This is a genomic window from Streptomyces hebeiensis (genome assembly GCF_052983195.1).
The window spans coordinates 1,552,026-1,607,349 of the sequence record NZ_CM129812.1; the positions used below are offsets into that span (position 1 = coordinate 1,552,026).

Sequence of the window (55,324 nt, forward strand, 5' to 3'; positions counted from 1 at the left end):
CTGCGGAGGCCCGGGCCGCGCGAACGCGTCTGCCGCGCTTGCCGGTTCGCACGCCGGCCGGTTCGCAAGCAGCGGGGAACCGGCTACGGTCAGGTCGCGTATCTACAGGTCAGGACCGGTCAGGACATACAAGGAGTGAAGATGGGCTTCAAGAAGCTGCTCGCGAGCCTGGGCGCCGGTGGCGCGTCCGTCGAGACGGAGCTGTCCGAGTCGAACGTCGTCCCCGGTGGCGTCGTCCAGGGTGAGGTGCGGCTCGAGGGCGGCTCCGTGAACCAGCAGATCTCGGGGCTCTCCGTCGGTCTTCAGGCCCGGGTCGAGGTCGAGGGCGGCGATCAGGAGACCAAGCAGGACATCGAGTTCGCCAAGCAGACCATCGGCGGGGCCTTCGAGGTACAGGCGGGGGCCGTCCATGTGGTGCAGTTCGGGCTGGAGATCCCGTGGGAGACCCCGATCACCACCATCGAGGGGCAGCCGCTGCGCGGGATGAACATCGGGGTGACCACCGAGCTGGACATCGCGCGGGCGGTGGACAACAGCGATCTCGACCCCATCAACGTCCATCCGCTGCCGGCGCAGCAGGCGATCCTGGACGCTTTTGTCCAGCTCGGTTTCCGCTTCAAGAGTGCGGACATGGAGCGTGGGCACATCAGGGGGACGCGCCAGCGGCTGCCCTTCTACCAGGAGATCGAGTTCTTCGCGCCGCAGCAGTACCGGGGGCTGAACGAGGTCGAGCTGTCCTTCGTGGCCGACGACCGCGAGATGGACGTGATCCTGGAGATGGACAAGAAGCCGGGGCTGTTCACGGAGGGCAGCGACTCGTTCCGGGCGTTCCAGGTGGGCCTCGACGACTTCCGGGGCACGGACTGGCCCGCCTATCTCAACCAGTGGCTCGCCGAGGTCGGCGGCAGGCGCAACTGGTTCTGACACAGGCCCTACGCTCGGTCCCGTACGACGTGCGAGACGCGACCCACGCGCTGCGTCGTGCGCGGTACGCCGTACGCGATACGACGTATCGGACCAGCACGGCCCGGTCCGCGTGGACGGCCGGGCCCAGGCGATTCGGAGGATCAGACGTGGCCGAGGGGAAGAGGGCTCCGCTCCCTCACGACTTCCATCCGGAGGTGCCGTCGTTCACCGTGGTGAGCGATGACGTCAAGCCGGGCGGGGTGTTGAAGGACGCGCAGGTGCAGGCGGCCGGGAACACCTCTCCGCAGCTGCGGTGGGACGGCTTCCCGGCGGAGACCAAGAGCTTCGCCGTGACGTGCTTCGACCCGGACGCGCCGACCGGCAGCGGGTTCTGGCACTGGGTGCTCTTCGACATCCCGGCGTCGGTCACCGAGCTTCCGGTGGGCGCGGGAAGCGGCACGTTCGAGGGGCTGCCCGAGGGCGCCGTACACGCCCGTAACGACTACGGCTCGAAGGACTTCGGGGGCGCGGCGCCGCCGCCCGGGGACCCGGCGCACCGCTACGTGTTCACCGTGTACGCGGTCGACAGCGAGCGGCTCGGGCCCGACAGCGACGCGTCACCCGCCGTCGTGGGCTTCAATCTGCGCTTCCACACGCTGGCCCGTGCGCAGCTCGTCGGCGAATACGGGGTCCCCGCCGGAAGCTGATCCTCCGGGAAGCCGAGCGTTTGCTCGTTGTTTGCCCTGCCCTGGTCTTGGAGAGATCAAGGCAGGGCATTTTTTATTGCGTTGTCCCTCTTGGCGTGCCCGGCCAGAGTTGATCCAAGCCCGCCGCGCGGCGGGCCGGCACACGGGAGGTGGACGGGATGCGGGACACGCTGGTACTGAACTCGAGCTTCGAGCCGCTGTCGACGGTGACGCTCAACCGCGCGGTGGTGCTGGTCCTCCAGGACAAGGCCGTCGTCGAGCAGGCCCATCCCGCACTGCGTGTGCGTGCCGCCGCGGTGGAGCTCCCGGTGCCCCGGGTGATCAGGCTCTGCCGGTTCGTACGGGTCCCGTTCCGAAGACAAGCGCCGTGGTCCCGGCGGGGGGTGCTGATGCGGGACCAGCACCGGTGCGCGTACTGCGGCCGGCGGGCGACCACGGTGGACCATGTGGTGCCGAGGTCCCGGGGCGGGTCGGACAGCTGGCTGAATACGGTCGCTTCCTGCGCCGAGGACAATCACCGCAAGGCGGACCGCACGCCGGAGCAGGCGGGGATGCCGCTGCTGCACCAGCCGTTCGTGCCGTCCCCGGCGGACGCGATGCTGCTGTCGCTGCGGGCTACGGAGCGCTCGGAGCTGCCGTCGTGGCTGTCGGGGACGCCGATCCGGTCGGCGGCCTGAGCCACGTCCGCGGGCTTCGGTGACCGGGCGACGCGGCGGCCTTCCGACGGGGCTCACCCGTAGCGGCGTACGACCAGTTGCACGATGGCGACGACACCGACGGCCACCACCAGGGCGCGCAGTGCCGTCGGCGGCAGTCGGCGGCCTGTCCTGGCGCCGATCTGGCCTCCGATGGTGGAGCCGACGGCGATGAGCGCGACCGCCGTCCAGTCGAATTCGGCGACGAAGAGGAAGAAGGCGGCCGCCACGGTGTTCACGATGGCGGCGAGGATGTTCTTGACTGCGTTGAGGCGTTGCAGCGTCTCGTCGAGCAAGGTGCCCATGAGAGCCAGGTAGACGATGCCCTGGGCCGCCGTGAAGTAGCCGCCGTAGACGCTGGCGAGCAGCAGTCCGATGAAGAGGAGCGGGCCGCCCTGGGGGCGGGCCTCGGTGCCTTTGCGCGCGCGGCGGGCCTGGACGCGCCGCGCGAGGCGGGGTTGCAGGACGACCAGGACGAGGGCGAGGGCGACCAGGACGGGGACGATCGTCTCGAAGGCCGTGGGCGGCAGGAGGAGCAGCAGGGTGGCGCCGCCGAGTCCGCCGACCATCGCGGCGGCGCCGAGCAGCAGGACGCGGCGGCGCTGTCCGGTGAGTTCGGCTCGGTAGCCGATGGCTCCGCTGATCGACCCCGGTATCAGGCCGAGGGCGTTGGAGACGGTGGCGGTGACCGGTGGGACGCCGGTGGCGAGCAGTACGGGGAAGGTGATCAAAGTGCCGGAACCGACGATGGTGTTGATCGTTCCGGCGCCGAGGCCGGCGGCGAAGACGGCGAGCATCTCCCAGGTGGTCACGTGCGCTGCCCCTCGCTGATCGGTGCTTATTGCACCGATCATGCCTGACGAGCTGCGCGGTCCGGGCGGCGGCCGTCCCCTTGTCCCGACGGCCCCCTCCCACGGCCACCCTCCGGAGGCCCTGGTTTCGGGGCAGTTCCCCGGCCGGCCGCGACGGTTCGCTCAATGGCGGGGAGCGCCGGGCCCGGTGGCCGGGGGTACCGGACCAGTGGGCCCGAACCCCCGGACCGACCCTCGGGTTTGCCGCGGGCCTCAGTCCAGCGACGGGCTCTGCCGCTGCTCCTTGACGGTGCCGACCTTTCCTCCGCTGCCTCCGGTGTCGAAGCCGGGAGCGCCGGGACCGAGGTTGCCGAAGGCTCCGCTGAGCCCCTTGAGAGCGTCGCCGATCTCGCTGGGCACGATCCACAGCTTGTTGGCGTCGCCCTCGGCGATCTTGGGGAGCATCTGGAGGTACTGGTACGAGAGGAGTTTCTGGTCCGGGTCGCCGGCGTGGATCGACTCGAAGACCGTACGGATCGCCTGCGCCTCGCCCTCGGCCCGCAGGGCGGCGGCCTTGGCCTCACCCTCGGCACGCAGGATCGCGGACTGCTTCTCACCTTCGGCCGTGAGGATCTGGGACTGGCGGATACCTTCGGCGGTGAGGATCGCGGCGCGCTTGTCCCGGTCCGCGCGCATCTGCTTCTCCATCGAGTCCTGGATGGAGGTGGGCGGTTCGATGGCCTTCAGCTCGACGCGGTTGACGCGGATGCCCCACTTGCCGGTGGCCTCGTCGAGGACACCGCGCAGCGCCGCGTTGATCTCCTCGCGGGAGGTGAGGGTCCGCTCCAGGTCCATTCCGCCGATGATGTTGCGCAGGGTGGTGACGGTGAGCTGTTCGATCGCCTGGATGTAGCTGGCGACTTCGTAGGTCGCGGCCCGGGCGTCGGTCACCTGGTAGTAGATGACGGTGTCGATGTTGACGACCAGGTTGTCCTGTGTGATCACCGGCTGGGGCGGGAAGGGCACGACCTGTTCGCGGAGGTCGATCCGGTTGCGGATCGAGTCGATGAACGGCACGACGATGTTCAGTCCGGCGTTGAGCGTCCGCGTGTAGCGGCCGAAGCGCTCGACGATGGCGGCGCTCGCCTGGGGGATGACCTGGATCGTTTTGATCAGGGCGATGAATACAAGCACCACCAGGATGACCAGGACGATGATGATTGATGGCATCGCGTTCCTCGGGACCCTTCGCCGCCGGATGTTCCGATGATCCAGTTTCTCAGACTGGGGACCTGCATGGGTAATCTTCCCCAGGGTTGGCTCACATGACGACTGCTGTGGCGCCGTCGATTTCGACCACGTCGACCTGCTGGCCAGGTTCGAACGTGGCGGACTCATCGTATGTGCGCGCCGACCAGACCTCTCCGGCGAGCTTGATTCGGCCACCTCTGCTGTCGACCCGTTCCAGGACGACGGCCTGACGGCCCTTCAGGGCGTCGATGCCGGTGGCCGCTCCGGGGCTCGCGGCGCGCTGACGGGCCGCGTACGGCCGTACGACGGCGATGAGCGCCACGGACACCACGACGAACACGAGGACTTGGGCCACCACTCCGCCGCCCAGCGCGGCGACGACGGCTCCCGCGACCGCTCCGGCCGCGAACATGCCGAACTCGGGCATCGCGGTGAGGACGAGCGGAATTCCCAGCCCGACGGCGCCGATCAGCCACCACACCCATGCGTCGATATCCACGTGGCCATGGTAGGGGCGGGGGCACCTCCCCCGACAGGGGTGATATCCGGTCAGGCGAGCGGCAGGCCCTGCGCGGTCCAGCGGTCCCCGTTCCGCTCGACGACGAGCGGGAGTCCGAAGCAGAGCGAAAGGTTGCGGGAGGACAGCTCCGTCTCCATCGGGCCGGCGGCGAGGACCTTGCCCTGACGGATCATGAGGACGTGGGTGAAGCCCGGGGCGATCTCCTCGACATGGTGGGTGACCATGATCATGGAGGGGGCGTACGGGTCACGGGCGAGGCGGCCGAGACGGCGCACCAGGTCCTCCCGGCCGCCGAGGTCGAGGCCGGCGGCGGGCTCGTCCAGGAGCAGCAGCTCGGGGTCGGTCATCATGGCGCGGGCGATCAGGGTGCGCTTGCGCTCGCCCTCGGAGAGCGTGCCGAACCGGCGGTCCAGGTATTCGGTCATGCCGAGCCGGTCGAGGAAGGCGCGGGCGCGCACTTCGTCGACCTCGTCGTAGTCCTCGTGCCAGGTCGCGGTCATGCCGTAGGCGGCCGTGAGCACGGTCTGCAGGACGGTCTGCCGCTTGGGCAGCTTCTCGGCCATGGCGATGCCGGCCACGCCGATGCGGGGGCGCAGGTCGAAGACGTCGACCTTGCCGAGGCGCTCACCGAGGATGGAGACGCTGCCGGTGGTGGGGAAGAGATAGCTGGAGGCGAGGTTGAGCAGAGTGGTCTTGCCCGCGCCGTTGGGACCGAGGATGGCCCAGCGCTCCCCTTCCTTGACCGACCAGGAGACGTCGTCCACCAGAGCGCGTCCGTCGCGGACCACGGATACGTCCACCAGCTCCAGTACATCGCTCATGAGCGCGTTGTCTCCCCATGCAATCGTCTTGAGGTTTCGGATGCGCCTGCGGGCGCGGCCCCCAGGGGAAAACCTACGCCACCTCTCGGACAGCCCGGCCGAGAGGTCCGTTCCCTAGGCTGGGTCCATGCTTTCGCAACCACGCTCAGGATTGCTGGCCGCTTGGGGAAATGCCCTGTTGGCCGGGTTTGTCTCACCGGACGACGCCGTGCTCGCCGTGGTCGGCGAGGACGCGGTGCACCGGGTGGAGGGCCTGCCCGGCGAGTCCGGTCCCGTCGGGCTGACCCTGGCCCTGGGACGGCTGCGGGCGCTCGGGGTGACCGGGTTCCGGGTCGCGCTGCCCGCGCCGGGGCACCCGCTGGGGCTGAGCGGTCCGCCGGAGTTCAACGCGCGGGCGCTGGAGGCGGAGGAGGCGGTGATCGCGGTGGGCGCGCCGTGGGGGCTGGTGCCGGAGGTGACGGCGGTGGGCCCGGAGGGCGACCGGCATGTCGAGGTCCGCTGGCACTGCCTGCCGGTACGGGAGGCACCGCCGGCGGACGTGCCCTCACTGGGCGAGGCGGAGCGCGAGCTGACGGACGCGCTGCGGGAGGCGACGGAGGTGCTGTCGCGGCTGGACGTGGCGGCGTCGGGCCCGGTGGCGGAGGCGCTGCTGGACACGTACCGCGCCCGCGCGAAGGGCGAGGGAGAGGTGCTGGCACCCGGGTATCCGGCGCGGGCGGCGCGGGTGCTGGAGCAGGCGCGGCGAGTGGCGCTGATGATCTCGCTGGCGTACGAGAACGGGCACGGGGGCGCGGTGAGCGCGGCGGAGATGGCGGCGCGGGTGGAGGCGCTGCGGCCGGTGGAGAGGTTCGCGCGGAGGGCGCAGGTCGCGTCGTACAACGCGTATGTGGAGGAGCGGGCGCGGTAGCCTCCGGCCCGGTTCGGGAGCGTGTGGTGCGGGCCGGTGGTCGTGTGCGGGTTGTCACCGGGGGCCGTTCCGGGGTCATGTCCGGAGGCCCTGGCCCCCGCACCCACCGCCGGGCGGCCCGCCCCCGCCGGGCACCGCACCCACGACTCCCCAGCCGGGAGGCGAACCGTCAGTGGTTGACCGAGTGGTTGCCGAACGCCGGGTTCAGCAGGCCGACCACGTTCACCGTGTTCCCCGTCACGTTCACCGGGACGTGCACCGGCACCTGCACCGTGTTGCCCGAGCCCACACCCGGCGAGTGGGTCGCCGCGCCGTTCGCGTGCGCGCCGCCCTCCGTGGCGGAGGCGGCGCCGGCGGAGACGCCCGCCGCGAGGCCCGCGGTGACCATGACCAGGGCGGCCTTCTTGGCAATCTTCATCGAGGTATTCCTTGTCGCGTTGTCCATCAGGACCGCGGCGGATCGCCGCCGTCCGCGATGAAGAACGCCGCTCCCCCACGGGGGATGCGCCGCGTGAGTGACATACACCCGACGGTATGAATCTCACACCGGATGGGAACCGAACGCTTCTCAGTCCGTCACCCCATGTCGGACGGCCCACAGCGCCGCCTGCGTCCGGTCCGCGAGGTCCAGTTTCATCAGAATGTTCGAAACGTGGGTCTTCACCGTCTTCTCGGAGAGCACCAGCGCGCGGGCGATCTCCCGGTTCGAGCGGCCGTCGGCGATCAGGCCGAGCACCTCCCGTTCCCGTTCGGTGAGCGTGGTGCCCCTGCCCTGGCCGCCGCCGTGGTCGTCCTGGGCCAGCAGCGCGCCCGCGACCTCCGGCTGGAGCAGGACGTGGCCCGCGTGGACGGAGCGGATGGCACCGGCCAGGGCATCCGGATCGACGTCCTTGTACACGTAACCGGAGGCTCCGGCGCGCAGCGCGGGTACCACCGTGCGCTGCTCGGTGAAGCTGGTGACGATCAGTACCTTGGCCGGGTTGGCGAGGGCGCGGAGCTTGCGCAGCGCCTCGATGCCGTCCGTGCCGGGCATCTTGATGTCCATCAGGACGACGTCCGGGCGCAGTTCCTCCGCGCGGGCCACGCCCTCGTCGCCGTCCGACGCCTCGCCCACGACCTCGATGTCCTCCTGCACCTCGAGGAACGTCCGCAGTCCGCGCCGCACCACCTGGTGGTCGTCGACCAGCAGCACACGGATCTCAGCCACCGGGCACCTCCATCTCGATCGTCGTGCCCTGTCCCGGGGCCGACCGGACCCTCAGCCGGCCGCCCACCCCGCTCGCGCGGTCCCGCATCGAGACCAGTCCCAGGTGGCGGCCGGCCCGGCGGACCGCACGGGGCTCGAAGCCCTTGCCGTTGTCGGTGACGCTGAGCACCGCGCCCTGGGCGCGCCGGGCGAGGACGACGTCGACGCGGTCGGCTCCGGAGTGGCGCAGGGCGTTGTGCAGGGCCTCCTGGGCCACGCGCAGGACCGCCTCCTCCTGGGCCGCGGGCAGGGCCCGTACGGCGTGGCTCTCGAAGGTGACCCGCGCGGAGTGGGCCCGGTCGAGCACCCGGATCTGGGTGCGGAGCGTGTTGACCAGGCCGTCCTCGTCCAGGGCGGCCGGGCGCAGCTCCACCACGGCGGCGCCCAGTTCGTCGGTGGCCTCGGCGGCGAGCGTCGCGACCTGCTGGAGTTCGCCCTTGGCGCGGACCGGGTCGCGGTCCACCAGGGCGGCCGCCGCCTGGGCGGTCAGCCGGAGCGAGAAGAGTTTCTGGCTGACGGCGTCATGGAGCTCGTGGGCGAGGCGGGAACGCTCCTCTGCGATGGTCAGTTCGCGGCTGCGTTCGTAGAGCCGGGCATTGGTGAGGGCGATCGCCGCGTGCTGGGCGAGGATCGAGAGGAGTTCCTCGTCCTCCTCGGTGAATCCGCAGCCGCCGGCCGGCCTGGGGCAGCGCTTGTTCGCGAGGAAGAGCGCGGCGAGCGTCTCGTCGCCGTCCCTGACCGGCAGCCCCAGGAAGTCGGACATCTCCGGGTGCGCGCTGGGCCAGCCCTCGAAGCGGGGGTCCTCGCGCACGTCGGCGAGGCGCTCGGCCCGCTCCTCGTGGAGCATCGCGGCGAGGATGCCGTGCTGCCGCGGCAGCGGGCCGATGGCCTTCCACTGCTCGTCGCTGACGCCGTCCACCACGAACTGGGCGAAGCCGCCGTGGTCGTCCGGCACGCCGAGCGCCGCGTACTCGGCGTCGAGCAGTTCGCGGGCCGAGACGACGATCGTCTTGAGGACGTCCCGTACCTCCAGGTGCCTGCTCATCGCGAGGAGCGCGGTGCTCACGGCGGCGAGGCCGGAGCTCGGTCGGTGGCTCATGGCTTCACCGTACCGGCGGGTCCGTACGGGTCGTATCGGACCGGGGACCGTCCGGACACGGGCCCTGCGGCCTAGGCCGAAGTGCCTCCGAGGACCGGCCCCGCGCACGAGGTGGCGGAGGGCGAGCGCTTCCTAGGTTGGGCCGCGTCGAGACGTACGGATCCGAACCGTACGTATCCATCGATGTCGGCGCGTGCCGCGTGCGGACGTGCCGATGCCGGACGCGAAGGAGCGGACGTCATGCCTGTAGCGATCATCACGGGTGGCTCGAAGGGGCTGGGGCGCGCCCTGGCCGTGGCGCTGGCCGGGCGCGGCTGGGATCTGGTGCTGGACGCCAGGACCGCGGACGTACTGGAGGGGACGGCGCGGGAGGTCAGGGCCGCCGGGGCGGCGCACGGCGCCCGGGTCGTGGCGCTCGCCGGGGACGTGACGGACGGCGCGCACCGCGCGGAGCTGGTGCGCGCCGCGGCCGGGCTGGGGGCGCTCGATCTGGTGGTGAGCAATGCCTCCGCGCTGGGCGTGGAGCCGCTGGCGCGGCTGGACGCGCTGCCGCTCGACGGACTGCGGGCGGCGCTGGAGACCAATGTGGTGGCCGCGCTCGGGCTGGTGCAGGAGGCGCTGCCGCTGCTGCGGTCGAGCGGGGCGGGCGCGGTGATCGCGGTCAGTTCGGACGCGGCGGCCGAGGCGTACGGGACGTGGGGCGGGTACGGGGCGTCCAAGGCGGCGCTGGACCAGCTCGCGGCGGTCCTCGCGGTGGAGGAGCCGGACGTACGGGTGTGGGCGGTGGACCCGGGCGACATGGGGACGGATCTGTACGCGGCGGCCGTACCGGACGACGCGGATCCGCGGCCCGCCCCCGAGGCGGTGGTGCCGGGCTTCCTGCGGCTGCTGGAGCGGCGACCGGTGAGCGGCCGGTACGCGGCGCCCGCCCTGGTCGGCGCCCGCACGCATGCGGAGACGGGCGCGGGGACGACCCCGGAGACGGACGCGGAGGAAGGCACGGCATCCGGAGCGGGGGCGGCGGGGGACATGGAGGAGGGCTCGGGGGTGGGTTCGCGATGACCGTCCTGGAGGCGCTGCGGGTGCCGGAGGAACTGTCGGCCCGGGTGCCTGCGGAGCAGCGCGGGCGCGGCCGGGACGACGTGCGACTGCTGGTGTCGCGGGGGACGCGGGTGACGCACCACTCCTTCCCCGAGCTCGCGGGGCGGCTGCGGGCCGGGGACGTGCTGGTGGTCAACACCTCCCCGACGCTGCCCGCTGCGGTCGACGGGTGGCTGGGCGGTGAGCCGGGCGGCGTACGGGTCGTCGTCCACTTCTCCACCCGGGGTGACGACGGCCGGTGGGCGGTCGAGCTGCGGACGCCCGACGGGCGGTCCGGATCAGGGACGACGGTGCCCCGGGCCGGCGGGCCGGCCGGCGCGGTCGTACGGCTGCCGGGCGGCGAGCGGCTGTCCCTGGTGGAGCCGCTGAGCCCGGGGACCGGCCGGCTGTGGTGGGCGCGGGTGTCGTGTGCCGACGTGCCGGGGCTCCTGCACCGTCACGGCCGGCCCATCCGGTACGGGTACACGGAGCGGGACCAGCCGCTCGCGGCGTACCGGACGGTCTTCGCCCGCCCCTCCGCCGACGGCTCGGGCTCCGCGGAGATGCCGAGCGCCGGGCGGCCCTTCACCCCCGACCTGGTGGCGGAGCTGGTACGGCGGGGGGTGCGCGTCGCGCCGTTGTCGCTGCATACGGGGGTGGCGTCGGCGGAGGCGCATGAACCGCCGTACCCGGAGCGCTTCGAGGTTCCGGAGTCGACGGCGCGGCTGGTGAACGCGGTACGCGCGGGCGCGGTCCGGGACGGGGGCGGGGGCGGGGGTCGGGACGGGAGCGGGGGCCGCGGGCTCGTCGTGGCGGTCGGTACGACGGCGGTCCGGGCCCTGGAGTCGGCGACGGGCCGGGACGGAGTGGTACGGGCGGCCTCGGGGTGGACGGATCTGGTGATCACACCGAGGCGCGGGGTACGCACCGTGGACGGGCTGCTGACCGGGCTGCACGAGCCGGCGGCTTCCCACCTGCTGATGCTGGAGGCGGTCGCGGGGCGGGAGGCCCTGGTGGCGGGCTACCGGGAGGCGCTGCGCGAGCGCTATCTCTGGCACGAATTCGGGGATGTCCATCTCCTTCTCCCACCGTCCCGCCCCTCGTGACCGAACCGCGTGACTCCCGTGATCGAAAAGGCAGACCAGAGCCCAGCATCCCCGAAAATCAATTACATAGCGCATTGCAGTGGCAACGTTTGGTCAATACGTTACCTCCGGGATGTGAGCCCGCACATAGGACGTGGATCACTTACGAACCTGGCTAGTCGATATAAGAAACGTGTGTGAGCTTGGCCTAAGCCCAAGTTGGGGCCATTTCTCAAGGCCCGTTTCCACTATCCAGGGTCGTACGTCACATGATTGCCACGGCATTTTGCCGCCGCTAAGAATTGCGTTCGTCGCCGCCGAGCTGGCTGGCCGTCCGGCCTCCGCGACTTCCGCTATTCGAAGAGGTACGTCTCTATGTTCTCGTCACGCACCCCTGGTCTCAGCAATCTGAACAAGACCCAGCGCGCTTCCCTCGCTGGAGTCGCCGCCGCCGGTATCGCGGCCATCACCTTCTCCCTGGTTCCGGGTGGCAGCACGCCCGCGAACGCCGCTGAGGCCAAGCCTGCCGCCGCCGCCCCCGTCGCCCTGAAGGCGACCGCGGGCAGCGACCAGGCGTCGGCCGTGCACGCGATCATCGCCAAGCAGCAGGTCACCGCCGAGAACGCGGCCAAGATCCAGCAGGCCGCCACCAAGGCGAAGGCCGAGAAGGCCGCCAAGGTCACCTCTCAGGCCAAGACCGAGCGCACTCAGGTGAACACCGCCAGCCGTTCCGACGACCGCAAGCCGGTCTACGCGAACAACCTGGACGGCTGGATCCGTGAGTCGCTCGACATCATGAAGAAGCACGGCATCCCGGGCTCGTACGAGGGCCTGCACCGCAACATCATGCGCGAGTCGAGCGGTAACCCGAACGCGATCAACCTCTGGGACATCAACGCCCAGAACGGCATCCCGTCCAAGGGCCTGCTCCAGGTCATCCCGCCGACGTTCAAGGCGTACCACGTCCCGGGCACGTCGACGAACATCTACGACCCGGTCGCCAACATCACGGCCGCGGCCAACTACGCCGCCGACCGTTACGGCTCGATGGACAACGTCAACAGCGCCTACTGACGCTGACGCGCACACCGTCGCGCGACCGATATCGCCGGAGGGCGGCACCCCGTGCGGGGTGCCGCCCTCCGGCGTGCGCCGAGTGGCCGACGCGTGCGCGGCCTCGGCGTGTGCGGGCCTCCGCGCGTGCGGCGCGGCCGCTACTTGCGCATGACCTCCGGCTCGTGGCGGCGCAGCAGGCGCGAGACCGCGAATCCGCAGACGACGCCCATCAGCAACAGGATGCTGATGTTGATGCCCCACTGGCCGGCCGTGTGCTCCCACAGGGGGTCCAGGTCGGTGGGGTTCTTCGGATCCCACGGCGGCATCAGGTGGGCGAGGTCCAGCGTGGTGCCCGCGCCCGCGATGGCCCAGCGGGCCGGCATCAGCCAGGCGAACTGCTCCAGCCCCGGCGAGCCGTACACCTGGAAGAGGATGCCGGTGAAGACGATCTGGATGATCGCGAACATGACCAGCAGCGGCATCGTCTTCTCGGAGGTCTTCACCAGCGAGGAGATGACGAGGCCGAACATCATCGAGGTGAACCCGAGGGCGATCACGACAAGGCAGATCTCGACGGCGGGGGGCATGAGCAGGCCCTCTTCCGGCATCTCGCGGGTGGCGAAGCCGATGCCGCAGATGATGCCGCCCTGGAGGGCGGTGATCAGCCCGAGCACGATGACCTTGGACATCAGGTACGCGGAGCGGGACAGGCCGGTGGCCCGTTCCCGTTCGTAGATCACACGCTCCTTGATCAGTTCACGGACGGAGTTGGCCGCGCCCGAGAAGCACATGCCGACCGCGATGATCATCATGATCGTGCCGGCCTTGCCGTTGAACCTCGCGGGCGGCTCGGGCGCCGCCAGACCGAAGTCGGCGGGGATGACGACGCTGACCACACCGAGGACCGCGGGCAGGATCAGCATCAGCCCCATGAAGCCCCTGTCGGAGGCGATCACCGAGGAATAGCGGCGGATCAGTGTGTAGAGCTGTGACCCCCAGCTCTGCGGCTTGGGCGGGCGCATCTGCTGCGGCGGGGGCATGTGGACGGACTGCGGGGCGACGGCGTCGATGTCGGCCGCGTACATCTGGTAGTGCTGCGACCCGCGCCAGCGGCCCGCCCAGTCGTAGTCGCGGTAGTTCTCGAACGCCGAGAAGACATCGGCCCAGGTGCTGTAGCCGAAGAAGTTCAGGGCCTCCTCCGGCGGTCCGAAGTACGCCACCGAACCACCGGGGGCCATGACCAGCAGCTTGTCGCATATCGCGAGCTCGGCCACGGAGTGGGTGACGACCAGAACCGTGCGGCCGTCGTCGGCCAGGCCGCGCAGCAACTGCATCACATCGCGGTCCATGCCCGGGTCGAGGCCGGAGGTCGGCTCGTCCAGGAAGATCAGCGACGGCTTGGTGAGCAGCTCCAGGGCCACGGACACGCGCTTGCGCTGGCCGCCGGAGAGCGAGGTGATCTTCTTGTCCTTGTGGATGTCGAGCTTCAGCTCGCGCAGCACCTCGTCGATGCGGGCCTCGCGCTCGGCCTCGGCGGTGTCACCGGGAAAGCGGAGTCTGGCCGCGTACTTGAGGGCCTTCCGGACGTTCAGCTCCTTGTGCAGGATGTCGTCCTGCGGCACCAGGCCGATGCGCTGGCGGAGCTCGGCGAACTGCTTGTACAGGTTCCGGTTGTCGTAGAGGACGTCACCCTGGTCGGCGGGGCGGTAGCCGGTGAGCGCCTTGAGCAGGGTGGACTTTCCGGAGCCGGACGGGCCGATGACCGCGATCAGCGACTTCTCCGGGACGCCGAAGGAGACGTCCTTGAGGATCTGCTTGCCGCCGTCCACCGTCACCGTGAGGTGGCGGGCGGAGAAGGAGACGTCACCGGTGTCGACGAACTCCTCGAGGCGGTCGTCCACGATGCGGAAGGTCGAGTGACCGACGCCGACGATGTCGTTGGGGCCCAGCAGCACGGTGCCGGACTTGGCGATCGGCTGACCGTTGACGTACGTGCCGTTGTGGGAGCCGAGGTCGCGGATCTCGAAACGGCCGTCGGGAGTCGCCGTGAACTCGGCGTGGTGGCGCGAGACCTGGAGGTCGGAGACGACCAGCTCGTTCTCCAGCGCACGACCGATACGCATGACGCGGCCGAGCGCGAACTGGTGGAACGTGGTCGGGCTGCGGTCGCCGCGGACCGAGGGGGCCGCCGCGGCGCCGCCCGCGCCCTGGCCGGGGAAGGCGGCACCGGCCTGCTGGTGCGGCGCCTGTCCTTGGTGCTGCTGAGGCGCTTGATGCTGGGGAGCGGCCTGGCGCGGAGCCTGCTGCGCCTGGGGCTGCGGCCAGCCCTGCTGCTGGGCGCCGGGTGCCTGCATCTGCTGCTGGGGCGCCTGCGCCTGCTGCTGCCAGGCCTGTTGCTGCTGCGGCACCTGATGGGCCGGCTGCTGCGCCGCCCCCTGCCCGCCGTACGCGTCGCCCCCCGCGCCCGAGCCGCTGAGGCTGATCCGGGGGCCGTCGGTGGCGTTCCCCAGATGGATCGCGGACCCGGCGGCGATCTCCAGCTGCTGGATGCGCTGCCCCTGCGCGTAGGTGCCGTTGGTGCTTCCGTGGTCCTCTATGACCCAACCCCGGCCGCCCCAGCGGATGGTGGCGTGCCGCCAGGAGACCCGGGCGTCGTCGATCACCACATCACCCTGCGGATCGCGGCCGAGGGTGTACGACCTGGACGGATCGAGTGTCCAGGTACTTCCGTTCAATTCCAGTACGAGTTCAGGCACTCCATGCCCCACTAATTGTCCCCCGACGTACCCCCCGTCACGGGGAGTCTAGGGATGGCGAACATCGTGGGAACTATTTCAGGCCCAGCCCCCTCTTCGAAAGCCGGGCCTCTTCCCATCGCGGCACAACCGTGTAACAGCCCGCGACGAGAGGCTGTTGGGACGGGAGAAAGGCACGCGGAGAGCGGCAACCGCGCATGACTGCCACGTAAGGGGAGCGAACACGGAGAACGAACACAAGAAGGACATCGCCCGTCGCGTACGACGCGGACGACGGGAAACCCGATGACGTGAGGGTGCGGGCGGTGAGGGGTGACGGCCGCCGCCGTCGCCCTTCCCGGCGGTCGATTCCGTCCGCGGCACCACGCGCCCCCACGCCCCGCACACGCCCACACCCCTCACGGAGGACCGGGACCCACCATGCCGAGGACGTCGCTTTTCGGCCACGTATGGCGCAGTCGAGGGCCGCGAAGTTTACGTCCGGATGAAGCGAGGGCGTACCCCGGGAACACCCAGAGCGAACGGTCGGCGACGTACCGCGACCGCTCTTTCCGGCCCGCGTCCGCTCCGCGGGACAGGCGGCGACGGGTCCGGATGAGCCCTATACGGTGGAATCACCATGGACGTATCGGAACCCCGTCGGACCACCGACGTACCCACCCTTCTCGTCAAGATCTTCGGGAAGGACCGCCCCGGAATCACCGCCGGGCTCTTCGACACCCTCGCCGCCTACTCCGTCGACGTCATCGACATCGAGCAGGTCGTCACCCGTGGCCGCATCGTCCTGTGCGCCCTGGTCGCGGCCCCTCCCGGGGGCGCCGCCGCCGAGGGCGACCTGCGCGCGACCGTGCACAGCTGGGCCGACTCCGTACGGCTCCAGGCCGAGATCATCTCCGGCACCGGCGACAACCGGCCGCGGGGCAGCGGCCGTTCGCATGTCACCGTGCTCGGCAACCCGCTGACCGCCGAGTCGACCTCGGCCATAGCCGCCGGCATCACGGCGTCGGGCGGCAACATCGACCGTATCTTCCGGCTGGCGAAGTACCCGGTGACCGCGGTGGAGTTCGCGGTCTCGGGAGTCGGGACGGAGGCGCTGCGCACCACGCTGGCGCCGACCGGCGCCTCGCTCGGGGTGGACGTCGCCGTGGTGTCGGCCGGGCTGCACCGGCGGGCGCAGCGGCTGGTGGTCATGGACGTGGACTCGACGCTGATCCAGGACGAGGTCATCGAGCTCTTCGCCGCGCACGCCGGGTGCGAGGCGGAGGTCGCCGAGGTGACCGCGCGGGCCATGCGCGGGGAGCTGGACTTCGAGGAGTCCCTGCACGCCCGGGTCGCGCTGCTCGCCGGGCTCGACGCGTCGGTGGTGGACAAGGTACGGGCCGACGTCCGGCTCACGCCCGGCGCCCGCACGCTGATCCGTACGCTCAAGCGGCTCGGGTATCAGGTGGGTGTGGTCTCCGGCGGATTCACGCAGGTCACGGACGCCCTCCAGGAACGGCTCGGGCTGGACTTCGCCTCCGCCAACACGCTGGAGATCGTGGACGGCAGGCTCACCGGGCGCGTGGTCGGCGAGATCGTGGACCGGGCGGGCAAGGCACGGCTGCTGCGCCGGTTCGCCGCCGAGGCGGGGGTGCCGCTGGCGCAGACCGTGGCGATCGGCGACGGCGCCAATGATCTGGACATGCTGAACGCGGCGGGACTGGGGGTGGCCTTCAACGCCAAGCCGGTGGTCCGCGAGGCCGCGCACACGGCGGTGAACGTGCCGTTCCTCGACACCGTCCTGTACCTGCTGGGCATCACCCGCGAAGAGGTCGAGGCGGCGGACGGCGAGGGCGGGGAGAGCGGAGAGCCGTCCGGGGGCGGGGAGAGCCCGGAGGGCGTGGAGGTGCCGGAGACCCCGACGAGCGGTGGGACCCGGGAGGCCCTGGGGGCCCCGGAGGGCGACAGGAGCCGGGAGAGCGGCGGAAGCCGGTACCAGGACGCCTGAGACGACGCGCGTCCCGCGACTGTCAGGGGAAAGCCCCGGCACAGCACTCACCCACTGAGCCGGGGCTTTCCCCTTCCGTCGCCCTGTTCGTTCCGCCTCCCCCGCCTCGGTGAGGCCGTCAGACGGCGTGCGGTGTCCAGAATTCGACCAGCCTGCCCACACCGTGTTCCACGGACTTCCAGGAGCCGTCGAAAGAAATCACGGCAAAAGCCGCGGTGGGGAATCCCGACCTGGTCATTCGGGCGATGGCATCGCCCTGCGACTCGCCGGAAAGCGCGTCCGCGAGCGCGTGGGTTCCGGGATTGTGGCCGATGAGCAGGAGGTCGTTCACATCGTCGGAGACTTCGTTGAGCAGCGCGAAAAGATCGCCGGGGGTGGCATCGTAGAGCCGGTCCTCATAAACGGTCCTGGGACGCTGCGGCAACTCCTGCACGGCGAGCTTCCAGGTCTCGCGCGTCCTGACCGCGGTGGAGCAGAGAGCCAGGTCGAAGGCGATACCGGTGTCGGCGAGTCGCCGGCCGGCCACGGGGGCGTCCGAGCGGCCCCGGTCGGCGAGCGGTCGCTCATGGTCCGGCACGTCGGGCCAGTCGGCCTTTGCGTGCCGGAGTAGGACGATCCTGCGCGGTGTATCGACGCTCATGCGTCCCAGCTTCGCATGAAATGGGGCAGGGGGCGCCGAGAGTTGGCGGGCTCCCCGGCACGGGTGAACGATCTGCTCCGCTTCCGGCTCTCGTCCCCTGTCACCACGCGGCGCCCGGCACCCGGCACCCGGTGCTCGTCACTTGGCTCGCGTCACCTGTCGCCCGTCACCGTGTGCCCGTCACACATGTCTCCCTCACCCGGCCAGGGTCAGCTGTATCCGCTCCAGGACCCGCCCGACCGCGGGATCGTCGTCCGTGGACCCGCCGGGCCCGCCCGTGGCGGTCATCAGCGTCAGCAGGGCCACGAAGGCGAGGGCGGGCAGGGCGAAGGACCACCATGGCAGGGCCGCGGGGTGGGACCGGGCGGGTGTACGGGCCTGCATGGCCGCCTCCGGGGTCGTGGGTGCGCGATGCGTCCAACGTACGGTCCGGGGCACCGGCGTCCCATCCGGTGATCCACCCACTCGACCCTGAAACCGGCCCCCTCGACCCTGAGACGCGCCCCCTAGGGGGCGCGGCGTCCCACCGGGTGCGGGGCGGGCCGCACGGTCACGGTGACGCCAGCGAGGCGATGATGCCGATCACCACCATGATGCCGATGATCGTGGCGAAGACGAGCAGCAGATTCCGCTGGCCGTTCTGCGGATTCGGGTCGAGGACTGGCATGCCCTCAGTCTCGCATCCCCGTCTCGCCCTCGATCGTCCGGTCCCGGCCCGCGACGACTCCCGCCACCATCTGCGGCACCAGGAGCGCCGCCATCAGCGCGATCGGCAGCCCCCAGCCGCCCGTCCGCTGGTACAGGACGCCCACCAGCAGCGGGCCCGGAATGGAGAGCAGGTAACCGGTGCTCTGGGCGAAGGCCGACAGCCGTACGACACCGGCTCCCGTGCTCGACCGCATGCCGATCATGGTCAGGGCCAGCGGGAAGGAGCAGTTCGAGACGCCCAGCAGCAGGGCCCAGCCCCAGGCGCCCGCGGCCGGCGCGAGATACAGCCCCGCGTACGCGGTCAGCCCGCAGGCACCCAGGACGAGGACGATCGGGCCCTGGTTCCGCAGCCGCGCGGCCGCCCTGGGGATCACGAAGGCGAGCGGCACCCCCATCACCATGGTGAGGGCGAGCAGCAGGCCCGCCGTCCCCGCGGGGACCCCGGCGTCCCGGAAGACCTGCGGCATCCAGCCCATGGTGATGTACGCGCCGGTGGCCTGGAGGCCGAAGAAGCAGGCGAGCGCCCAGGCGGTACGGCTGCGCCACAGGCCGCCCCCTGACACGGAGGCCGCCTCGGACGCGGGTGCGGGCACGGACGCGGTACCGGCCGCGGAGGCCGTCCCTGTCCCCTTCCGCGCGCTCGCCGCCGTCGCATCCGTCCCCGCCATGGCACCTGACGGCGCCGCCGCCTCGCCCCGGTCACGTATCAGTCCCGCCCATGGCACCAGGGCGACCGCCGCCAGTAGCGCCCAGATCCCCAGCCCCAGGCGCCAGCCGCCGCCCAGCACGTCCGTCAGGGGCACGGTCGCGGCGGCGGCCCCGGCCGTGCCGAGCGCCATGGCCATCGAGTACAGGCCGGTCATCGTGCCGACCCGGTCCGGGAAGTAGCGCTTGACGATCACCGGCATCAGCACATTGCTGACCGCGATGCCCATGAGGGCGAGCGCGCTGGCCGCGAGGAAACCGGCCGTACCGCCCGCGAAGGGCCGCACGAGCAGGCCCGCCGTAATGGCGACGAGGCCGGCGAAGACGACGGCCCCCGGCCCGAACCGCCGGGCCAGACGCGGCGCGGCGAAGCCGAACACCGCGAAGCACAGCGGCGGTACGGAGGTGAGGACACCGGCGACGCTGCCGCTCATGTGGAGGCCGTCCCGCACCTCTTCCAGCAGCGCGCCGAGGCTGGCGATCGCGGGACGCAGGTTCAGTGCGGCGAGGACGAGTCCCACGGCCAGGAGTCCGGGGAACCACGCCGCGGCCCGCCCCGCGGAGGGAGGCGAGGAAGAGGGAGAGGTGAGTGAGGAGGAAGAGGGCGAGGGGGACCCGGCCCGGGTCCGCATGCGCGTCTGCGGCTCGTCATGCATGAGGCCATCATAGAATCATGGGATGATTTCCTTTCAACTCGCTTTCAACTCGTCCGCCCCGTCCGCCCCCGTCCACCCGCCCGGCCGTTCCGCCCTCCGCCCCACCGGCCGTTCAGTGGCACGACCAACCGTCCGTACACCAGGGGTTACCGTCATGTGCGCGGCCATCGCGGCCGTCGCACGCCCCCATGACTCAAGACGAGGAGCACCATGGCTGCCCTGAGCTCTCCCCGGCGTTCCGCGCTCTCCGATCAGGTGATCTCCGAGTTGCGGAACCAGATCACGTCGGGCGAATGGCCGGTGGGCTCCCGCATTCCCACCGAGCCCGAGCTGGTCGAGCAGTTGGGCGTGGCTCGTAACACCGTTCGCGAGGCGGTCCGCGCCCTCGCCCACAACGGACTGCTGGACATCCGCCAGGGCTCGGGCACGTATGTGATCGCGACCAGCGAACTGGCCGGGGTGATGCACCGCAGGTTCGCCGGAGCCGACCCGCGCCACATCGCCGAGCTGCGCTCGACCCTGGAGTCGTCGGCGGCCCGCATGGCGGCCGAGCGGCGTACGGAACGGGATCTGCGGCAGCTGGAGACGCTTCTCGCGCGGCGCGAGGCGGCCTGGACCGCGCGCGACGCGGAACGGTTCGTGTCGGCCGACGTCGCCCTGCACCTGGCCGTCGTCTCGGCCTCGCACAACGACGTTCTGACCGCTCTCTACGCCGACCTCGGCGATCTGGTGCGCGACACGCTCCGCGACGACGTCGAGAGCGGGATCCGCCCGGAGAACCACATGGACCACGCGCGGCTCGTCGCGGCGATCCGGGCGGGCGACGCGGAGGCCGCGGGCACCGAGGCCGCGAGTCACGCCCTCGACTGTCTGGCCGAGCGGGCCTGAGCCGGACGGCGCCCGGCGCGGCGCTCAGCGGCGCGGCACCGGCTCGGCGGCTCGGCGCTTTCAGGCCGCGCCGAGCCGGGGTCAGGTCAGGTCAGGTCAGTCACCGTCACGTCAGGATTCCGCCCCTTCGTGGGTCACCCACACCGCGCGTATCTCCTTCCAGCACCGGCCGGTGAGTTCCGCGTAGCCCGCGGGACGGACCTCCGCGGGGGCGCTGTCGACATCGATGTCCCACCAGCGCGCGCACTCGATGTGCAGCCGTATCCAATCGGTCGACGGATACGGGTTGTGGCACGAGACCCCGGCCTGTGAACCCTGTACGTACGTCCGGCAGGTCGCCCGGAAGCGGTCGTCCCGCACGTGGCCGGCCTCCCGGTCGTCGAGGGCGGCTTCCCGGCCCTCGGCGGGGGCGGCGGGCCCGGTCATGGCCCGTATCTCCGCGGAGACGGCGAGTCCCGTCACGATCAGCACGGCTGCCGTGGCGGCCGCGGCAGGGCGACGAGGCGGGCGCATGTGTCCCAGTGTGCGGCGGTTCGTCGCGCTTTTCGACTCGTACGGACACGGCCGGTGACGCACGGTGGCCGCGTACCGCCCCACCAGGGAGCGGTACGCGGCCGCGCCGGGTCCGGCCGGACCGGGGTCCGGCCGCGGAACCGAGGCTCAGGCGCCCATCATGTGCACGCCGCCGTCCACGTGCACGATCTCGCCGGTCGTCTTCGGGAAGAAGTCCGAGAGCAGTCCGACGACACCCCGCCCGGCCGGCTCCGGGTCGCTGAGGTCCCAGCCGATCGGCGCGCGGTGGTTCCAGACGTCCGCGAGCTCCTCGAAGCCGGGGATGGACTTCGCGGCCATGGACTTGATCGGGCCGGCGGAGACCAGGTTGCAGCGGACGTTCCGGGCGCCGAGGTCACGGGCCAGGTAACGGCTGGTGGACTCCAGCGCCGCCTTGGCGACGCCCATCCAGTCGTACTTCGGCCAGGCGACCTGCGCGTCGAAGGTCAGGCCGACGATCGAGCCGCCGCGCGGCATCAGCGGCAGGCAGGCCATGGTCAGCGCCTTCAGGGAGTACGCGGAGACGTGCACCGCCGTCGAGACGTCCTCCCAGCTGCCTTCGAGGAAGTTGAAGGCGCCCTGCGGACCGAAGGCGATCGAGTGCACGACACCGTCGAGCCCCGCGCCCTCGCCCTGGTGCTCCCTGATCCGGTCGGCCAGCCCGTCCAGGTGCTCCTGGTTGGTCACGTCCAGCTCGATGACCGGGGCGGGCTTGGGCAGCCGCTTGGCGATGCGCTCGACGAGGCTGAGCCGGCCGAAGCCGGTGAGGATGACCTCCGCGCCCTCCTCCTGCGCCACCTTGGCGGCGTGGAAGGCGATGGAGCCCTCGGTGAGGACCCCGGTGACGAGGATGCGCTTGCCGGCGAGGATTCCACTCATGTGATCAGTGACCCATGCCCAATCCGCCGTCAACGGGAATGACGGCTCCAGTGATGTACGAGGCGTCGTCCGAGGCGAGGAACCGCACCGTCGCGGCGATCTCCTCCGGCGACGCGTACCGGCCGAGCGGCACCTGCGCGACGATGCCGGCGCGCTGCTCGTCGGTGAGGACCTTCGTCATGTCGGTGTCGACGAAGCCGGGCGAGACGACGTTGAAGGTGATGTTCCGCGAACCCAGCTCGCGGGCGAGGGAGCGGGCGAAGCCCACCAGGCCGGCCTTGGACGCGGCGTAGTTCGCCTGTCCGGCCTGGCCGAGCAGACCGACCACCGAGGAGATCAGGACGACCCGGCCCTTCTTGGCCCGCAGCATCCCGCGGTTGGCGCGCTTGACGACCCGGAAGGTGCCGGTGAGGTTGGTGTCGAGGACGGAGGTGAAGTCCTCCTCGGACATCCGCATCAGCAGCTGGTCCTTGGTGACGCCGGCGTTGGCCACCAGCACCTCCACGGGACCGTGCCTCTCCTCGACCTCTTTGTATGCCTGCTCCACCTGTTCGGCGTCGGTGATGTCGCAGCGGACCGCCAGGCAGCCGAGCTCGGTCAGAGCCTGGGGCGGCTCCCCGGAGCGGTACGTGATGGCGACCTTGTCGCCGTTGTCGGCGAAAGCACGGGCAATGGCGAGGCCGATGCCCCGGTTTCCTCCGGTGACGAGAACCGAGCGGCTCAACGGATCAGCCTTTCCTTCAGCGGTCGAGTAGCACTAGGAAACCTATAGGGCCCACCGCTGCCCAGGGGAATCGACCCCTGACAGCGCCTCGGTACGGTCCCTGTCGGGTCCCTACAGAAACAGCCGCCATACGGAAACGGCCCCCGGACACCGCCGCACGGGCTCACTCCCCTCCGTACAGCCGGTCCAGCCCGACCAGCACCGCCTCGCCGCGCTCCTCGGCGGTGAGACCCGCGTCGGAGGCGACGAAGCAACCCCCTTCGCCAAGGCGTTCGATCCGTGCCGGCGTGATCGTCGGCGAACTCTGACCACACCAACGGTCCGGGGCCCCGCACGGCATGGTTCACTCCCTATCACCAGCACTCGAGCGCGTGAAGGAGAGGCCGCACGTGGGCCACGAGGTGGATCAGTCATTCCTGGCGCTGCCGATGCGGGCGCTCGCCGACGCCGCGCTCGCGCGGGCGCGGGCGCTCGGGGCCGCGCACGCGGACTTCCGGTTCGAGCGGGTGCGCGGCGCGTCGTGGCGGTTGCGCGACGGGAAGCCGGCGGGGTCGTCGGACACCACCGACCTCGGGTACGCCGTGCGCGTGGTGCACGGCGGGGCCTGGGGGTTCGCGTCCGGGGTCGATCTGTCCATGGACGCGGCGGCCCGGGTGGCGGGGCAGGCCGTCGAGATGGCCAAGCTCTCCGCGCGGGTGATCGCCGCCGCCGGTTCCGACGAGCGCGTCGAGCTGGCCGAGGAACCCGTGCACGCCGAGAAGACGTGGGTGTCGTCGTACGAGATCGACCCGTTCTCCGTACCGGACGAGGACAAGAGCGGTCTGCTGGCCGAGTGGAGCGCGCGGCTGCTGCGGGCCGAGGGCGTGTCCCACGTGGACGCGTCGCTGCTCACCGTCCACGAGAACAAGTTCTACGCGGACACCGCCGGCACCGTCACCACCCAGCAGCGCGTTCGGCTGCACCCGCAGCTCACGGCCGTCGCCGTGGACTCCGGGAGCGGCGAGTTCGACTCGATGCGGACCCTCGCGCCGCCCGTCGGGCGGGGCTGGGAGTATCTGACCGGCACCGGCTGGGACTGGGACGACGAGCTGGAGCGCATCCCCGGGCTGCTGGCGGAGAAGATGCGCGCGCCGAGCGTCGAGGCCGGGACGTACGACCTGGTGGTGGACCCGTCCAACCTGTGGCTGACGATCCACGAGTCGATCGGTCACGCCACCGAGCTGGACCGCGCGCTGGGGTACGAGGCGGCGTACGCGGGGACGTCGTTCGCGACCTTCGACCGGCTGGGCACGCTGGAGTACGGCTCCCCGGTGATGAACGTGACCGGCGACCGGACCGCCGAGCACGGTCTGGCCACGATCGGCTACGACGACGAGGGCGTCGCGGCGCAGTCGTGGGACCTGGTCAAGGACGGCACGCTCGTCGGCTACCAGACGGACCGGCGAATCGCGCGCCTCACCGGCCTCGGCCGCTCCAACGGCTGCGCGTACGCCGACTCACCCGGGCACGTGCCCGTCCAGCGCATGGCGAACGTGTCGCTGCGGCCGGACCCGGCCGGGCTCACGACGGAGGACCTGATCGGCGGGGTCGAGCGCGGGATCTACGTGGTCGGGGACCGGTCGTGGTCGATCGACATGCAGCGCTACAACTTCCAGTTCACGGCGCAGCGGGGGTACGCGATCCGCGACGGCCGCCTCGCCGGGCAGGTCCGGGACTTCGCGTACCAGGGGGTCACCCCGGACTTCTGGGGCTCCATGACGGCGGTCGGAGGGCCTCGGACCTATGTCCTGGGAGGCGCGTTCAACTGCGGGAAGGCCCAGCCCGGCCAGGTCGCCGCCGTGTCCCACGGCTGCCCGTCCGCGCTGTTCCGCAGCGTGAACATCCTGAACACGGCGAACGAGTCCGGCCGCGACTGACGAGACGGTCGTCGGTTGCAGGGGGCGGTCCCACGGGGCCGACCCGCGCGGGGCGGGCCCCCGGTTCCCCGGGGCCGGCGCCCACGCGGGCGCGGGCGCCTGAATCCCCCGGGTCGATCCCGGCGCCGGATCCTTCGGGTCGGTACGGGCGCCCGGGCCGGACGGACTATCGTGGCCCCCATGTCCGCCCCTGAACCAGCAGCCGCTCCCGAACGCATCCGTATCGTCTCGCGCGACTCGCCGATGGCCCTGGCCCAGGTGGAGCGGGTCCGCGCCGAACTGCGTGCGCTGCACCCGCACATCACCACCGAGGTCGTCCCGGTCAAGACCACCGGCGACAAGTGGATGGGCGACCTGTCCCAGGTCGAGGGGAAGGGCGCGTTCACCAAGGAGGTCGACGCCGCGCTCCTCGCCGGGGAGGCGGACCTCGCGGTGCACTGCGTCAAGGACGTGCCCGCCGATCGGCCCCTTCCCGCCGGCACCGTGTTCGCCGCCTTCCTCAAGCGGGACGACGTACGCGACGCCCTGATCCACCCGGGCGGACTGACCCTCGACGAGCTGCCGCCCGGCACCCGGATCGGCACCTCCTCCGTACGGCGCGTCGCGCAGCTCGCCGCGTCCCACCCGCACCTGGAGTGCGTGCCGATGCGCGGCAACGCCAACCGCAGGCTGGAGAAGCTGGCGGCCGGCGACGCGGACGCGCTGCTGCTCGCCGTCTCCGGTCTGGAGCGCATCGGGCGTACGGACGTGATCACCGAGGTGCTGTCCACCGACACGATGTGCCCGCCGATCGGCGCGGGGATCCTGGCGCTCCAGTGCCGCGAGGGCGACACCGCGCTGATCGACCTGATCAGCGATCTGGGCGACCCCGCCACCTACCGCGAGGTCACGGCGGAGCGCATGTTCCTGCACGTGCTCCAGGGGCACTGCAACTCGCCGATCGCCGGGTACGCGAAGGCCGAGCGCGGCGGGGACCTGTCCCTGCGGGCGTGCGTCTTCACGCCGGACGGCAAGACCGTGCTGAACGCGCACGAGTGGGCCGGCCGGCTCGACCCCGCCACGCTCGGCACGTCCGTCGCGGTGGCCCTGCTGCGCCAAGGCGCGCGTGAGCTGATCGACGGCATCGCGCACTGAGCGCACCGATCCCCCGGACACCGGGCGCCGCGCCGGACGGTGAAACACCGCGCCGCGCGTCGGCGGCGCTCGCCGGTCGCGGGAGCCACGCGGTGAGCGCCCGCCACACGGTGAACACCCCGCCGACGCGGGCGGCCCCGCGCCGGTCCGAGGGCCCGTGGGCGCTCGGCGTACGGCCGGATCGGCGCGACCGGCTTCCACACCACGCATACGCAGAAGGCAGAAGGCGGGACGGACGATGGCCACGAGCCGTATCAGCAAGCCGCACGAGATCGTCGAGCGTGCCCTCTCCCTGTCCACCGCCGACGGCTGCGTGGTCGTCGCCGACGAGCAGTCGTCCGCCAATCTGCGCTGGGCGGGCAACGCGCTGACCACCAACGGGGTCACCCGTGGCCGGACGCTGACCGTCGTCGCGACCGTGGACGGTGCCCGGGGAACCGCCTCGGGTGTCGTCTCCCGCGCCGCCGTCACGGCCGACGACCTGGAGCCCCTGGTCCGGGCCGCCGAGGAGGCCGCTCGGGCCGCGGGCCCGGCCGAGGACGCGCAGCCGCTGGTCTCCGGCGGGCCGGCGGCCGACGGCTTCACCGAGGCCCCCGCCGAGACGTCCTCGGCGGTCTTCTCGGACTTCGCGCCCGCCCTCGGCGAGTCCTTCGCCCGCGCCCGTTCCGGAGGGCGCGAGCTCTACGGGTTCGCCCACCACCAGCTGACCTCCACCTACCTCGGCACGTCGACGGGGCTGCGGCTGCGCCACGACCAGCCCACCGGGACGCTGGAGCTCAACGCGAAGTCGCCCGACCGCACCCGTTCGGCCTGGGCCGGACGGTCGACGCGCGACTTCACCGATGTGGACCCCGGCGCTCTGGACACGGAGCTGGCGCGGCGGCTGGCCTGGGCGGAGCGCCGGATCGAGCTGCCCGCCGGGCGGTACGAGACGCTGCTGCCGCCCACCGCCGTGGCCGACCTGCTCGTCTACCAGCTGTGGTCCTCGAGCGCCCGGGACGCGGCGGAGGGCCGTACGGTCTTCTCCCGCCCGGGCGGCGGCACCCGCGTCGGCGAGAAGCTGTCCGAGCTGCCGCTGACGCTGCGCAGCGACCCCGCCGAGCCGGGGCTCCAGTCCGCGCCGTTCGTGATCGCCCACTCCTCCGGGGACGACGCGTCCGTCTTCGACAACGGTCTGCCGCTGACGGCGACGGACTGGGTGCGCGACGGCGTGCTGAACCGTCTCGTCACCACCCGGCACAGCGCGGCCCTGACCGGACTGCCCGTCGCGCCCGGCATCGACAATCTGGTGCTGGAGGGCGGCGGCGGACGCTCCCTGGAGGAGATGGTGGCCGCCACGGAGCGTGGGCTGCTGCTGACCTGCCTGTGGTACATCCGCGAGGTGGACCCCGCCACGCTGCTGCTCACCGGGCTGACCAGGGACGGTGTGTATCTGGTGGAGAACGGCGAGGTCGTCGGCGAGGTGAACAACTTCCGGTTCAACGAGTCCCCCGTCGACCTGCTGTCCCGGGCCGTGGAGGCCGGGCGTACGGAGCGGACGCTGCCGCGCGAGTGGGGCGACTGGTTCACCCGGGCGGCGATGCCCGCGCTGCGGGTCCCGGACTTCAACATGAGCTCGGTCAGCCCCGGAGTGTGACCCCCATAGACTGGGGGTCACGTCAAAACGCGCCGGCCGGCACCGACCCGCGCCGGACCGGCGCCGGCCGCACAAGGAGAGACACGACCGTGACGGACATCGTCGACGAGCTGAAGTGGCGCGGGCTGTTCGCCCAGTCCACTGACGAGGACGCATTGCGCAAGGCGCTCGCGGACGGTCCCGTCACGTTCTATTGCGGCTTCGACCCGACCGCGGCCAGCCTGCACGTGGGGCATCTGGTGCAGGTGCTGACCGTACGCAGGCTCCAGCAGGCCGGACACCGGCCGCTGGCACTGGTGGGCGGCGCCACGGGCCAGATCGGGGATCCCCGGCCGACGGCCGAGCGGACGCTGAACGATCCGGAGACGGTCGCGGGCTGGGTCCGGCGGCTGCGCTCGCAGATCGAGCCGTTCCTGGACTTCGAGGGTCCCAACGCCGCGACGATGGTCAACAACCTGGACTGGACCGCGGGCATGTCCGCGATCGAGTTCCTGCGGGACATCGGCAAGCACTTCCGGGTGAACAAGATGCTCACCAAGGACTCCATCGCCCGTCGGCTGGAGTCCGACGAGGGCATCAGCTACACGGAGTTCAGCTACCAGCTGCTCCAGAGCATGGACTTCCTGGAGCTGTACCGGCGCTACGGCTGTGTGCTCCAGCAGGGCGGCAGCGACCAGTGGGGCAACCTCACGGCCGGCCTGGACCTGATCCACCGGCTGGAGCCGGACGCCACGGTGCACGCGCTGGCCACGCCGCTGATGACGAAGGCGGACGGGACCAAGTTCGGCAAGACGGAGAGCGGCGCGGTCTGGCTCGACCCCGAGATGACCACACCGTACGCCTTCTACCAGTTCTGGCTGAACGTGGACGACCGGGACGTCTCCTCCTACAGCCGCATCCTCAGCTTCAAGAGCCGGACGGAGCTGGAGGAGCTGGAGCGGCTCACCGCGGAGCGTCCGCAGGCGCGGGCCGCACAGCGGGCGCTGGCCGAGGAGCTGACGACGCTCGTGCACGGCGCGGACCAGTGCGCGGCGGTCGTCGCCGCGTCCAGGGCGCTCTTCGGCCAGGGCGAGCTGACGGGCCTGGACGAGGCGACGCTGAGCGCGGCGCTCTCCGAGGTGCCGCACGCGCGGGTGGCCGAACTCGGGCCGGTGGCGGACCTGTTCACCGAGGCCGGTCTGGCGCCGAGCAAGTCGGCGGCACGGCGCACGGTGAAGGAGGGCGGCGCGTACGTGAACAACGTGAAGGTCGCCGACGCGGAGGCGGTCCCGGAGGCCGGGGAACTGCTGCACGGACGCTGGCTGTTGCTGCGCAGGGGAAAGAAGAACCTGGCGGCGATCGAGGTGACCCCGGCCCCGTGACGGTGTGACCGTCTCGTACGGGCGGGACAGCCCCGTGGGGCGGGACCGTCTCGTACGGGCGGTCCGGTCCACGCGGCGCGGCGCGCTATCTGGTGCTCCGGCTCCGCGCGCCGCGCCGCGTGCTCCAGAGTCCGTCCACCGCGAGGACCACGAGGATCGCTCCGGCCAGCTGGAGCACATGCCGGATCCAGTCGATGCCGCTGGTGTGGCGTACGCCGATCCAGCCCGCGACCGCGTTGCCGAGGAAGCTGCCCAGGATGCCGCACAGAATGGTCAGCCAGAGCGGGATCCGCTGTTTGCCCGGGATGATCGCCTTGGCGAGCACACCGAGCACCAGCCCCACAATGATCGCCCATACCCAGCTCATCGTCGCCTCCCGGTGCGCGGTACACGCTCCGCCGGTGCGCGCGTGCCGTAGCCGCATGTGCGCCCAGTCTGGCGGGATGGGCCATACGCCGCATGCCGGACAGGGCCGTAGGTGTCGGGACGAGGCCTATCGGTCACGATGGGAGCGACCCGCTCACAAAGGCGCGGGTTCCCGGGCGTACCGTGGATCCGGTCCGGCCCGCGGAGCGGCCGGCACGGGAAAACGGGTGGTGGAACGTGGCGCGGAAGCGGAGCGGCCCGGAGGTCTTCCGGATCACGGGAGCGCGGCGCGGACTGGCGGAGGACGTACGCGGCCGGCAGCGCCGTTACGTGATCTCCATGAGTGTACGGACGGTCTCGGTGATCGCGACCGTCGCGCTGTGGAACGTGCAACGACCGATCGCGATCGTGACGCTGGTGCTGGGGGCGCTGCTGCCGTACGTGGCCGTGGTGATCGCCAACGCGGGCCGGGAGAGCGCGCCTTCGCTGCCGTCCACCTATGTCACGGCCCCGCTGCGGCCGATGATCGAGGCGCCTTCCGCAACCGCCGCGGCCGAGCCCAGGACCGGCACCGACGGGCGGGAACGACCGTCGCCCGCACAGGAAAAAACGTGATCGAACACACTCGCACGGACGCCCGACGCCGTCGGCCGGACGCGAAGCTCAGGAAAGCTCAGATCAATCGTGAAGTTCCGGTGCACGACACCGCCTTGCTCGTGACATACTTGATAAGCGCTCCGCATCCCCCGTCGGAGCGACGGACCGACGCCGGGCAGCTCCCCCCGTGGCTGCCCGGCGTCGCCGTGTTCGATCACGTTCGAACACGGCCACGCCGGTCGGGCACGGGAAGGAAGGCCCGTCGGGGAGGGCTTTAGGGTGGTCCGGTGAACATCCCCGGAACACCCCGTTTTCCCGGTGCGACCGATTCCGCCGAAGCCGGAACCGCCCCGATCTGCTCGGCGAAGGGCTGCCGTACGCCCGCTGTCTGGGTGCTCGCCTGGAACAACCCCAAGCTGCACACACCGGAACGCCGGAAGACCTGGCTCTCCTGTGACGAGCACCGGGAGCATCTCTCCTCGTTCCTGGGGGTGCGCGGCTTCCTCAAGGACGTGGTGTCGCTGGAGGAGTGGGAGGAACGGCACTCGGCCGGCGACGGCCGGTAGAGGGCCGACGCGCTGCCTGCGGCCGGCGTCGGCGTGGCTCGGGGGTCCTTTCAGCCGCCGTCAGCCGCCGATGGCCGACATCGGCCGGTCGGGCTGGAGAAAGGCCGGGTCGTCCAGACCGGAGCCGGCCTTCTTGCCCCACATCGCGAGCTTCCAGCGCTTCGCCAGCTCCTCGTCCGTGGCGCCGTCGCGGAGCGCGCCGCGCAGGTCCGACTCCTCCCGGGCGAACAGGCAGGTGCGCACCTGTCCGTCGGCGGTCAGCCGTGTACGGTCGCAGGCGCGGCAGAACGGGCGGGTGACGGAGGCGATCACCCCGACGCGGTGCGGACCGCCGTCCACGATCCAGCGCTCGGCGGGCGCGGAACCGCGCCGGTCCTCGCCTTCGGGGACCAGAGTGAAGCGCGTACGGAGCGACCGCAGGATGTCACCGGCCGTGATCATCCCGTCGCGCTTCCAGCCGTGCTGGGCGTCGAGCGGCATCTGTTCGATGAAGCGGAGCTCGTAATCATGCTCGACGGCCCAGGCGAGCAGGTCGGGTGCCTCGTCGTCGTTGAGCCCGGGCATCAGGACGCTGTTGACCTTGACGGGGGCCAGTCCCTCGGCGCGGGCCGCGTGCAGCCCGTCGAGCACGTCGGCGTGCCGGTCGCGGCGGGTGAGGGTCTTGAAGACATCGGGGCGCAGGGTGTCCAGGGAGACGTTGACGCGGTCGAGCCCCGCGGCCTTCAGCGCGGCGGCCGTGCGCTTCAGCCCTATCCCGTTGGTGGTCAGGGACAGCTTGGGGCGCGGCTCCAGCGCCGCGCAGCGCTCCACGATGGCGACGAGGCCGGGCCTGATCAGCGGCTCACCACCGGTGAACCGGACCTCGGTGATCCCGAGGCGGGTCACCGCGATGTCGATCAGCCGGACGATCTCGTCATCGGTCAGCACCTCGGTCTTGGTGAGCCACTGGAGGCCCTCCTCCGGCATGCAGTACGTACACCGCAGGTTGCACCGGTCCGTGAGAGAGACCCGCAGATCGGTGGCCACCCGGCCGTAGGTGTCGATGAGCACTGTCGGCCCCCTCCCCGCTCCCCGTGATCGGTTCCGTTCCATCGAGCCTACGTCAGAGCGCCGACAATGTCGGAGGCCGGGACGAGCGGCGGACGAAACCGCGCGTCCCGCACCGAGCGGGCTGCCGTGCTTCGCGCACGCGGTGTGCTCGGTACGGGACGCGTGCCGGCGTGCTCAGTGGGCGCCGGTGCCGGTGAGGGACTTGACCTCAAGCTCCGCGTACTTGCCCCGGTCCGGTGCCTCCTTCGACAGGACGGTGCCCAGCCAGCCGAGCAGGAAGCCCAGCGGGATCGAGATCAGCCCCGGGTTCTCCAGCGGGAAGAAGTGGAAGTCGACGCCGGGGAACATCGAGGTGGGCTTGCCCGACACGACCGGCGAGAACAGCACCAGCAGCACCGACGAGGCCAGACCGCCGTAGATCGACCACAGGGCGCCCTGGGTGGTGAACCGCTTCCAGAAGAGGCTGTAGAGGAGCGTCGGCAGGTTGGCCGAGGCGGCGACGGCGAAGGCGAGCGCCACCAGGCCGGCCACGTTCAGGTCGCGGGCGAGCGCGCCGAGCGCGATGGAGACGACACCGATGGCGACGGTCGCCCAGCGGGCCGCGCGTACCTCCTCCTGCTCGGTCGCCTCGCCCTTGCGGATCACGTTGGCGTAGATGTCGTGCGCGAACGAGGACGAGGAGGCCAGCGTGAGGCCCGCGACCACCGCGAGGATCGTGGCGAAGGCGACGGCCGAGATCACGGCGAGCAGGATCGCGCCCCCGGTCGAGTCGGCGCCGCCGCCGATCTCCAGGGCGGCCAGTGGTGCCGCCGTGTTGCCCGCCTTGTTGGAGGCGATGATGTCCGCCGGCTTCAGCAGCGCGGCGGCCCCGAAGCCGAGCACGATGGTCATCAGGTAGAAGGCACCGATGATGCCGATGGCCCAGATGACCGACTTACGGGCGGCCTTGGCGGTCGGCACGGTGTAGAAGCGGATCAGGATGTGCGGCAGCCCGGCCGTGCCGAGGACCAGCGCGATCCCCAGCGAGAGGAAGTCGAGCTTCGAGGTCTCCGTGACGCCGTACTTGAGTCCGGGCTCCAGGAAGGCCGCGCCCTTGCCGCTGTTGCTCGCCGCCGTGCCCAGCAGGTCGGAGAGGTTGAAGTTGAACTTCCAGAGGATGAGGAAGGTGATCAGGAGGGTGCCCGCGATGAGCAGGACGGCCTTGACCATCTGCACCCAGGTGGTGCCCTTCATCCCGCCGATCGTCACGTACACGATCATCAGCAGGCCGACCAGCGCGACGATGGCGATCTTGCCGGCGTCGCTGGTGATGCCGAGCAGCAGCGAGACCAGCACGCCCGCGCCCGCCATCTGGGCCAGCAGGTAGAAGATCGAGACGACGATGGTGGAGGCGCCGGCGGCGGTACGGACCGGGCGCTGGCGCATGCGGTAGGCGAGGACGTCGCCCATCGTGTAGCGGCCGGAGTTGCGCAGCGGCTCCGCGACCAGGAGCAGCGCGACCAGCCAGGCGACCAGGAAGCCGATCGAGTAGAGGAAGCCGTCGTACCCGAAGAGGGCGATGGCGCCCGCGATGCCGAGGAAGGAGGCGGCGGACATGTAGTCGCCGGAGACCGCGAGCCCGTTCTGGAATCCGGTGAACTGGCGCCCGCCCGCGTAGAAGTCGGAGGCGTTCTTGGTCTGCCGGCCCGCCCAGACCGTGATGACGAGGGTCGCCACGACGAACAGCGCGAAGAGGGTGATGATCAGCGGCCGGTGCTCACTGGCGTCGGAGGCCGCGGCGAGCCGGGTGGGGAGTTCACGGGTCAGCTCCGTGGTCACCTGGCCGGCGAACTGGGTGCTGGGCGAGTGGCTCATGCGTCCGTCTCCGTCTCCATGCGGGACTTGATGGCCTCCGCCTTCGGGTCGAGCTTGGTCGCGGCGTGCCGCGCGTAGTACCAGGCGATGAGGAAGGTGCTGGCGAACTGGGCGAGGCCGAGGACGAGCGCGACGTTGATGTTGCCGAAGAGCTTGGTGCCCATGAAGGCGCCCGCGTAGTTGGACAGCAGGACGTACAGCAGGTACCAGGCGATGAAGGCGACGGTCAGCGGGAAGGCGAAGTTGCGGTAGGTACGGCGCAGTTCCCCGAATTCCGCGCTCTCCTGCACGTCCAGGAACCGGGCCTGGCCCGGCGCGGCGGGGCCGGGTGCCGTGGTGGCCGGATCGGGCGCCGTGGTGGGCGCTGGGTTGGTGTCCGTACCGCCCTCGGGCGGCGGTGCGTCGGTAGCCACGGAATCTCCTCGTGACGCGGGTGCGTTGGCGTGGGTCATTAGGGGGACCTCGCGGGGGGTGGGTTGGTGCACGTCTCCCTGACAACGGCACGGGGGGCGCCACGAAGCGGTTCAACACTGGCCTTTTTCTTGTAGTTTCTTCTGAAAATCATTGATGAGCAGGGATGATCGCGATAGCTTCGCTGGTCATGTACCCGTCCTGCGCAGCGTGCGTGGAGGACGGTCGTCACGGATGATGTGGAGAACCCATGGCTCATCTGGGATCCAGACGGCGGCGCGTACTCGCCCTGCCCGTAGGTCTGGCGCTCACCGCTTCGTTGGGCTTCCTGCCCGCGGCCACGGCCTCGGCGGCCCCGGGGGGCGGCGCCGCCGTCGACGGTACGGCCGTCTCCTCCCCGGCCGCTTCCGCCGCCGAGGAGGGCCCGAAGCTCACGTACGTCGTGAACACCCGGGGCGGTCATGTGACCGCCAAGGTGGTCAAGAAGGCGATAGAGCGTGCCGGCGGTGCGATAGTGACCAGCTATGACCAGATAGGTGTCATAGTCGCCACCTCCAAGAACCCCGATTTCGCCAAGACCGTTCGCAAGGTGCCGGGAGTCGGCTCCGCCGGCGCCACCCGCACCGCTCCCCTGCCGGCGCAGTCCACGACCGACGTCGGTACGCCCCGGATACTCGGCGCCGACGAGGTCGCCGCCGCGACCGCCAGGTCGGCCAAGGCCGCCGGTCAGGACCCGCTGGAGTCCTTGCAGTGGGACCTGCCCGCCATCAAGGCGGACAAGGCGCACGAGAAGACGCTCGGCAGCAAGAACGTCACGGTCGCCGTCATCGACACGGGTGTGGACGACACCCACCCTGACATCGCGCCCAACTTCGACCGTAAGGCGTCCGTCAACTGCGTGGGCGGCAAGCCGGACACGACGGACGGCGCCTGGCGGCCGACCGCCGAGGAGAGCCCGCACGGCACGCATGTCGCGGGCGAGATAGCGGGTGCCAAGAACGGCGTCGGCATCACGGGGGTGGCGCCGGGCGTGAAGGTCTCCGGCATCAAGGTGTCCACGCCGGCCGGGTTCTTCTACACGGAGGCCGTCGTCTGCGGCTTCGTCTGGGCCGCCGAGCACGGCGTCGACGTGACCAACAACAGCTATTACACCGACCCCTGGTACTTCAACTGCACCACCGACCCGGACCAGAAGGCCCTGGTCGAGGCGCTGACCCGGGCGACTCGGTACGCCGAGCGCAAGGGCACGGTCAATGTGGCCGCGGCGGGCAACGAGAACTACGACCTCTCGTCCGACTCGATCACCGACCCGAGCAGCCCGAACGACACGACCCCCGGTGACCGGGTGATCGACCCGTCCGAGTGCCTGGACATCCCGACCCAGCTGCCGGGCGTGGTGACCGTCGCCTCCACCGGCGCGAAGGGCCTGAAGTCCTCGTTCTCCAACCACGGTCTCGGCGTCATCGACGTCGCGGCCCCCGGCGGTGACTCCACCGCCTACCAGACCCCGGCCCCGCCCGCGACCAGCGGCCTGATCCTCGGCCCGCTGCCGGGTGGCAAGTGGGGCTACATGGCGGGTACGTCGATGGCCTCCCCGCACGCCGCGGGTGTCGCCGCACTGATCAAGTCCACGCACCCGAAGGCGTCTCCGAAACTGGTCAAGACGCTGCTGGCGGCCCAGGCCGACGCCACGGCCTGCCCGGTGCCGTACGACATCGACGGTGACGGCCAGGCAGACGCGGTCTGCGAGGGCGGCAAGAAGTACAACGGCTTCTACGGGGCGGGCATCGTGAACGCTCTCAAGGCCGTGACCAGGTAACGCGGCTGAACCACCGGAAGACCCGGGCGCGGGCCGGCCTCGAGAGGGCGGCCCGCGCGTTCAACTCGCCGTCAGCGCGTGGTGGATGGGGCGTCGGTACGGTCCCGGACCGGCGCGACGACACGCCCCGCCGCCGGGCCGCGCCCGCACCGCGCGTCAGACGCCCGCCGCGCCCAGCAGTGCTCCCGCCGCGTAGGTCACGCCCATCGCCACCGCGCCCCCGCCCACGTTCCGCAGCATCGCCGGTCCCCGTGCGGCGGCGCCCAGGCGGGCGCTGCCCCAGCCCGTCAGGGCCAGCGCCACCAGCACCGACAGCACCGTGATCCAGAGCCGGTGCGCCGCCGGGGGCAGGACCATCGCCAGCAGGGGCAGCAGCGCGCCCACCGTGAAGGACAGGAAGCTGGCGCCCGCCGCGTGCCAGGGATTGGTGAGGGCGTTCGGGTCGATGCCCAGTTCCACCCGCGCGTGGGCACCCAGGGCGTCGCGGCGCGTGAGTTGCTCGGCCGCCTCGCGGGCGACCTCGCGCGTGAGGCCGCGCTCCGTCAGCATGCCCGTCAGCTCGTCGAGTTCGGCCTTCGGCTGCTCACGCAGCTCGCGCCGCTCCGTCTCCAGCGCCGCCCTCTCCGAGTCGCGCTGCGTCGACACCGACACGTACTCGCCCGCGGCCATGGACATCGAACCGGCCAGCAGTCCCGCGAGGCCCGCTGTGAGCAGGACGGCACGTGACGGGGTGGCCCCGGCGACACCGACGACGATGCCGGCGGTCGAGACGATGCCGTCGTTGGCGCCGAGGACGGCGGCGCGCAGCCAGTTGAGGCGGGTTCCGAGAGCGTCGTCGTGCGGCTCCTGGTGCGGTTCCCGCGGATTGTCCCGGGTGTCATCGCTCACCCGGGAACGGTCTCACGACCGGATCGCCGTACGGCGGCAGCGCGCGACGCCCGTCCACGAAGGCGCTGTTCGGCGGTGGCGTACGGGCCTTGACGCGGAGACGGGCGGTCGGCCCGGTACGGGAGCGGCGCGCCGACCGGGCGACCGCGATGTCAGTCGTGGCCCGTATTCTCTGTGACCATGCTCGACGACCAGACGACTTCAGCGACGTGGCCGGCCGCCTACCCCCAGGGGTACGCGGTCGTCGACGTGGAGACCACCGGCCTCGCCCGCGATGACCGGATAGTGTCCGCTGGCGTCTACCGCCTGGACGCGCGGGGCGATGTCGAGGACCACTGGTACACGCTCGTCAATCCGGAGCGCGACCCCGGCCCCGTGTGGATCCACGGGCTGACGAGCGAGGTCCTGGCGGACGCGCCCCGTTTCTCCGAGGTGGCGGGGGAGTTGGCCGAGCGGCTGGAGGGGCGGGTGCTGGTGGCGCACAACGCGATGTTCGACTGGACGATGATCGCCCGTGAGTACGCCCGTTCGGAACGGACGGCGCCCACCCGGCAGCGGCTGTGCACCATCGCGCTCTCCAAGGAGCTGGGGCTGCCCCTGCCGAACCACAAACTGGAGTCGCTGGCCGCGCACTTCGGGGTGGTGCAGCAGCGCGCGCACCACGCGCTGGACGACGCACGGGTCCTGGCGGAGGCGTTCCGGCCCAGCCTGCACGCGGCGGCGCGCGGCGGTGTGCGGCTCCCGCTGCTCGAGTGCCGGCCGCTCACCGAGTGGTCCGACGCCCCGGCGCGGCCCCTGGCGTCCCGGGTCGGTCCTCAGGCGTCGTACCGGCCGACGAGCTGGCGGCCCTCACGGAAGCGGCCGGCCTGCCCGTATCCGAACCCCGGCCGGTACGAGCCGGGCGGGCCGCTCGTACAGGGCATGCGGGTGGCGTTCTCGGGCGACACCTCGGTCGAGCGCGAGCTGCTGGAGGACCGGGCGGTCGAGGCGGGGCTGCACGTGGCGACGAGCCTGTCCCGGCTGACCAGCCTGCTGGTGACCAACGACCCGGACTCGGCCACGTCCAAGACGGTCAAGGCCGCGTCGTACGGTACGCCGGTCATCGACGAGGCGGCGTTCACCCAGCTGTTGCGCGATGTGGCCCCGGCACCGGGTGGCGGACGCACGACGTGAGGAGTTCTTGGTCAGACGGAAGAACCGATCTTGTCCACGATGCCGGCCCTGCCCTCCGCCCGCGAGCAATGGGCGCCGCAGTACCAGTGGCCCTCCACCTCGACGCCCTGACCGATGATCTGGACGCGACAGTGCTCACAGATGGGGGCCATGCGGTGGATCGCACAGGCGAACGAATCGAAGACGTGACGTGACCCGTCCCGGGTCTCGACCGTGAATGCCAGCTCATAGTCGTTCCCGCACACTTCGCAGTGAGTCATAGGTCATATCGTCAGCGGCAGGGCGGAGGCTCGCAAGCGGACGGCGCCCCGCCGGCCGGACGTGCCGTCCCGCTCGGCCCGGCGGGTCACCTCACGTCCATCGGTTCGACGCGGGACGGCTCGTCGGGCACGGCGTGCGGGCGACGGGCACCGCTTCTGCGGCGCGCCACCCCGACGTCCCGTACCCCTCCGTCCCCGGCCCCTCCCCCGCCGGGTAACGTCAAAGGCGTGTACCGCTTCCTGTTGTCCCGGCAGTGGGTGATCCTCACCCTCCTCGGCCTCGCCCTCATCCCCGTGATGATCGAGCTGGGCTTCTGGCAGCTTCACCGGCACGAACACAGGGTCGCGCAGAACGAGCTGATCGCGGACAACCTCGAGGCGAAGCCCGTGCCCGTCACGGAACTGACCGCGCCCGGGCACACCGTCCCCCGCGACGACTACTGGCGCCGGGTGACGGTCACCGGCCGGTTCGACACCACGCACGAGGTCGTCGTCCGCCGAAGGACCTCCACCGACGACCGGGTCGGCTACCACGTCCTCACCCCGCTCCTGCTGGCGGACGGCCGGGCGGTCATCGTCAACCGCGGCTGGGTCCCCGCACCCGGCGATCAGGAGGCGTTCCCGGACATCCCGGCGCCGGCCCGGGGCGAGGTCACCGTCACCGGCCGGCTCAAGGCCGACGAGACGACGGCGGCCAGCGGCATCAAGGACCTGGAGGGACTGCCGCCGCGCCAGGTGATGCTGATCAACAGCGAGCAGCAGCAGGAGCTGCTGGGGCGCACGGTCCTGGGCGGCTACGTCGAACTCGTCTCCCCCGCGCCGGCCGACGGCTCGCCGGAGCCGATCGCGAACCCCGACCACAGCTCGATCGGATCGCACATGGCGTACGCCGTGCAGTGGTGGCTGTTCGCCGCCGGTGTGCCGGTCGGGTGGGTGATACTCGTCCGCCGCGAGAGGCGGGACCGGGCTGCCGCCGCGGAGAAGGGTGCCGAGGGGACGGGGGGCGGACCGGGCGGAGGCCCGGGCCCCGGTACGGCTCCCGGTCGGGGACCGGGGTCCGATCCGGAGCCCGCCGCCGCGTCTGTCCAGTAACCCCCCGCCCCCCCGCCTGACGTGCGGCCATGTCCCCTTCGCACTCCTCCGGGCGCTGGTATAACTCCCTGCCCTCCGGGAACACGCCCTGGCGTGACGCGACGCATCGAGGACTACGCCCTCATCGGCGATCTCCAGACCGCCGGCCTGGTCGGCAGGAACGGCTCCATCGACTGGCTGTGCCTCCCCCGCTTCGACTCGGCGGCCTGCTTCGCCGCGCTCCTCGGCGACGAGGAGAACGGCCACTGGACCATCGCTCCCCGGGGCGCCGGCGACTGCACCCGGCGCGGCTATCTGGGTGATTCGCTGGTGCTGGAGTCCGTGTGGGAGACCCGTACCGGCACGGTCAAGGTCATCGACTTCATGCCGCAACGCGACGTGGCCCCCGATGTCGTACGGATCGTCAAGGGCGTCAGCGGATCGGTGGAGATGAGCTCGACGCTGCGGCTGCGCTTCGACTTCGGCTCTGTCGTCCCCTGGGTGCGGCGCTCCGAGGGCCATCGGCTGGCGGTGGCGGGGCCGGACTCGGTCTGGCTGCGCAGCGAGCCACGGGTGAAGACGTGGGGGCAGCACTACAGCACCCGGTCGTCGTTCACGGTCGGTGCGGACGAGGAAGTGGCGTTCGTCCTCACCTGGCACCCCTCGCACGAGCCGCGCCCGCCGCTGGCGGATCCGCACGACTCGCTCCGGGACAGCCTGGAGGGCTGGGACCGGTGGGCGGCGCGCTGCCGGTACGAGGGGCCGTACCGCGATGCCGTGATGCGCTCCCTCATCACGCTCAAGGCGCTCACGTACCGGCCGACCGGCGGGATCGTCGCCGCCCCCACCACCTCCCTCCCGGAGGAGATCGGGGGTGTGCGCAACTGGGACTACCGCTACTGCTGGCTGCGCGACTCGACGCTGGCCCTCGGGGCCCTGCTGTCCGCCGGTTATCTGGACGAGGCGGCGGCCTGGCGGGACTGGCTGCTGCGCGCGGTGGCCGGGGATCCGGCCGATCTGCAGATCATGTACGGCCTGAGTGGGGAGCGCCGGCTGCCGGAGACGGAGCTGCCGTGGCTGAGCGGATACGCGGGGTCCCGGCCGGTCCGCACCGGCAACGGCGCGGTCGACCAGCTCCAGCTCGACGTGTACGGAGAGGTCATGGACTCCCTCCATGTGGCCCGCGCGTCGGGGCTGCCCCCGAAGCCGCACGCCTGGAGCATCCAGCAGAGCCTGCTGAGCTTCCTGGAGTCGAAGTGGCGGGAGCCGGACGAGGGCCTGTGGGAGGTGCGCGGCCCGCGCCGGCACTTCGTGCACTCCAAGGTGATGGCGTGGGTGGCCGCCGACCGCGCCGTGAAGACGCTGGAGAGCGACCCGTCGCTCAGCGGCGACGCGGGGCGGTGGCGGTCGATGCGGGACGAGGTGCACCGGGAGGTGTGCGAGAGGGGGTACGACCCGGAGCGCAACACCTTCACGCAGTCGTACGGCTCGAGGGAGCTGGACGCCGCGACGCTGCTCATCCCGCGCGTCGGCTTCCTGCCGCCCGACGACCCCCGGGTGGTCGGCACGGTCGACGCGGTACGGCGGGAGCTGGGCTCCGACGGGCTCCTGCGGCGTTACGGGGCTGCGGGGCGCGGCCTGGACGGGCTGCCCGGCACCGAGGGAGCGTTTCTCGTGTGTTCCTTCTGGCTGGCCGACGCGCTCCACATGACGGGGCGTACGCGGGAGGCCGGAGAGCTGTTCGAACGGCTGCTGGCCCTGCGCAACGACGTCGGGCTGCTCTCGGAGGAGTACGACGCGGCGGGGCGGCGGCAACTGGGCAATTACCCGCAGGCGTTCAGCCACATCGGTCTGGTGGGGACCGCCCTGACGCTGGCCGGGGCGCACACGGCACTATAGAAACCATGGATCTTGGACTGAAGGACCGTGTCTACGTCGTCACCGGGGCCTCACGCGGGCTGGGCCGCGCGGCGGCGCGGGAACTGGCGGCGGACGGCGCGAAGGTGGTGCTGAGCGGGCGGGATGCGAAGGGCGTCGAGGAGGCCGCGGCGGCGATCGGCCCCGGCGCGCACGGCCTGGCCGTCGACAACGCCGACCCGGCGGCGGCGCGGCGGCTGATCGGCACGGCCCGGGAGCGCTTCGGGCGTTTCGACGGCATCCTGATCAGCGTGGGCGGCCCGCCGCCCGGGTCCGCGGCGGACAACACGGACGAGCAGTGGCAGGGGGCTTTCGAGTCGGTGTTCCTGGGCGCGGTACGGCTGGCGCGCGAGGCCGCGGCGGAGCTGGGCGAGGGCGGGGTCATCGGCTTCGTCCTGTCGGGCTCGGTGCACGAGCCGATCCCGGGCCTGACGATCTCCAACGGCCTGCGGCCGGGCCTGGCGGGCTTCGCGAAGTCCCTGGCGAACGAGGTGGGTCCGCGCGGGATCCGGGTGCTGGGCCTGCTCCCGGCCCGTATCGACACGGACCGGGTGCGGGAGCTGGACGCGCTGTCGGGAGACGCGGACGCGGCGCGGGCGGCGCACGAGTCCCGCATTCCGCTGCGGCGGTACGGGACGCCGGAGGAGTTCGGCAGGACGGCGGCGTTCGTGCTGTCGCCGGCGGCGTCGTACCTGACGGGCGTGATGCTGCCGGTGGACGGCGGGTCTCGGCACGGCTTCTAGGCGGGCGGACGGTCACGGCGTCGGCCGGGCGCTCCGAGGCGCCGTCGGGCGCGGTGGGGCTCCCTGACGCGGTGGGCCGCCGTCGGGCGCATCGGGCGCCGGAGAGCACCGGGGCGTCACAGCACGCGTTCCGGCTTGTGCCGGGCCGCCCGCAGGCGGATCTCCGTCGGCAGCGACCTCAGTCCCGCCGCGTCCCGAGCGTCCGCCACCGCCTCGTCCGTCAGCCTGCGCAGCGTCACCGTGGGCACCGCGTGCGGTTCCAGGAGGAGGCGGACGCGCGCCACCGGGTCCGTGCGGCGGCCGGTGAGGCGGGCCCGGGCGCGGGCGACCCCGTCGAGGGTCTCCGCGTCGTCCACCAGCGCGTCCTCCAGCGCCCGGCCGCGCACCAGCGCGCCCTCGCCGTCGCGGGTGTCGACCAGTACGTCCGGCACCCGCGCCCGGCGCGGCTGCGCCAGCAGCCACCACAGGGCCAGCACCACTAGGACCGCCAGGGCGGCGATCACCGCCGGCCACCACCAGTCCTCGCCCCGCCACCGGAGCCGGTTCGCGCGGCTCAGCAGGACGTCCCCCGGTCCGTGGTACGGCCACCACGACGGCACCGGCCAGTCCAGTCCGCGCGCGAGCACGATGCCTCCGGCGCAGATCAGCGCCAGGCCGATCAGTGCGAGCAGTACGCGGTTGACCACCCGGAGGGCCATCGCGTCATCCCTTCTTCGGCGGTCTGCGGACGCGCAGCCTCACCGCGGGCGTCCGGGCGAGGCCCAGCTCGTCCAGGCCGATGTCCAGTGCCTCGGCCAGGTCGGCCCGTACCGCGCCCAGTTCGCGGAAGTGGGCGTCCGCGCGCACCGTGACCCGGCGGCGGCGCACCCGGACCCGCGCGGACCGGACGCCGGAGACCTCCATGGCCCGGTCACGGAGGATCAGGGCGGCGGCGTCCCGGTCCAGCCCGGCCCGTACGTGCGCGGACTCGCGCCGCATGGGCAGCAGGCCACGCAGTCCGGGGGTGAGGGCGAGGACCAGCAGCCACAGCCCCAGGGCCATCGCGACGGCCGCGGCCGTCAGCAGCCAGGTGCCGTCGAGCCGCTGCTGGGCCAACTGGGTGGCGAGTTCGCGGCGCCAGTACATCGCGGGCCGCCCGGCCCGTACCGCGGCGACGTCGTACAGCAGCAGTCCCGCCGCGCCGAGCACGACCAGCGCGACCAGGGCGGCGGGGACCCTGCGGGCGGACCAGAAGCGGCGCGGTCGGCCGCGGCCCGTGCCCGGCGCCGGTCCGGGGTCGTGGCGGGTGGCGGAGCCCGGACCGTACGGCGGCAGGGGCGCGTCCGCTCCCGGCGCCGGTCCGTGGTCGGCCGGCCCGTTCGCCGCCTCTTCACGTGCCCCCTCCTCGCGTACCGCTTCCTCGGCTGCCGTCGGCCCGCCTTCCGGCCCTTCACGTTCCGTCTGCCCGTGTCCCGGCTGTTCGCGTTCCGTCGGTCCCTGTCCCCTCGGTCCCTGTCCCGTCGGCCCCCGCTCGGAGAGTCGGTCGCTCATCGGAGTCTCCCCCGTGCCGCCACGCGCGCCCGCGCGGAGTGCAGCCGTTCCACCTGCACCACCACCTCGCGGGCCTCCATGTCCGCGAGCGACTTCACCCGCTGGACGACCCGGCGGCGCACGGCGGCGCACCGTTCCCCGATGTCACAGGGGTGGCCGAGTTCGACGCCGACGCGCACGCGCGCGTGGTCCTGGTGCAGCGTGACGGTGGCGTGCGGCGGGGCTCCGCCCTCCGGCACGCCCCCGAGCGCTTCCCGCGCCGCGCGCGCGGCGATCTTCGCGACGACCCGGTCGGTGATCACGGTCGCACCACGGGAGCCCGGCGCCACGGGCTCCGCCGTCAGCTCGCGCACCTCCGGCGTCCCGTTCCGCGCGTGCCCCGCCGGCCGTCCGGCGGGCAGCATCCGGTCATCTGACACGCGCCGTCACCGCCGTCGGCCGTCGCGTTCGCGACTGCGGAAGAAGTCCCCGGGTTCCAGATCGCCGTCGATGAACTTCCCGGCCACAAAGCCGACCGCCCCCAGCACGGCCACCACCACGAAGGCTCCGAAGCCGCCGAAGTAGCCGGCGAACCCGAGCACCATGCCGGCCAAGAGGCCGACCACCGCCATCTGCATCGTGCGCTCCTCTTCCGCTCTCCACCGCTTCGCCGCCGCCGGACTTTCCACTCGTGGCCCGAGGCGGACATGAGTCCGTGTCCGTCAGGCCCCGGACATGAATCCGCGTCCGTCCGGCCGGCGGTGCGCGACGGGTCACTGGATCCGTGGCTGCGGCTCTTCCTCGTCCTCCTCGTCGGGGAGCTTCACATCGCTGACCGCGATATTGACCTCGACGACCTCGAGACTGGTCATCCGCTCGACCGCGGAGATGACGTTCTCGCGCACCGCCGCCGCGACACCGGTGATCGAGACGCCGTAGTCCACGACGATCTCCAGGTCGAGCGCCGTCTGGACCTCGCCCACCTCGGCCTTCACGCCACGGGTGACGGACTTGGCGCTGCCCGGGACGCGCTCGCGCACCGCGCCGAACGTACGGGCGAGCCCGCTGCCCATGGCGTGGACGCCGACCACGTCGCGGGCCGCGACCCCGGCGATCTTCTCCACCACGCCGTCGGCGATGGTGGTGCGGCCGCGGGAGCCGGGGGCGCCCGTGCCGCGCTTGGAGACGGACGACCGGCGCCCGTCGTCGCTCAACAGGTCCCTGCCGGACGACACCGACTGATTACGAGGTGCGGTATCTGACATCGCCACTCATCCCTCTCCGGGTTCTCTCCGGACATCGATGACCCCTTTGCCTACATTAATGCGCATATGACCTATTTCGCTCCGCGAATGGGGCAGGCTGGTGCAATGACGACTGCGCACAACGCCGAAGGATGGGCGGCCCCGGTACGCGAGCGGCTCGGCCCGGGCCGGCTGCTTCCGCTGGGCGGCCCGGCCGACGGCGCCTGGCTGGCGGAGCGGGCCGCGACGGCGGAACTGCGGCAGGCCGCGGCGCCGGTGGCGCGAGCGGTGCTGGGCCGGCTGCGGATCGGCCCTGACGAGGCGACGGACGACGAGGGCACGGACGGGGAAACGGCTCCGGGCGTGGACACGGGCGGCACGGGGCTCGCCGTACGGGTACCGCCCGGCGCGCTCCCGTACGGTCCGCTGCGGATCGACGGCGAGTTCGCGGCGGTGCCGGACGAACCGTTGCCGGTCCTCGCCGAGCGGCTGCGTGACGTGCTGGTCCCCCACGCCGTGGACCGGCTGGGGCTGCGGGTGCGGCGGACGGACCTGCGGGTGACCGCCCTGCTGGACACGCCCGAGGAGGCGGAGGCCGCCGCGCGGGAGGCGGCGGGCTCGGAGGCGAAGGTCCGGCGGGCCGCGGACGGACCGGCCGAGGTGCACACCACCGCCCCGGCGGCGGAGGCGGCACGGCTGGCCGCCGCGGTCGCCGGGGTGGCTCATCTGACGCGGACGCTGGGCGGCCCGGTGGTGACCACACCGGACCAGGTCCGGGTGGAACTGGCGACGGCGGCCGGCCACCGCCCGCTGGACGTGGTCCGGGCGGTACGGGAACGGCTGACGGCGCCCGGGGCCGACGTGACCGGCGGACTGCCGGTGACCGTGCTGGTCATGGCGGTGGAGGTGGCGTCGTGACCAGGTACGAGAGAGGACCCGGTCACGGCGCCGGCGCGGCGAGGGGGCGGGCCCTCGCCGCCCCTGACTCGCGGTTCCCGATGACGCGAGCGCCGCGGCACCGGGCGGCCAAGGCCCCCCTCAGTCCGACAGACCCGCGAGGTCGCGCAGACGGCGCGCCTGGGCCGCGCGTTCCGCCGAGCGCTGGGCCTCGTAGGAGCGGCCCGGCGCGTCCCGCAGCAGCGCCTTCGTCTCGATCAGAGCGTCCCTCGGCGCGGCCAGCAGCGCGCCCGCCAGGTCCCGGACGGCGGCGTCCAGGTCCTCCGCCGGCACCACCAGGTTGGCGAGCCCGGTGCGCTCCGCCTCGTCGGCCTGTACGAAGCGGCCCGTGGCGCAGATCTCCAGCGCCCGGGCGTATCCGACCAGCCCCACCAGGGGGTACGTCCCGGTGAGGTCGGGGACCAGGCCGAGGCTCGTCTCCCGCATGGCGAACTGCACGTCCGACGCGACGACCCGCAGGTCGCACGCCAGGGCCAGCTGGAATCCGGCCCCGATCGCGTGTCCTTGAACGGCCGCTATGGACACGAGGTCATTGCGGCGCAGCCAGACGAACCCCTCCTGGCACGCGGCGATGGCGGCGTCGAGTTCCGCGTCCGTGCCGCGCGCCAGATCAAAGAAGGACGGCTCACCGTCGAGGCCCTCGGGGGTGAACGCCTGCCGGTCGAGCCCCGCGGAGAAGGACCTGCCCTCGCCGCGCAGCACCACCACCCGCACGCTGCCCGGCAGTGCCCTGCCGGCTTCCGCCAACGCCCGCCACAGAGCGGGAGACTGGGCGTTGCGCTTGGCCGGGTTGGTCAGGGTCACCGTGGCAACCGCGTCCTCGACGGTGAGCCGTACGCCGTCCTTGTCGAGCACGGGATCGAGCGAAGTCATCAGGCGCCTCCGGTCCGGGCAGTCAGCCGCACCAAGTCCTCTTCCGGACCTGGTCGTACAAGCCAAGTGACTGCACAGTAACCACCTGGGTGGTGTGTGTCCCCACCCGGGTGGCCACCGTCCGGGCCGGTGGCCGTACATCCGCACAGTCATGGACCGGTGCGACTGTACCGCCGAACAGTCGGCCGGCATCGCCGTGCGGGAAGCCCCCGTCGACGCCGTCCTGCGCGGTGGAATCCCGCTCCGCGATCAGGCCGATGCGGCCTTCTTGCCCCGCGTCGCTCCGCCGCGTCCCCGCAGCGTGACTCCCGATTCACTGAGCATCCGATGAACGAATCCGTAGGAGCGGCCGGTTTCCTCGGCCAGCGCCCGGATGCTCGCACCGTTGTCGTACTTCTTCTTCAGGTCTGCCGCGAGCTTGTCACGCGCGGCGCCGGTCACCCGGCTGCCCTTCTTCAGAGTCTCGGCCACCCGTGCCTCCTCATGGGAAGTGCGCTCTGGTCTTCTCATGATCACCCCTTACCGCCTTCCTGGCCACCCATTCGGCAAGGTCCGTACGACAAGCTTTGGCGGACTTCAAGCTTTCAGCACGATCGGAATCTCTGATTCCAACGGTGCCCGGGACGGAGGCCGACCGGGTGCTCCGGCGAAGTGCCAGGTCAGAGTGGGCGGAAGACGAGCGGGCGGATGATCGCGGGAAGGTCTCGTACCGTCACGCGGCACGCCGACGGTACGAGACGTCCTCACACAGATGATGGATCAAGGCTAGGCCGAATGATCCATACGCAGTGGATCACGCGAGGGCGACGAGATCCGCGTACTCCGCTCCCCAGAGGTCCTCGACGCCGTCGGGCAGCAGGATGATCCGCTCCGGCTCCAGCGCCTGGACGGCGCCCTCGTCGTGCGTGACGAGGATGACGGCGCCCTTGTACGTGCGCAGGGCGCCGAGGATCTCCTCGCGGCTGGCGGGGTCCAGGTTGTTCGTCGGCTCGTCCAGCAGCAGCACATTGGCCGAGGAGACGACCAGGGTGGCCAGTGCCAGCCGGGTCTTCTCACCACCGGAGAGCACCCCGGCCGGCTTGTCGACGTCGTCACCGGAGAACAGGAACGACCCGAGCGTCTTGCGGACGTCGACCAGGTCGAGGTCGGGGGCCGAGGAGCGCATGTTCTCCAGGACGGTGCGGTCCGGGTCGAGGGTCTCGTGCTCCTGGGCGTAGTAGCCGAGCTTGAGGCCGTGGCCGGGGATCACCTGGCCGGTGTCCGGCTTCTCGACCCCGGCCAGCAGGCGCAGCAGTGTGGTCTTGCCCGCGCCGTTGAGTCCGAGGATGACCACGCGGGAGCCCTTGTCGACGGCGAGGTCGACGTCCGTGAAGATCTCCAGGGAACCGTACGACTTCGACAGGCTCTCGGCGGTCAGCGGCGTCCTGCCGCAGGGCGCGGGCTCGGGGAAGCGCAGCTTGGCGACCTTGTCCGACTGGCGGACCTCCTCCAGCCCGGCGAGCAGCCGCTCGGCGCGGCGGGCCATGTTCTGCGCGGCGACCGTCTTGGTGGCCTTGGCGCGCATCTTGTCGGCCTGGGAGTTCAGCGCGGCGGCCTTCTTCTCGGCGTTGGCGCGCTCACGCTTGCGGCGCTTCTCGTCGGCCTCGCGCTGCTGCTGGTAGAGGCGCCAGCCCATGTTGTAGATGTCGATCGCCGAGCGGTTCGCGTCCAGGTAGAAGACCTTGTTGACGACGGTCTCGACCAGGTCGACGTCGTGGGAGATGACGATGAAGCCGCCGCGGTAGGTCTTCAGGTACTCGCGCAGCCAGATGATCGAGTCCGCGTCGAGGTGGTTGGTGGGCTCGTCGAGGAGCAGGGTGTCCGCGTCCGAGAAGAGGATGCGGGCCAGCTCGACGCGGCGGCGCTGACCGCCGGAGAGCGTGTGGAGGGGCTGGCCGAGCACCCGGTCGGGCAGTCCGAGCGCGGCGGCGATGGTGGCGGCCTCGGCCTCGGCGGCGTACCCGCCCTTGGTGAGGAACTCCGTCTCCAGGCGCTCGTACTTCTTCATCGCCTTCTCGCGGGTGGCGCCCTTGCCGTTGGCCATCCGGTCCTCGTTCTCGCGCATTTTCCGCAGGACGGAGTCGAGGTCACGGGCGGAGAGGACGCGGTCGCGGGCGAGGGTGTCGAGGTCGCCGGTGCGGGGGTCCTGCGGCAGGTATCCGACCTCTCCCGAACGGGTGATGGTGCCGCTGGCGGGCTGTCCCTCGCCCGCGAGGCACTTGGTGAGCGTGGTCTTGCCCGCTCCGTTGCGGCCGACGAGGCCGATGCGGTCGCCCTTGGCGATACGGAACGAGGCGGATTCGATGAGGACGCGGGCGCCGGCGCGCAGCTCTACACCGGTGGCGGTGATCACGGAAAGACTCCAGGGCGGTATGGACGGCGGAAGAAAGCAGGCGGAGGAGATTCTTCGACGCCGGCTAATGCACAAGGAGAAATGCCATGCGGGTCAGTCTAACGGTGACGGGCAAATGCTTTTTCCGCGTCGGCCCCCGGCGCGGTCGTGTGCCGGTGCGCGCGCCTCCCGCGGCCGGACGCCCCAAGCCCGGAGCGCCGTCCCTGCCGCCGGGCCCCGTCGCCGGCCGGGGCGGCTGGGCCGTCGTGCACACGCCTCGCGGGCGGTCGTCCGGGCCGTCCCCGCCCGGCCCGGGGGCGCCGCCCGGCTCCAGGCCCCGGGCCGGGCGGGACGGTCCGAGGCTGGACGGCACGGTCTCCGGCCCCGCGCCCCGGGGCCGTGCGAGCCGGCGGCGCACCCGGGGCCGTGGGCCCCGCCGCCGGGCCCCCACCCGGCCGGACGGTGGCGCGGGCGTCGCCGGGGCGGTGTCAGGCGCCTCCGGTGTGGACCTGGAAGGCCGCCCGGCGTACGGCCTTGGCCAGTGCCGGGTCCGGGTGGGCGGCGGCCAGGGCCACCAGGACCTGCACCGTACGGGGGTGGCCCACGGCGCGGACCTCGTCCAGCAGCGCGGGCACGTTGCCCTGCACCGCGGAGTCCAGGTGGCGGACCAGCAGCTCGCTCTCGCCGTGGTCGGCGACGGCCGCCGCGGTGTCCACCCAGAGCCAGGTCTGCTCCTCGCGGGTGAGGACCTCGGACGCCTCCTCCGGGTCGGCGCCCTCGTACTCCGCCAGCCAGATCAGGGCGTACGGGCGCAGGCTCGGGTCGTCGACCGCCGCGCGGACCTCCGCCTCCGCCGGGGCACCGACGACGCGCAGGGCCTCGAAGGCGAGTCCGCGCAGGAGCGCGTCCTCGCCGCGGGCGACGGAGAGCAGTTCCGTGACGGCGCTGCCGACGGTGCGGGCGGCGAGCCAGGCCCGGTACTCGGCGCGGGCGGGGCCGGGGGTGAGTGCGGCGCAGCCGCGCAGCATGTGTTCCGCGGACTGTTCGATGTTGCCGGCGGGGCTCTGCGCGGCGACGCAGATCTGCTCCAGCTTGACCCAGACCGCCCAGTTGCCGAGCGGGGTGAGGGTCGCCTGTCCCTCCCCCAGCGTCAGCGCGCCCACGGCGGCCATGCCCTCCAGGGCCCAGTCGAGCAGCGGCGGCAGCAGCGCGTCGTCCACCGGGGGCTCGGGGGCCGGGGGCCCGGCGGGGTCCCGCTGTGGCCCGTAGGGCACCTCGCAGCGTTCCTCGTGCAGTTCGGCGACGCGCTGCTGGAGCAGGTCGAGCAGGGCCGGTACGAGCACCGGTCCGGCCGAGAGCTGGAGCAGCGACAGCACCTGGGGGACGGCTTCGACGACCTCGGCGACCGTGGCCGCTGCGACGTCGGCCGGAGCCGGGTGGACGAGCGACCACGCGTCGAACAGCGCGACCCAGCCGCGCTGGACGGCGCTGTCGTCCCGGTCCCACGCCTGGAGCCGCCAGCCCGGGCGTACGGTGCCGGCGTGCAGCTCGACCAGCCCGGCCAGCCGGGCGCGGTCCCAGCCCGCGCGCACCTGGTCCGGTGTCAGGTCCAGTTCGGCCGCGGCGCGTTCCAGCCCGGCCCCGGCCAGCGGGCCCGCGTCGGCGTCCCGGTCGGTCGCGGCCCAGCGGGCGATCCGTACGGCGTCGGCGAGAACCTCCCTCGCCTGCCGGGCCAGCTCCGCCTGGGGAGGGGTCCCCTCGGGCGGCCTGGGGGCGGGCCGACTGCGTCCGCTGGTCACAGCCCGTCGTGCCGTGGTCAACGGTCGCCCGCGGACGAGTCGGAGTCTGGAGTTGCGCGCCAATTGCTCATCAGGCTTTCGGGACGTCACGGGGGCAGTCTTCCCGGTGACCGGCCGAAAGCCCAAACGGAACCCGTCTCGTCGGGAGGCGGGCCGTGCCAGGAGCCCGTCCGGCCGGGCCTCCCCGACGGTCCCGCCGTCACCGGAACGGGACGGAAGGTGCCTGTTGGGCGGGTGGGGCGTGGCTACAGCAGGGGGGTGATGAAGCGGCGGACGGTCTCCTCGTAACCGGCGGGATCGACGTTCCACATCGCCGCATGCGGAGCGTGCTGGACGGTGTGGAGAGTGACGAGTCCCGGCCGGAGTCCGGCCAGTTCCCGGGACGGCCGCCAGGGGGCGATGGTGTCGCCGGGGCCGTGGACGATCAACGTGGGGGCGCGCAGCCCGGGCGGCTCGGTGGCCCGCAGGAGCCGGTCGCCGCCGAGCCCGGCCCGCCCCTGGGCCGCCCGCACCGCGAGGGGCAGCAGCGCCGCGGGCACCTTGCGGGCGGTGGCCAGCGCGCGCAGGGTGGCCTCCCAGTCCAGCACCGGCGAGTCGAGCACCAGCCCGGAGACCCGGTCGGCGAGCGCGGATCCGGTGGCGGCGAGCAGGGCCATGGCGGCGCCGGTCGACCAGCCGTGCACGATCACGCGCTCGGCGCCGTAGCGGACGGCGTAGCGGATCGCCGCGTCCAGGTCGTACCACTCGGACTCGCCGAGGTGGCCGATACCGTCCGGGGACCGGGGCGCGCCGGGGTCGCCCCGGTAGGCGACGCCGAGCACGGGAATCCGCAGGGAGGTCAGGAACTCCAGCAGGTTCATGGGATGTTCACGGGTGGTGCCGAGCCCGTGCACGGTGATCACCCAGGTGTCGCGCGAGCCGGGCACGTACCAGGCGGGCACGGCCCCGAGGGCGCCCGGGATCCACACCTCCTTGTGGTCGATGCCGAGGGCGGTGGTGGGATCGCCGCTGTACAGCTGCGGGGTGACGCGGACCCGTGAGCCGGGCGACAGGTTGCCGCGGCCGACTCTCTCCAGCCGGCGCACCACCGTGTCGGCGGCGTGCTCCACCCCGTCCAGTACGGGCCCGACGACCGCGTGGACGTCGGGCCCCTGGATGCCGTACGTACCGGGGCGCAGGGACGCCAGGCAGCGGGTCAGGGTGACCTGTCCGGCGGCAGTGGCGTGCACGGTGAGGCGAGGGTCGCCCGGCAGGGCGCCGTCCGGCGGCGGCTTCAGGGCGGCATCGCTGGCGTACCGGCCGGCGGCGACCGCGGCCGCGCCGACCCCGAGCACTGTGGAGACGGCCGCTGCCGTCGCTGTCGCCGGGCGCACCGTCCCAGTGTCACCGCTCGGGGTCCACCCGGCCAGCGGGCGGGTCCCGAGGAGGTACGGGCAGGCGGTGCACGGGGAGCGTCGGGCCGACCCGCGCCGGGGCGGACGGCCGACGGCGGGGCGAGCGGCGGGCGCTCAGCCGCGTTGGCCGTACCCCCTGAGCTTCGCCGCCACCTCGCCGACCTGCTCCTCGGACAGCAGGGCGGGCGTGCGGCCGGGCAGCGCGCTCGCGGTGAGCCAGAGGCGGCACATCCACTCCAGCTGGGCCGTGCGGTCGTACGCCTGGGCCAGGCTCGCCCCGTAGGCGACCGTGCCGTGGTTGCGCAGGAGGCAGGCGGTGCGGTCGCGCAGGGCGTCCATCATGTGGGCGGCCAGCTCCTCCGAGCCGTAGAGCGCGTACGGGGCGACCCGGACGGGGCCGCCGAGGGCCGCGGCCATGTAGTGGACGAGGGGGAGTTCCGGAACGAGGGTGGAGACGGCGGTGGCGTGCACCGCGTGGGTGTGCACCACGGCGGTGGCGGAGGTGGCGCGGTAGACCGCCAGGTGCATCGGCAGCTCGCTGGTCGGCGTCAGCCCGCCGAGGACCTGCCGGCCGTCCAGACCGACCGCTATGAGGTCGTCGGGGCCCAGCCGCTCGTACGGCACCCCGCTCGGTGTGACGAGGACCAGGTCACCGACCCGGACGGAGACATTGCCCGAGGTGCCCACGACGAGCCCCTCGTCCGCCGTCCTGCGTGCCGTGGCCACGAGTTCCCGCCAGGCGTCCGCCAGCCGCGCGTCCCGCGGCTCGCCCGTCGCGGGCCCGGCCGACAAGGGCTCGTCCGACTCGGGACGGGCCGGGGTGACGGGACCGGTTGAGTCAGTGGGGTCAGTCATGGGGCAGATCTTGTCAGGCTGGGCCGAACGAAGGTGGCGCGGGCGCGTCTTGGGAGCGGGCCGGGACCGGGCGACACCCCTCCCCTAGGGTCACCGCGAAGTCCTCTTCAGTTCATCTCTCGTTCACCCTGACTCCTTACGTTCACCTTGGCCACTGACGTCGAACGATTGCCTGGGTAAATGGAACACATCACGCTGCTGCTCGCGATCGTGATCGCGACAGCCCTCGTGTTCGATTTCACGAACGGTTTCCACGACACCGCCAACGCGATGGCGACGACCATCTCGACCGGCGCGCTCAAGCCCAAGACAGCGGTGGCCATGTCGGCCGTGCTGAATCTCGTCGGCGCTTTCCTGTCCGTCGAGGTCGCCAAGACGATCTCCGGCGGACTCATCAACGAAGAGGGCATCCGGACAGAGGTGATCTTCGCGGCGCTCGTCGGCGCCATCCTCTGGAACCTGCTCACCTGGCTGCTCGGGCTGCCGTCCAGTTCCTCGCACGCGCTCTTCGGCGGCCTGATCGGCGCCACGCTGATGTCCGTCGGCGCCTCCGGCGTCAACGGCGGTGTGGTCGTCACCAAGATCCTCATCCCCGCGCTCGCCGCGCCCCTGGTCGCCGGGGTCGCCGCGCTGCTGGCCACCCGGCTCACGTTCCGCCTGGGACGGCACGCCGACGACAAGGCCACGGCCAAGGGCTACCGCGCGGGCCAGATCGCCTCGGCGGGGCTCGTCTCCCTCGCGCACGGCACGAACGACGCGCAGAAGACGATGGGCGTCATCACGCTCGCGCTGGTCACCGGCGGCGTGCTCGCGCCCGGCGCCAACCCCCCGCTGTGGGTCATCGTCTCCGCCGGTGTCGCGATCGCGCTCGGCACGTACCTCGGCGGCTGGCGCATCATCCGCACCATGGGCACGGGCCTGACCGACCTCCGGCCGCAGCAGGGGTTCGCCGCCCAGACCAGCGCGGCGACGGTCATCCTGGCCTCCTCCCACCTGGGTTTCTCGCTCTCCACGACGCAGTCCTGCTCCGGTGCCGTGATGGGCGCGGGCCTCGGCCGCAAGGGCGGTGTGGTCCGCTGGTCCACCGCCACCCGGATGTTCGTCGCCTGGGGCCTGACCCTGCCGGCGGCGGGCCTGGTGGCCGCGGGCGCCGAGTTCCTGACGGGCCAGGGCACCTGGGGCGTCACGGTCGTCGCCGTGCTGCTGGTCGCGTCCTCCGGTGCGATCTGGTACGCCTCGCGCCGCAAGCCGGTCGACCACACCAACGTCACCGAGACCGGCGCCGGCACGGCGGGCACGGACGCCGGGACCACCGGTGTCCCCGAGCCGGCGGGGGTGGTGACCACCGCCGTCGCGGCCGTCGCCCCGCCGCCGGTGGCGGGCACCGCCCAGGACCTGTCGGCCACCATCCAGGCCCCGGCGGGCCCCGCCGGCGAGCCGGCGCGTACCGCCTCGGTCTGAGGGGCCCTCGCGGCGCCGCAGGAAAGCGGAGCCGCGGGATCGCACCATCGCAAGCGCGCGTGACCAGAGGATCAGAGGAGCGGAGAAGACGATGAACATCGACTGGGCGGCCCTGGGAGCCGTCTTCGGCGTGAGCCTCGTGGCCACGGTCGCCCTCGTGGGCCTGTTCGCCCTGGGCGTCGTGAGCCTGGCCAGGCAGGAGTCCGCCGGGGCCCGGAGCGCGGGCGGCGCCGCGCGTACGGGGCAGGCGCTGGCCTACGCCTGCTTCGCGCTGTGCGCGGCGGCGGTGGCGTACGGGATCTATCTGATCGTCGCCTGACCCGGCGCGGCGGACGGCGACGCCGGCCGCGACCACGAGCCCGCGGGATTACCCAGAGGAGTCGGCCCCGGCGCACCAGGTGTGCGCCGGGGCCGACTCCTGCCTCTCGTGCCGCCCCTGTGCCACTCGTGCCGCAAGAGGGCCCATATGGGGACGACACGGCCTCGTGTGGGGCTCGGCACACTGTTCCGTCGCAGGTCAAGGACGAGTTGACGGGTGTTCTCGAGCGTGGTGGACTTCCGGGGCCATACACGGCGGCATGGAGAGGAAGCCGGTGCGAATCCGGCGCGGTCCCGCCACTGTCACTGTGAGCTCCGTCCCACCCCGGGCGCCGCTCGCAGGAGCCAGGAACTCTCGCCGCCGCGTCACGTCGAGCCGGGGCGCGGACCCTGAGTGAGGACGATTCGCCATGCCTGGCTGCGGTTCAGCCGCCGCGGGCGGCCGTGGTCCGGCCGCCGAGCGGGTTTTCGCGTACGGTGCCGCCGCCGGCCTCGTGGCCGACCGGCTGCTCGGTGATCCGCGCCGGGGGCATCCCGTCGCGGCGTTCGGCAGGGCCGCGGGGTCCGTGGAACGAGTCCTGTGGCGCGATCACCGGGGCTGGGGCGCACTGCACACGGCGGTGTGCGCCGGTGGAGCCGTCGCGGTCGCGGCACTCGCCGCGCGCGGCATACACGAAGTGCGCGGCATACGCGAAGGTGGCGTGCGCGGAGTAGGTGGCGCGCGGGACCTGTGGGGCGTGCGAGACGTACGCGTCGCGCGTCGTGCCACCGCCGCCGCCCCCGCTCCCCCGGCCTCCCCCCGCGCGCTCGCACCCGTCGCCCTGACCGCCGCCGCCACCTGGGCCGTCGTCGGCGGTACCTCACTGGGGCGGGAGGCCCGCGCCATCGGCGAGGCACTCGCCGCGGGGGACCTCGGCCTCGCCCGGCAGCGGCTGCCACACCTGTGCGGGCGCGACCCACAGGCCCTGGACGGCGGGCAGATCGCCCGCGCGGTGGTGGAGTCCGTCGCGGAGAACACCTCCGACGCCGTCGTGGGGGCGCTCGTGTGGGGCGCCGTCGCGGGGGTGCCGGGGCTGGTGGGCTTCCGGGCGGTGAACACGCTGGACGCGATGGTGGGTCATC

Annotated in this window: 56 protein-coding genes, 1 pseudogene and 1 riboswitch (1 of these 58 running past the window's edge); of the genes and pseudogenes, 24 read left to right on the plus strand and 33 right to left on the minus strand. The window is 72.0% G+C overall.

Annotated elements, in window-relative coordinates:
• Nucleotides 1-141: 141 nt before the first annotated feature.
• The 3 genes from ACU6P3_RS06685 to ACU6P3_RS06695 all read left to right on the plus strand — a co-directional run bounded on the left by ACU6P3_RS06685 (nt 142) and on the right by ACU6P3_RS06695 (nt 2,290).
• Nucleotides 142-924, plus strand: coding sequence for a sporulation protein (locus ACU6P3_RS06685; protein ID WP_352089142.1), 783 nt, complete (start codon nt 142-144; stop codon nt 922-924).
• A gap of 149 nt (nt 925-1,073) precedes the next feature.
• Nucleotides 1,074-1,613, plus strand: a complete 540-nt coding sequence (locus tag ACU6P3_RS06690; protein ID WP_447196326.1) for a YbhB/YbcL family Raf kinase inhibitor-like protein — start codon at nt 1,074-1,076, stop codon at nt 1,611-1,613.
• 158 nt (nt 1,614-1,771) lie between these two features.
• Entirely contained in the window at nt 1,772-2,290 is a 519-nt protein-coding gene (locus ACU6P3_RS06695; RefSeq protein WP_447196327.1) for an HNH endonuclease, read from the plus strand.
• A gap of 53 nt (nt 2,291-2,343) precedes the next feature.
• Here the strand turns inward: ACU6P3_RS06695 and ACU6P3_RS06700 are convergent, their stop codons facing one another.
• The 4 genes from ACU6P3_RS06700 to ACU6P3_RS06715 form a co-directional block, all read right to left on the minus strand.
• Entirely contained in the window at nt 2,344-3,120 is a 777-nt protein-coding gene (locus ACU6P3_RS06700; RefSeq protein ID WP_447196328.1) for a sulfite exporter TauE/SafE family protein, read from the minus strand.
• 252 nt (nt 3,121-3,372) lie between these two features.
• The gene (locus ACU6P3_RS06705) at nt 3,373-4,329 is read right to left on the minus strand and encodes an SPFH domain-containing protein (protein WP_030753424.1); all 957 of its coding nucleotides are present in this window, start codon (nt 4,327-4,329) and stop codon (nt 3,373-3,375) included.
• Between the two features lie 91 nt (nt 4,330-4,420).
• Entirely contained in the window at nt 4,421-4,849 is a 429-nt protein-coding gene (locus ACU6P3_RS06710; protein WP_447196329.1) for an NfeD family protein, read from the minus strand.
• Between the two features lie 50 nt (nt 4,850-4,899).
• Complete coding sequence (locus tag ACU6P3_RS06715; protein ID WP_447196330.1) at nt 4,900-5,691, minus strand: ABC transporter ATP-binding protein; 792 nt, start codon at nt 5,689-5,691, stop codon at nt 4,900-4,902.
• A gap of 127 nt (nt 5,692-5,818) precedes the next feature.
• Here ACU6P3_RS06715 and ACU6P3_RS06720 point away from each other — a divergent pair, with 127 nt between their 5' ends.
• Nucleotides 5,819-6,598, plus strand: coding sequence for an Rv1486c family protein (locus ACU6P3_RS06720; protein ID WP_344281156.1), 780 nt, complete (start codon nt 5,819-5,821; stop codon nt 6,596-6,598).
• Between the two features lie 169 nt (nt 6,599-6,767).
• On the opposite strand, the gene ACU6P3_RS06725 is transcribed toward ACU6P3_RS06720, so the two are convergent.
• The 3 genes from ACU6P3_RS06725 to ACU6P3_RS06735 form a co-directional block, all read right to left on the minus strand.
• Nucleotides 6,768-7,016 carry a chaplin gene (locus ACU6P3_RS06725; protein WP_030753414.1) on the minus strand — a complete coding sequence of 83 codons (249 nt, stop codon included), beginning with the start codon at nt 7,014-7,016 and terminating at the stop codon, nt 6,768-6,770.
• A 150-nt stretch (nt 7,017-7,166) separates the two neighbouring features.
• A complete protein-coding gene (locus ACU6P3_RS06730; RefSeq protein ID WP_447196331.1) occupies nt 7,167-7,805 on the minus strand; it encodes a response regulator in 639 nt (212 codons plus the stop codon).
• Nucleotides 7,798-8,943, minus strand: a complete 1,146-nt coding sequence (locus tag ACU6P3_RS06735; RefSeq protein ID WP_447196332.1) for a GAF domain-containing sensor histidine kinase — start codon at nt 8,941-8,943, stop codon at nt 7,798-7,800. The genes ACU6P3_RS06730 and ACU6P3_RS06735 overlap by 8 nt, the downstream gene beginning before the upstream one ends.
• 240 nt (nt 8,944-9,183) lie before the next feature.
• Between ACU6P3_RS06735 and ACU6P3_RS06740 the strand changes: the two are divergent.
• The 3 genes and pseudogenes from ACU6P3_RS06740 to ACU6P3_RS06750 all read left to right on the plus strand — a co-directional run.
• Nucleotides 9,184-9,888: pseudogene (locus ACU6P3_RS06740) on the plus strand (SDR family NAD(P)-dependent oxidoreductase); the annotation flags it as partial.
• A 113-nt stretch (nt 9,889-10,001) separates the two neighbouring features.
• Complete coding sequence (locus tag ACU6P3_RS06745; protein WP_447196333.1) at nt 10,002-11,129, plus strand: S-adenosylmethionine:tRNA ribosyltransferase-isomerase; 1,128 nt, start codon at nt 10,002-10,004, stop codon at nt 11,127-11,129.
• A gap of 354 nt (nt 11,130-11,483) precedes the next feature.
• Complete coding sequence (locus ACU6P3_RS06750) at nt 11,484-12,182, plus strand: transglycosylase SLT domain-containing protein (protein ID WP_447196334.1); 699 nt, start codon at nt 11,484-11,486, stop codon at nt 12,180-12,182.
• Between the two features lie 140 nt (nt 12,183-12,322).
• Here ACU6P3_RS06750 and ACU6P3_RS06755 read toward each other — a convergent pair whose 3' ends face one another.
• Nucleotides 12,323-14,932, minus strand: coding sequence for an ABC transporter ATP-binding protein/permease (locus ACU6P3_RS06755; RefSeq protein ID WP_447196335.1), 2,610 nt, complete (start codon nt 14,930-14,932; stop codon nt 12,323-12,325).
• 607 nt (nt 14,933-15,539) lie between these two features.
• On the opposite strand from ACU6P3_RS06755, the gene serB reads away from it, so the two are divergent.
• Entirely contained in the window at nt 15,540-16,907 is a 1,368-nt protein-coding gene (serB, locus tag ACU6P3_RS06760; protein WP_447196336.1) for a phosphoserine phosphatase SerB, read from the plus strand.
• Between the two features lie 118 nt (nt 16,908-17,025).
• On the opposite strand, the gene ACU6P3_RS06765 is transcribed toward serB, so the two are convergent.
• The 4 genes from ACU6P3_RS06765 to ACU6P3_RS06780 all read right to left on the minus strand — a co-directional run bounded on the left by ACU6P3_RS06765 (nt 17,026) and on the right by ACU6P3_RS06780 (nt 19,616).
• On the minus strand, nt 17,026-17,547 hold the full coding sequence (locus tag ACU6P3_RS06765; protein ID WP_030753390.1) for a SixA phosphatase family protein: 522 nt from the start codon (nt 17,545-17,547) through the stop codon (nt 17,026-17,028).
• Nucleotides 17,548-17,742: 195 nt separating this feature from the next.
• Nucleotides 17,743-17,931: a hypothetical protein gene (locus tag ACU6P3_RS06770; RefSeq protein WP_352086230.1), complete on the minus strand. Its 189-nt coding sequence runs from the start codon at nt 17,929-17,931 to the stop codon at nt 17,743-17,745.
• 166 nt (nt 17,932-18,097) lie between these two features.
• Nucleotides 18,098-18,214, minus strand: coding sequence for an SGM_5486 family transporter-associated protein (locus ACU6P3_RS06775; protein ID WP_267958538.1), 117 nt, complete (start codon nt 18,212-18,214; stop codon nt 18,098-18,100).
• A 4-nt stretch (nt 18,215-18,218) separates the two neighbouring features.
• Complete coding sequence (locus ACU6P3_RS06780) at nt 18,219-19,616, minus strand: CynX/NimT family MFS transporter (protein WP_447196337.1); 1,398 nt, start codon at nt 19,614-19,616, stop codon at nt 18,219-18,221.
• Between the two features lie 210 nt (nt 19,617-19,826).
• On the opposite strand from ACU6P3_RS06780, the gene ACU6P3_RS06785 reads away from it, so the two are divergent.
• Complete coding sequence (locus ACU6P3_RS06785) at nt 19,827-20,504, plus strand: FadR/GntR family transcriptional regulator (RefSeq protein WP_030753383.1); 678 nt, start codon at nt 19,827-19,829, stop codon at nt 20,502-20,504.
• A 111-nt stretch (nt 20,505-20,615) separates the two neighbouring features.
• Here the strand turns inward: ACU6P3_RS06785 and ACU6P3_RS06790 are convergent, their stop codons facing one another.
• The 4 genes from ACU6P3_RS06790 to ACU6P3_RS06805 form a co-directional block, all read right to left on the minus strand.
• Nucleotides 20,616-21,017 carry a hypothetical protein gene (locus tag ACU6P3_RS06790; RefSeq protein WP_447196338.1) on the minus strand — a complete coding sequence of 134 codons (402 nt, stop codon included), beginning with the start codon at nt 21,015-21,017 and terminating at the stop codon, nt 20,616-20,618.
• A gap of 147 nt (nt 21,018-21,164) precedes the next feature.
• The gene (gene fabI, locus ACU6P3_RS06795; protein ID WP_030753378.1) at nt 21,165-21,935 is read right to left on the minus strand and encodes an enoyl-ACP reductase FabI; all 771 of its coding nucleotides are present in this window, start codon (nt 21,933-21,935) and stop codon (nt 21,165-21,167) included.
• A gap of 4 nt (nt 21,936-21,939) precedes the next feature.
• Nucleotides 21,940-22,659: a 3-oxoacyl-[acyl-carrier-protein] reductase gene (gene fabG / locus ACU6P3_RS06800; RefSeq protein ID WP_447196339.1), complete on the minus strand. Its 720-nt coding sequence runs from the start codon at nt 22,657-22,659 to the stop codon at nt 21,940-21,942.
• 163 nt (nt 22,660-22,822) lie between these two features.
• Nucleotides 22,823-22,999, minus strand: a complete 177-nt coding sequence (locus ACU6P3_RS06805; RefSeq protein ID WP_447196340.1) for a hypothetical protein — start codon at nt 22,997-22,999, stop codon at nt 22,823-22,825.
• A 49-nt stretch (nt 23,000-23,048) separates the two neighbouring features.
• On the opposite strand from ACU6P3_RS06805, the gene ACU6P3_RS06810 reads away from it, so the two are divergent.
• From ACU6P3_RS06810 to tyrS, 4 genes are all read left to right on the plus strand, one after another.
• Complete coding sequence (locus tag ACU6P3_RS06810; RefSeq protein ID WP_447196341.1) at nt 23,049-24,575, plus strand: TldD/PmbA family protein; 1,527 nt, start codon at nt 23,049-23,051, stop codon at nt 24,573-24,575.
• 180 nt (nt 24,576-24,755) lie between these two features.
• Nucleotides 24,756-25,709, plus strand: coding sequence for a hydroxymethylbilane synthase (hemC, locus tag ACU6P3_RS06815; RefSeq protein ID WP_344281109.1), 954 nt, complete (start codon nt 24,756-24,758; stop codon nt 25,707-25,709).
• A gap of 238 nt (nt 25,710-25,947) precedes the next feature.
• A complete protein-coding gene (locus tag ACU6P3_RS06820) occupies nt 25,948-27,345 on the plus strand; it encodes a metallopeptidase TldD-related protein (RefSeq protein ID WP_447196342.1) in 1,398 nt (465 codons plus the stop codon).
• A gap of 89 nt (nt 27,346-27,434) precedes the next feature.
• Entirely contained in the window at nt 27,435-28,706 is a 1,272-nt protein-coding gene (tyrS, locus tag ACU6P3_RS06825; protein WP_447196343.1) for a tyrosine--tRNA ligase, read from the plus strand.
• A gap of 85 nt (nt 28,707-28,791) precedes the next feature.
• Here the strand turns inward: tyrS and ACU6P3_RS06830 are convergent, their stop codons facing one another.
• Nucleotides 28,792-29,073, minus strand: coding sequence for a GlsB/YeaQ/YmgE family stress response membrane protein (locus ACU6P3_RS06830; protein WP_447196344.1), 282 nt, complete (start codon nt 29,071-29,073; stop codon nt 28,792-28,794).
• A gap of 182 nt (nt 29,074-29,255) precedes the next feature.
• On the opposite strand from ACU6P3_RS06830, the gene ACU6P3_RS06835 reads away from it, so the two are divergent.
• A complete protein-coding gene (locus tag ACU6P3_RS06835) occupies nt 29,256-29,687 on the plus strand; it encodes a DUF3099 domain-containing protein (RefSeq protein WP_447196345.1) in 432 nt (143 codons plus the stop codon).
• A 269-nt stretch (nt 29,688-29,956) separates the two neighbouring features.
• Nucleotides 29,957-30,235 (plus strand): hypothetical protein, encoded by a 279-nt coding sequence (locus ACU6P3_RS06840; protein WP_447196346.1) that lies wholly within the window; start codon nt 29,957-29,959, stop codon nt 30,233-30,235.
• Between the two features lie 60 nt (nt 30,236-30,295).
• On the opposite strand, the gene moaA is transcribed toward ACU6P3_RS06840, so the two are convergent.
• The 3 genes from moaA to ACU6P3_RS06855 all read right to left on the minus strand — a co-directional run bounded on the left by moaA (nt 30,296) and on the right by ACU6P3_RS06855 (nt 33,552).
• Entirely contained in the window at nt 30,296-31,285 is a 990-nt protein-coding gene (gene moaA / locus ACU6P3_RS06845; RefSeq protein WP_447196347.1) for a GTP 3',8-cyclase MoaA, read from the minus strand.
• A 174-nt stretch (nt 31,286-31,459) separates the two neighbouring features.
• Nucleotides 31,460-33,139, minus strand: coding sequence for a monocarboxylic acid transporter (locus ACU6P3_RS06850; RefSeq protein WP_447196348.1), 1,680 nt, complete (start codon nt 33,137-33,139; stop codon nt 31,460-31,462).
• A complete protein-coding gene (locus tag ACU6P3_RS06855) occupies nt 33,136-33,552 on the minus strand; it encodes a DUF485 domain-containing protein (protein WP_447196349.1) in 417 nt (138 codons plus the stop codon). The genes ACU6P3_RS06850 and ACU6P3_RS06855 overlap by 4 nt, the downstream gene beginning before the upstream one ends.
• A gap of 248 nt (nt 33,553-33,800) precedes the next feature.
• Here ACU6P3_RS06855 and ACU6P3_RS06860 point away from each other — a divergent pair, with 248 nt between their 5' ends.
• Nucleotides 33,801-35,369, plus strand: coding sequence for a S8 family peptidase (locus ACU6P3_RS06860; RefSeq protein WP_447196350.1), 1,569 nt, complete (start codon nt 33,801-33,803; stop codon nt 35,367-35,369).
• Between the two features lie 156 nt (nt 35,370-35,525).
• On the opposite strand, the gene ACU6P3_RS06865 is transcribed toward ACU6P3_RS06860, so the two are convergent.
• A complete protein-coding gene (locus tag ACU6P3_RS06865; RefSeq protein WP_352086219.1) occupies nt 35,526-36,257 on the minus strand; it encodes a VIT1/CCC1 transporter family protein in 732 nt (243 codons plus the stop codon).
• A 180-nt stretch (nt 36,258-36,437) separates the two neighbouring features.
• Here ACU6P3_RS06865 and ACU6P3_RS06870 point away from each other — a divergent pair, with 180 nt between their 5' ends.
• Nucleotides 36,438-37,430, plus strand: a complete 993-nt coding sequence (locus ACU6P3_RS06870) for a DEDDh family exonuclease (protein WP_030753335.1) — start codon at nt 36,438-36,440, stop codon at nt 37,428-37,430.
• A gap of 11 nt (nt 37,431-37,441) precedes the next feature.
• On the opposite strand, the gene ACU6P3_RS06875 is transcribed toward ACU6P3_RS06870, so the two are convergent.
• The gene (locus tag ACU6P3_RS06875; protein ID WP_447196351.1) at nt 37,442-37,690 is read right to left on the minus strand and encodes a metallothionein; all 249 of its coding nucleotides are present in this window, start codon (nt 37,688-37,690) and stop codon (nt 37,442-37,444) included.
• Between the two features lie 228 nt (nt 37,691-37,918).
• Between ACU6P3_RS06875 and ACU6P3_RS06880 the strand changes: the two genes are divergently transcribed.
• From ACU6P3_RS06880 to ACU6P3_RS06890, 3 genes are all read left to right on the plus strand, one after another.
• On the plus strand, nt 37,919-38,782 hold the full coding sequence (locus tag ACU6P3_RS06880) for an SURF1 family cytochrome oxidase biogenesis protein (RefSeq protein WP_447196352.1): 864 nt from the start codon (nt 37,919-37,921) through the stop codon (nt 38,780-38,782).
• 93 nt (nt 38,783-38,875) lie between these two features.
• Nucleotides 38,876-40,660, plus strand: coding sequence for a glycoside hydrolase family 15 protein (locus tag ACU6P3_RS06885; protein WP_447196353.1), 1,785 nt, complete (start codon nt 38,876-38,878; stop codon nt 40,658-40,660).
• 5 nt (nt 40,661-40,665) lie between these two features.
• Nucleotides 40,666-41,421, plus strand: coding sequence for an SDR family oxidoreductase (locus ACU6P3_RS06890; protein WP_447196354.1), 756 nt, complete (start codon nt 40,666-40,668; stop codon nt 41,419-41,421).
• Between the two features lie 116 nt (nt 41,422-41,537).
• On the opposite strand, the gene amaP is transcribed toward ACU6P3_RS06890, so the two are convergent.
• The 5 genes from amaP to ACU6P3_RS06915 form a co-directional block, all read right to left on the minus strand.
• Nucleotides 41,538-42,119 carry an alkaline shock response membrane anchor protein AmaP gene (gene amaP / locus ACU6P3_RS06895; RefSeq protein ID WP_447196355.1) on the minus strand — a complete coding sequence of 194 codons (582 nt, stop codon included), beginning with the start codon at nt 42,117-42,119 and terminating at the stop codon, nt 41,538-41,540.
• 4 nt (nt 42,120-42,123) lie between these two features.
• Nucleotides 42,124-42,951 (minus strand): DUF6286 domain-containing protein, encoded by an 828-nt coding sequence (locus tag ACU6P3_RS06900; RefSeq protein WP_447196356.1) that lies wholly within the window; start codon nt 42,949-42,951, stop codon nt 42,124-42,126.
• Entirely contained in the window at nt 42,948-43,370 is a 423-nt protein-coding gene (locus tag ACU6P3_RS06905; RefSeq protein WP_447196357.1) for a hypothetical protein, read from the minus strand. Before ACU6P3_RS06905 ends, ACU6P3_RS06900 begins: the two co-directional genes overlap by 4 nt.
• A gap of 6 nt (nt 43,371-43,376) precedes the next feature.
• Nucleotides 43,377-43,568, minus strand: a complete 192-nt coding sequence (locus ACU6P3_RS06910; RefSeq protein ID WP_447196358.1) for a hypothetical protein — start codon at nt 43,566-43,568, stop codon at nt 43,377-43,379.
• A 135-nt stretch (nt 43,569-43,703) separates the two neighbouring features.
• Nucleotides 43,704-44,195, minus strand: coding sequence for an Asp23/Gls24 family envelope stress response protein (locus ACU6P3_RS06915; RefSeq protein WP_030753315.1), 492 nt, complete (start codon nt 44,193-44,195; stop codon nt 43,704-43,706).
• 105 nt (nt 44,196-44,300) lie between these two features.
• Between ACU6P3_RS06915 and ACU6P3_RS06920 the strand changes: the two genes are divergently transcribed.
• Nucleotides 44,301-45,092, plus strand: a complete 792-nt coding sequence (locus ACU6P3_RS06920; protein WP_447196359.1) for a hypothetical protein — start codon at nt 44,301-44,303, stop codon at nt 45,090-45,092.
• 120 nt (nt 45,093-45,212) lie between these two features.
• Here the strand turns inward: ACU6P3_RS06920 and ACU6P3_RS06925 are convergent, their stop codons facing one another.
• From ACU6P3_RS06925 to ACU6P3_RS06950, 6 genes are all read right to left on the minus strand, one after another.
• Nucleotides 45,213-46,004 (minus strand): enoyl-CoA hydratase/isomerase family protein, encoded by a 792-nt coding sequence (locus tag ACU6P3_RS06925; RefSeq protein WP_447196360.1) that lies wholly within the window; start codon nt 46,002-46,004, stop codon nt 45,213-45,215.
• A 249-nt stretch (nt 46,005-46,253) separates the two neighbouring features.
• A complete protein-coding gene (locus ACU6P3_RS06930; protein WP_030753304.1) occupies nt 46,254-46,475 on the minus strand; it encodes a helix-turn-helix domain-containing protein in 222 nt (73 codons plus the stop codon).
• 322 nt (nt 46,476-46,797) lie between these two features.
• Nucleotides 46,798-48,396, minus strand: a complete 1,599-nt coding sequence (gene abc-f / locus ACU6P3_RS06935; protein ID WP_447196361.1) for a ribosomal protection-like ABC-F family protein — start codon at nt 48,394-48,396, stop codon at nt 46,798-46,800.
• Nucleotides 48,397-48,863: 467 nt separating this feature from the next.
• The gene (locus ACU6P3_RS06940) at nt 48,864-50,264 is read right to left on the minus strand and encodes a hypothetical protein (RefSeq protein WP_078854854.1); all 1,401 of its coding nucleotides are present in this window, start codon (nt 50,262-50,264) and stop codon (nt 48,864-48,866) included.
• Nucleotides 50,265-50,419: 155 nt separating this feature from the next.
• A complete protein-coding gene (locus ACU6P3_RS06945; RefSeq protein WP_447196362.1) occupies nt 50,420-51,547 on the minus strand; it encodes an alpha/beta hydrolase in 1,128 nt (375 codons plus the stop codon).
• Between the two features lie 135 nt (nt 51,548-51,682).
• Nucleotides 51,683-52,423: a class II aldolase/adducin family protein gene (locus tag ACU6P3_RS06950; RefSeq protein WP_447196363.1), complete on the minus strand. Its 741-nt coding sequence runs from the start codon at nt 52,421-52,423 to the stop codon at nt 51,683-51,685.
• A 180-nt stretch (nt 52,424-52,603) separates the two neighbouring features.
• On the opposite strand from ACU6P3_RS06950, the gene ACU6P3_RS06955 reads away from it, so the two are divergent.
• The 3 genes from ACU6P3_RS06955 to ACU6P3_RS06965 form a co-directional block, all read left to right on the plus strand.
• Nucleotides 52,604-53,884, plus strand: a complete 1,281-nt coding sequence (locus ACU6P3_RS06955) for an inorganic phosphate transporter (RefSeq protein ID WP_030753290.1) — start codon at nt 52,604-52,606, stop codon at nt 53,882-53,884.
• Nucleotides 53,885-53,975: 91 nt separating this feature from the next.
• On the plus strand, nt 53,976-54,203 hold the full coding sequence (locus ACU6P3_RS06960) for a hypothetical protein (RefSeq protein WP_447196364.1): 228 nt from the start codon (nt 53,976-53,978) through the stop codon (nt 54,201-54,203).
• 264 nt (nt 54,204-54,467) lie between these two features.
• Nucleotides 54,468-54,557, plus strand: a riboswitch (cobalamin riboswitch).
• Nucleotides 54,558-54,612: 55 nt separating this feature from the next.
• Nucleotides 54,613-55,324 carry the 5' portion of a cobalamin biosynthesis protein gene (locus ACU6P3_RS06965; protein WP_447196365.1) on the plus strand. The gene runs 437 nt beyond the window's last position, so 712 of the gene's 1,149 nt are visible here — the first part of the coding sequence; it begins with the start codon at nt 54,613-54,615; its stop codon lies beyond the right edge, outside the window.

Bases quoted from the DNA above. Each gene is read 5' to 3' on its own strand.
- ACU6P3_RS06780 (WP_447196337.1), bottom strand. From the start codon at position 19,616: ATGCATGACGAGCCGCAGACGCGCATGCGGACCCGGGCCGGGTCCCCC.
- ACU6P3_RS06890 (WP_447196354.1), top strand. From the start codon at position 40,666: ATGGATCTTGGACTGAAGGACCGTGTCTACGTCGTCACCGGGGCCTCA.
- ACU6P3_RS06785 (WP_030753383.1), top strand. From the start codon at position 19,827: ATGGCTGCCCTGAGCTCTCCCCGGCGTTCCGCGCTCTCCGATCAGGTG.
- ACU6P3_RS06925 (WP_447196360.1), bottom strand. From the start codon at position 46,004: ATGACTTCGCTCGATCCCGTGCTCGACAAGGACGGCGTACGGCTCACC.
- ACU6P3_RS06765 (WP_030753390.1), bottom strand. From the start codon at position 17,547: ATGAGCGTCGATACACCGCGCAGGATCGTCCTACTCCGGCACGCAAAG.
- ACU6P3_RS06900 (WP_447196356.1), bottom strand. From the start codon at position 42,951: ATGAGCGACCGACTCTCCGAGCGGGGGCCGACGGGACAGGGACCGAGG.
- ACU6P3_RS06960 (WP_447196364.1), top strand. From the start codon at position 53,976: ATGAACATCGACTGGGCGGCCCTGGGAGCCGTCTTCGGCGTGAGCCTC.
- ACU6P3_RS06750 (WP_447196334.1), top strand. From the start codon at position 11,484: ATGTTCTCGTCACGCACCCCTGGTCTCAGCAATCTGAACAAGACCCAG.
- ACU6P3_RS06860 (WP_447196350.1), top strand. From the start codon at position 33,801: ATGGCTCATCTGGGATCCAGACGGCGGCGCGTACTCGCCCTGCCCGTA.
- ACU6P3_RS06735 (WP_447196332.1), bottom strand. From the start codon at position 8,943: ATGAGCCACCGACCGAGCTCCGGCCTCGCCGCCGTGAGCACCGCGCTC.
- hemC (WP_344281109.1), top strand. From the start codon at position 24,756: ATGTCCGCCCCTGAACCAGCAGCCGCTCCCGAACGCATCCGTATCGTC.
- ACU6P3_RS06720 (WP_344281156.1), top strand. From the start codon at position 5,819: ATGCTTTCGCAACCACGCTCAGGATTGCTGGCCGCTTGGGGAAATGCC.
- fabI (WP_030753378.1), bottom strand. From the start codon at position 21,935: ATGAGTGGAATCCTCGCCGGCAAGCGCATCCTCGTCACCGGGGTCCTC.
- ACU6P3_RS06920 (WP_447196359.1), top strand. From the start codon at position 44,301: ATGACGACTGCGCACAACGCCGAAGGATGGGCGGCCCCGGTACGCGAG.
- ACU6P3_RS06805 (WP_447196340.1), bottom strand. From the start codon at position 22,999: ATGCCGTGCGGGGCCCCGGACCGTTGGTGTGGTCAGAGTTCGCCGACG.
- ACU6P3_RS06875 (WP_447196351.1), bottom strand. From the start codon at position 37,690: ATGACTCACTGCGAAGTGTGCGGGAACGACTATGAGCTGGCATTCACG.
- ACU6P3_RS06955 (WP_030753290.1), top strand. From the start codon at position 52,604: ATGGAACACATCACGCTGCTGCTCGCGATCGTGATCGCGACAGCCCTC.
- serB (WP_447196336.1), top strand. From the start codon at position 15,540: ATGGACGTATCGGAACCCCGTCGGACCACCGACGTACCCACCCTTCTC.
- ACU6P3_RS06695 (WP_447196327.1), top strand. From the start codon at position 1,772: ATGCGGGACACGCTGGTACTGAACTCGAGCTTCGAGCCGCTGTCGACG.
- ACU6P3_RS06915 (WP_030753315.1), bottom strand. From the start codon at position 44,195: ATGTCAGATACCGCACCTCGTAATCAGTCGGTGTCGTCCGGCAGGGAC.
- ACU6P3_RS06770 (WP_352086230.1), bottom strand. From the start codon at position 17,931: ATGCAGGCCCGTACACCCGCCCGGTCCCACCCCGCGGCCCTGCCATGG.
- ACU6P3_RS06725 (WP_030753414.1), bottom strand. From the start codon at position 7,016: ATGAAGATTGCCAAGAAGGCCGCCCTGGTCATGGTCACCGCGGGCCTC.
- ACU6P3_RS06870 (WP_030753335.1), top strand. From the start codon at position 36,438: ATGCTCGACGACCAGACGACTTCAGCGACGTGGCCGGCCGCCTACCCC.
- ACU6P3_RS06775 (WP_267958538.1), bottom strand. From the start codon at position 18,214: ATGCCAGTCCTCGACCCGAATCCGCAGAACGGCCAGCGGAATCTGCTG.
- amaP (WP_447196355.1), bottom strand. From the start codon at position 42,119: ATGGCCCTCCGGGTGGTCAACCGCGTACTGCTCGCACTGATCGGCCTG.
- ACU6P3_RS06685 (WP_352089142.1), top strand. From the start codon at position 142: ATGGGCTTCAAGAAGCTGCTCGCGAGCCTGGGCGCCGGTGGCGCGTCC.
- ACU6P3_RS06910 (WP_447196358.1), bottom strand. From the start codon at position 43,568: ATGCAGATGGCGGTGGTCGGCCTCTTGGCCGGCATGGTGCTCGGGTTC.
- ACU6P3_RS06850 (WP_447196348.1), bottom strand. From the start codon at position 33,139: ATGAGCCACTCGCCCAGCACCCAGTTCGCCGGCCAGGTGACCACGGAG.
- ACU6P3_RS06715 (WP_447196330.1), bottom strand. From the start codon at position 5,691: ATGAGCGATGTACTGGAGCTGGTGGACGTATCCGTGGTCCGCGACGGA.
- ACU6P3_RS06705 (WP_030753424.1), bottom strand. From the start codon at position 4,329: ATGCCATCAATCATCATCGTCCTGGTCATCCTGGTGGTGCTTGTATTC.
- ACU6P3_RS06820 (WP_447196342.1), top strand. From the start codon at position 25,948: ATGGCCACGAGCCGTATCAGCAAGCCGCACGAGATCGTCGAGCGTGCC.
- ACU6P3_RS06790 (WP_447196338.1), bottom strand. From the start codon at position 21,017: ATGCGCCCGCCTCGTCGCCCTGCCGCGGCCGCCACGGCAGCCGTGCTG.
- ACU6P3_RS06950 (WP_447196363.1), bottom strand. From the start codon at position 52,423: ATGACTGACCCCACTGACTCAACCGGTCCCGTCACCCCGGCCCGTCCC.
- ACU6P3_RS06830 (WP_447196344.1), bottom strand. From the start codon at position 29,073: ATGAGCTGGGTATGGGCGATCATTGTGGGGCTGGTGCTCGGTGTGCTC.
- ACU6P3_RS06745 (WP_447196333.1), top strand. From the start codon at position 10,002: ATGACCGTCCTGGAGGCGCTGCGGGTGCCGGAGGAACTGTCGGCCCGG.